The following is a 55370-nucleotide window of genomic DNA, read 5'->3' as shown; positions in this document are numbered from 1 at the left end:
AGCGGTCGGCGGGCCGTCGACCTGGCAGCTCGGCGGCGCGTTCAACTGCGGGAAAGCGCAGCCGGGCCAGGTCGCCGCGGTCAGCCACGGCTGCCCGTCGGTCCTGGTGCGCGGCGTCAACATTCTCAACACCCGGACGGAGGCAGGCCAGTGAGCGACGATCTGTTCCCCGCCGGCGTGACCGTGGAGCGCGCGCTGGCGCTGTCGCGCGCCGACGAGGCCATGGTGATCGTCCGTGACGAGCACGAGGCGTCACTGCGCTGGGCGGGCAACTCCATGACCACCAACGGCTCGTCGGTGTCGCGCAAATGGGCGGTGATCTCGGTGTTCCGCGAGGGGCCCACGCTGGCCCGCGTCGGCACCATCGCCTCGTCCAGCGTCGACCCCGACGACACCGAGGCCGTCGTGCGCGCCAGCGAGGAGGCCGCGCGCGGCGCCGAACCCGCGCGCGACGCGATGCCGCTGCTGGTGCCCGACACCGTCGACCACGACTGGGCCGCCCCGGCGACCGGCACCGGCATAGAGGTGTTCACCGATCTGGCCGAGGGCCTGTCCGCCGGATTCGACAGCGCCGACCGCCTCTACGGCTTCGCCCATCACCAGATGCACACCACCTGGCTGGGCACCTCGACCGGCATCCGGCGCCGCTTCGTGCAACCCACCGGTTCGGTGGAGATCAACGGCAAACGCGGCGAGGGCGCGGATCTGGCCAGCGCGTGGGTCGGGGTGGGTACCGCGGACTTCACCGACGTCGACGTATCCGGCTTGCTCGCGGACCTTTCCCGCCGCCTGGACTGGGCCAAGCGCAAGGTCGAGCTGCCAGCGGGCCGCTACGAGACGCTGCTGCCGCCCTCCACCGTGGCCGACCTGATGATCTACCTGGCCTGGTCGATGGAGGGCAGGGGCGCGCAGGAAGGCCACACGGCGTTCGCGCGAGCGGGCGGGACCCGGGTCGGCGAGCGACTGAGCGATATCCCGCTCACGCTCTACTCCGATCCGCACGCGCACGGACTGGAATACCAGCCGTTCGTGGCGGCGACCGCGTCGTCGGAATCGATGTCGGTGTTCGACAACGGCCTGACCGCGGAGCGCGTCGACTGGCTGCGCGACGGCGTGATCTCCGCGCTGATCTATCCGCGCGCCACCGCCGCCGAGTTCGACGCACCCGCCACGGTTCCCGGCGGCAATCTGCTGCTCACCGGCGGTTCCGACGCCACGATCGACGACATGATCGCGCGTACCGAGCGCGGCTTGCTGCTGACCACCCTGTGGTACATCCGTGAGGTCGATCCGGCGACGCTGCTGCTCACCGGTCTCACCAGGGACGGGGTGTATCTCGTCGAGAACGGCGAGGTCACCGCCGCGGTGAACAACTTCCGGTTCAACGAGAGCCCGCTGGATGTGCTCCGGCGGGTGAGCGAGGCGGGCGCCACCGAGCTCACGCTGCCGCGGGAATGGAAGGACTGGTTCACCCGGACCGCGATGCCGCCCCTGCGGATTCCGGACTTCCACATGTCGTCGGTCAGCCAGGCGACCTGAGCGCGGCGGGTCAGGCCGCGAGGTCGATCTCGATGCCGATGGTTCCGGACTTGCCGCGCCGCAGGTTGCTGCCGAGGATGACGAGGGGACCGGTGAGCCAGTACTTGCGCCGCAGCAGCTTGCGGACCCGCTCCGTGCCCTCGGCATCGAGGATCCGTCCGGTTCCTTCGACCACCGCGCCGTGCGGCTTGCCGGTCGCGCTGCACGGTTGCACGCTGACCGCCGGATTGCGGCGCAAGCGCTTGACCTTCCAGCTGTCGGTCACGGTCCAAACGTACAGTTTGCCGTTCTCGGACACCGCCCACACCGCGGTGCCGACGGGCGATCCGTCCTTGCGAAAGGTGGTCAGCAGTACGTAGTCGGCCTTGGCGACGGCGTCCAGCGAATTCGTCATGCGGGCAGCGTATCCCGCATCCAGGTGCGGTGAGCGACGCGGGAAAGGCGCGGGTTCGTGCCGGACATTCACTCCGGCAGTCGGTACTCCCCCGCTTCCAGACGCGCCAGTACTCCGTCGGTCCACTTCGACAGGTTCTCGAACACGCCACTCCACAGCTCCAGCAGATCGGTCGCGTGCGGCGCTTCGTACCGCCCGGGAAAGTCCGGGATCATGGCGAGCAGGTCGGCGCGCACTTCCTCGCTGCGGCGGCGCTGTTCCCGCAATTTCGCGATGACGTGCGCCCTTGGCAGCGCGTCCATGAAGGCGATGGCAGCGCCCAGTTCCTCCATATCGATGCTGACCAGCGCCTCGTCCATGAGCCCGCGGAACTCGGCCTCTCCCGCCTCGGTCAGCTCGAACAGCGTGCGCCCAGGGCCCTGGTCGCTGGTCTGGGTGCCGAACGCGCTCAGCTTGCCCTCGCGGGTGAGCTGCTTGAGAGCGTGATAGATCGAGCCGGGCTTGACGTTCGTCCAGGTTTCGGCCCGCCAGGACAGCAACTCCTGACGCACCGCGTAGCCGTGCACGGGCTGACGCAGGCGCATCACCCCCAGCACGAGCAGGCGCACCACCGACATCGCGAACTCCTTCCGCTCCGAGATCGCATGGTAGTCAAGTTTGACTTCCGGCGAAAACCATCGCTACGCTCACCTAGTCAAAATTGACTACCGCAGGTAAATGGGAGTTTTCATGGCCGACACGGCGGTACCGCAACTCTGGACCGGCGACCTGACCGACACGCTCGACTTCTACCGGACGCTGGGCTACACGGTGACCCATGAGCAGACCCGTCCCTACGTCTACGGAGCGGTGGAGGACCACGGTTGCGCCCTGCACTTCGTGCCCGCGCCGAAGGACTCCGACATCCCCGCCGAACGCGCAGGCTGCCTCGTGATGGTCGACGACGTCGCGAGCAGGCATCGAGCCTTCTCCGCGGCGCTGCGCAGCCGCTACGGCAAGATCCCCGCCAAGGGCCTGCCCCGGATCACCCGCTTCCGGCCGGGGCAGTCCCGGTTCACCGTCATCGATCCGGCGGGCAACCAGGTGATCTACATCCAGCGCGACGAACCCCCGAAGGTGGAGTACGGCGGATCGAAGGAGCTGGACGGGCTGTCCAGAGTGCTGGACAACGCCCGCATCCTGCGCGATTTCAAGACCGACGACAAGGCCGCGTTCCGCGTGCTCGAGGTCGGTCTCCGCCGGTTCCGCAGCGAAGCGCCCCGGCTCGACGTGGCGCGGGCACTGGCGGCGCTCGCCGAACTCGCCGTCGCGACCGGCGACCCCGGCGGAGCCGATGGATTCCGGGCGGAGTTGCGCGCGATGGAACTGTCCGCCGAGGAACGCGCGTACATCGCCGACGACTTACGCGCCTCCGACGACCTGTCTTCCTGGCTGTCGGAGACTTAGACCCTCACGCCGCGGTCAGCACCTGTGGCCCGTCCGGCGTGATCGCGATGGTGTGCTCGGAGTGCGCGGTGCGGGAGCCGTCCGCCGAACGGATGGTCCAGCCATCCGGATCGGTGACGATGCGGTCGGTGGTGCGCGCGAACCACGGTTCGATCGCGATGGTGAGTCCGGGGCGCAACCGATAGCCGCGCCCCGGGCGGCCGTCGTTGGGCACGTGCGGGTCCTCGTGCATGGTGCGGCCGAGGCCGTGACCGCCGAATTCGGTGTTCACCGGATAGCCGTACGCCCGCGCCACCTCGGCGATGGCGGCGGAGATGTCGCCGATCCGGTTGCCCGGCACCGCGACCGTGATCGCCGCGGCCAGCGCCTCCTCGGTCGCCCGCACCAGCCGAACGTCCTCCTCCGCGGCCGAGCCGACCACGACCGTGGTCGCCGCGTCCGCGACCCAGCCTTCGATGCCGACCGCGAGGTCCATGGTCAGCACGTCGCCGTCGCGCAAGGCATAGTCGAACGGAAGTCCGTGCAGCACAGCGTCGTTCACCGACAGGCAGACGGTATTGCGAAACGGTCCTCGCCCGAACGAGGGCGCGTAGTCCCAGTAGCAGGACTGGGCTCCGCGCGCGCGGATGCGTTCTCGGACGCGGGCTTCCAGGTCGAGCAGGTTCACCCCTACCCGCGCCCGGTCGCGCAACTCGGCGAGCACGTCTGCGACGAAGCGCCCCGCCACTCGCATCCGCGCGATCTCCGCGGGGCTCTTCAACTCGACCATCATTCCTCCAGTGCGCCGGTATTTTAATACCACCCTAACTGCGCCGGTATTTTAATACCAATCCGTCTTGCGACCTCGCACTGCCGTCCGTAGCCTGAGCGCATGGTCCGCCTCCCGTTGACCCCCGCGCAGATCGAGTCGGGTCGCCGCTTGGGCGCCGCCCTGCGCGCGGCCCGCGCGAACCGCGAACTCACCGACGTCGCCCACGCCGCCGGGATCTCACCGGAGACGCTGCGCAAGATCGAGACCGGACGGTTGCCCTCGCCTGCTTTCGGCACCGTGGTGGCATTGGCACAGGCGCTCTCGATCCCGCTCGACGATCTCGCGGACATCTGGCGCTCGGCCGGTCTCGCCGAATCCGCTTAGGCCGGATCGACTGTCGCCTTCGGAGCGATCGCGATCCCGACGGACGCGTTCGCGCCGCGCAGCAGCTTGTGCCCGCGAATGGCGAGCTTGCCGATGATCCCGTACTTGTCCGCGACCACATCGCGCACGCGCTGGGTGCCGTCCGCGTCCAGAATGCGCGCGCTGCCCGGCAGGACCTCCGCCGCCGTCGGTCGGCCGCGCCCGTCGCAGACCTGCAGCGTGACGTCCGGATTGCGGCGGATCCGCTTGACCTTCCAGGTCTCGGGATTGGTCCACACGACGATCCGGTCACCATCCGGAGCCACCCACACGGGTGTGCCCACCGGCGTCCCGTCCTTCTTGAAGGTGGTCAGCCGCACGTATTTGCTCTGGCTCATCTCGTTCCACGTCATAGGGCAACGGTAGGCCCGCGCGACGGCGGCGACATCCGACCGCAGGACGGTTCGCGATTACGTGTATGGGCGTAGGTGGCGGCAACCGTGTCCGCCGAGCCGCCGCCACAATTCGTATGTTGCTCACCACCAGCCGGTGGCGAATTGCAGCGCGAGGCTGGAGATTCCGAGGATGACGGAGAGGATGCCGCCGAAGATCAGGGGGCGATGGCCTGCGGTGCGTAGGCGCTGCGGCGTGAGGGTGGCGCCGACGGCGGCCAGGACGGCGGCGATCAGCCAGGCGCTCACATGGCTCAGGGCGGTCGTCCACGAGGGCCGGATCACGCCGGTGGCGGCGAGGGCCGACGCGGCGAGGAACAGCACCACGAACAGCGGAATGGTGCGCCACAGTGGCGTGACGCCGGAATCGCGCCGGGCTCCGAAGTGCAATCCGACGCACAGCGGGACGATCGCCAGGCTGCGCACCAGCTTGACGATGACGGCGAAATGCGCGGCGGCGGATCCGAACGCCACGCCGGCGGCGAGCACCGAGGACGTGTCGTTGATGGCGGTGCCCGCCCACAAGCCGAATGCCTGCTCGGACATGCCGAGCAGGTGGCCAAGCGGCGGATAGACCAGCACCGCGACGACATTGAAGACGAAGATGGTGCCGAGTGCGTAGGCGGCCCGCTCGCGGTCGGGCTTGATGACCGCCGTGGCGGCGGCGATGGCGGAGGCCCCGCAGATGGTGGTGCCCACCGCCACCAGGATGGCGGAATCCCGGTCCAGGGCCAGCAGCCTGCCGACGACCAGCGCGGCCAGGGCGCCGACGAGCAATGTGCCGATCAGTACGACTATCGTGCCGCGGCCCACGCCGACCACCGCGCCGACGGGCAACCCGAGACCGAGCAGGACGATGGCGGCGCCGAGCAATCGTTGCTGCGCCGAGGCCAACCCGGGAGTGAATCGCTCGCTCCCCGTGCGGCGTGCGAAAACACCGAACATCGCGCCACCGGCCAGGGCGAGCACGGGCACGCCGAGGACGGGCCACACCGCGCCCAGGAAAGTCGCGGCGGTGGCGAGCACCGCTGCCACCAGAAGGCCGGGCCCGTGCCGGCGAAGATGCGTCATTTCGACAACGATCGCGGCAAACGATCTGTCCGGGTAGCCGTCGGGACGACAGCACCTCATAAGCCGCGCTGATGGGGCAGGGAATGCCGCGCCATCGCAGCAGGCTCATAATCTGCCCATGACGCTGCCGCCAGGAACACCTGATCTGGAGGTGCTCGACCTGCTGGTCTCCGTCGCGGAGTCGGGCAGCCTCGGCGCGGCCGCGCGCAGGCACGGCATCAGCCAGCCCGCCGCGAGCATGCGGATCAGCGCCCTGGAACGACGGCTACGGCTACGGCTGCTGGATCGCGGGCCCACCGGGTCGGCGCTCACCGACGCGGGGCGCTCGGTCGTGGAGCACGCGCAAGCCGTGCTCGACGCGGCGCGGGCCTTCGGCGCGGGTGTGGCCGCGCTGCACGCCGCTCAGGTGCCACACCTGCGGATCGCCGCGTCGAAGACCATCGCCGACCATCGCATTCCGCAGTGGCTCGACGCTTTCCGCGAGTCCTATCCGGAGGTGGCGGTATCCCTCGAAGTCGACAACACCCGGCATGTCGAGGAACTGGTCCGCAACGCCAGGGCGGACATCGGTTTCGTGGAGGGACCGCACCCGCCGCCCGGACTCGGCAGCCGAGTGCTCGGCGCCGACGATCTGGTTGTCGTGGTCGCGCCCGGCCACCGGTGGGCACACCGCCGACGGCCGGTGACATTGCGCGAACTCGCGACCACTCCCCTGCTGTGGCGCGAGCCTGGATCCGGCACCCGCGACACGGTGTGGGAAATCCTGGGCGCGGAGTGCCAGCCTGCCCGCCCGGCCGCCGAACTGGGCTCGGCGGCGGCGATCGTCGCGTCGGCGCGGGCCGGAGTCGCACCCGCGGTGCTGAGCCGGTTGATCGCGGCGCCCGATCTGGACAGCGCGGCCCTCGTGGAGGTGCCCACGGCCGACTCCGTCGTGCTCACCCGGGAATTCCGTGTCATCTGGCGTCGGCAAGCTCCTCCGTCTGGTCCCGCGGAAGCGCTGGCCCGGTGCGCCGCGGACGGCGGCGTGGCGCGCAACCGGTGAAGCACTCGGTCCGCGCACACGGGCACCCACCCGGCCGACGGGCAAGGAATGACGCCGCGTCGGCGGCCGACCGCGTCCTTCGGCCGGAAATGTCAGGTGGGCACTACGTCGCGAACAGTCGAGAATGGGTGCCATGACGGCCTGGCATACCGACGGCGCGACAGCGACAGCGCCCAGCGCGCGACCGGACGTGAGTCGGTCCGAGCCGCCCGTGCGCACGGATCCGGTCTGGTACGCCGCGTACGGCTCGAATATGAGTCTGGCCAGGCTGCGGACCTATCTTCGCGGTGGCAAGCCCGCAGGCGGAACACTCACGCTGCCCGGCTGCCGCGACAACGCCGACCCGATCCGCTCGACGCCCCTCCTGCTCCGGGGCGTGCTGTATTTCGCCACCGAATCGTTGACCTGGACCGGCGGCCGCGCTTTCTACGACCCCGACTGCCCGGGCGAGATGGCCGTGCACGCCCACTTGCTCACCACCGCCCAGTTCTCCGACATCGTGGCGCAAGAGATGTATCGCGCCCCGGGGGCGGACATGGATCTCAGCGAGGCGATCGCGCAGGGGACGATGACTCTCGGCCCGGGACGCTACGAAACGTTGGTCTGCGCGGGAACGCACGCCGGGTACCCGGTGCTCACCTTCACCGCCCCGTGGCGTTGTCGCGACGTTCGGGGCAATCCGCCCGCCGCCGCCTACCTGCGGTATCTGGCCGCGGGCCTGCGCGCGGCACACGGCTGGTCCGCCCGCGCGACTGCGGGTTATCTCGCCACTCGGCCCGGCGCCGACCGGCGCTGGACCCCCGAGACGGTCCATGCCCTGCTCGGCGACGATGAAGTGGTGCGCCGAACCTATGAGGAGACCGCCCCCGCCCACGCACCGACCGGCGATTCGTCCTCGGAGTCCCGGTAGCTGCGGGCGACCAACGCCGCACGCAGGTACCACACCCCGGATGCCTGCGCGGGGTCGAAACCGGTGAGCTGGCCGATGCGCTTGAGCCGGTAGTCCACGGTGTTGGTGTGGATGTGCAGCGATCGCGCCGTGCGCTGGCGATTGAGATTCGTGCCGATATGACGTTTGAGCGTCTCGAGTAGTTCGGGGTGCTCGTCGAGTGGGTCGAGCAGTGTGCGCAGGGTTTCCAGTCCGGGTCCGGGCCGGGTGAGCTGATATTCGAGCGCGAGGTCGTCGAAGCGGAACAGTCCGCGGGTCCAGCGCAGCCGTTGCACCATGTCCAGCAGCTCGTGCGCGCGGTCGGCGGCCGTCGGCACTTCGACCGGGGTCGCGGCGATCACCGTCGCGACGATCGGCACCTGCGCGGCGCGGCCGAGACTGTCCACCAGTTCGTCCAGCGACTTGTCCTCCGGCGACGCGGACGGTAGCAGGATGGTGCCGCCGTCGACGCTGAGCAGCGACAAGACCGATTCACCGCAGCGGGTGGCGAGTTCGGATTGCACCCGGCGCAGCTTCCGCCGCGCGACCACCGCACCGTCGAGATGCGGGTTGCGCTCCTCCGGGTGCGGCGGAATCGCCAGGGCGACAACGGAATACGAGTCGGAGATCTGGATGCCGCATTCGCGGGCCATGGTGAAGGTGGGGTGCCCGCCGAGCAGGGCCGAAGCGAGGGTGTGCGCGGCCGTGTGGTGCTCGCCGACCACGGCGCGCAACTCGGTCACATAGGCCCGCGAGACGGTCGAGGTGATGGTGTCCAGGATCTCCAGCAGGCGGCGGCTGATCTCCTTGAGACTGTCGAAGTCCGCGGCGGTCGCGTTCGCCACGATCAGGTCGAAGCCGAGCTTGAATCCCTCGTGCACGGCGTGGTGGATGGTGTCGATCGGAATGCCTTCTCGCGCCCAGCCCGCCGCGGCGTTGCGCAGCAGGAGGGTCTTCTCCGGGATGTCACTGCCGTCGAGCATGCTGACGGCCAGTTCCAGACACAGGCGGGTGATGTTGGTGATGTCGCCGTTGAGCGCCTCACCGGGGAGCGTCCGGCAGTGCGCGACGGTCTCGATGAAATGGCCGACCATCTTGCGCGACAGATTCCGCACGTCCCGCAGTGAAGAACTGGCCGGGCGGCCCGACAGGGTCAGATCCGGGCCTGCCGAATCGGTGATGGACATGTGACTCCTTCCCTCCCCGATCGCGGAAAGTACTCCACGGTAACTTGACCGGGTCGGCGTGCCGAGGTCCGAGCCTCCGGTTGGGGACACCACCCGAAACGGGCGACGCGCGTCTGTGAAGCCTCACAAGTCGTAATCGCGCGGTCGAATTCTTTCGATCCCCGTCGTAACGTCGGTGGCAGCAGGGTCGCCGCGCGGAGGGAGGGCCATGAACATCGGCCCGCACGAAGAAGATCGGGACATCACCGAAGTGTCCGCGAGATTCACTCGTGGCGCCCATCGCGGCGGTCCCGACGCGCTGATCAGAATGGGCTTGGAACTGGCCCTCGTCCTGGTCGACGCGGCCGAGGCGGCGGGCAGTCTCGCGCTGGGCCGGTTCGAGCACGCGGCGACCCGATGCGCCCAGGCGGGCATCCCGATCGAAGCGGTGCACGCCGTCCTGCGCGACAGCGTCGACGCGGGCCTCGCCGCACCCGCCACGGATTCCCCCGGACGGCGCACCGCGCGCGATCGGGTCGAGCCCGGCGTGCTCAGCGAATTCCTGGAGACGCTGAACTCGGTGGTGGCGCGCAGTTACGCCAACTGAGCGCGGCCGACGCACCGGCCGCCGCTCACAGCGCCGCTACGAGCGCGGCGCTCTCCAGCGCGCATCCGTGGCCGATGGTGATGCCGGAGCCGCCGTGGCCGTAGTTGTGGACGACGGGCGTGCCGGGTAGCACGGCGGTGTCGAGTTCCACGCGGACTTCCCGGCGACCGGGGCGCAGTCCCACCACGGCGTCCAGCACCGCACTGCCGTCGAGCCCTGGGACCAGATCGCGGCAGCGCCGCAGGATAGATCGGGTGAGGTCGGGGTCGGGCGCGGTGTCCCACTCGCCGGTGTCCAGCGAACCGCCCAGGACGCAGTCGTTCGCCCGGGGATGGACGTAGGCGCGACCGAGCGGATGGGCTTCGTCGCGGACCGACACCGACAGCCCGGGGTTCGCGACCCGCACGATCTGGCCGCGGATCGGATACGTCTCCGGGTCGCCCACCAACTCGGCGGCTCGCAGACCGGCACAGTTCACCACGACGTCCGGCGACAGGTCCGCGAGATCATCGAGGCTCCGCACAGCACGCGGGACGCGACGCGCGCCTGCCGCGTCCACCTGCGCGCTCAAGAACGGCAGGTAGGTCGGCATCTCCACCAAAGGAACTTCGAAACGGAATCCGAATCCGTAGCCCGGAGGCAGGTCCACCCGATCGGCCTGCCGGAACGAGCGCACCGACCGCGACCACGCGGGAATCGCGGGCTCGTCGCGATACAGCGCCATGGACGCGCACATCCGCACACCCGGCGCTTCCGCGGCGGCCAGCGCCGCCAAGTGCTCGAAAGTCGTCTCGCTCCAGGCCAGCACGCGATCGGCGGGACCGGCGGCCGTCGGAAACCAGACCGCCGCGGCCAGGAAGGACGTCGTCGCCGTGATCGGCTCGGCGCTGACGACGATGACCTCGTGCCGGGCTCGGAGCAGTTCGGCCGCGGTGGACAGACCCGAGATGCCCGAGCCGAGGACGACGATCCGCATGGGAGCGAGAGTATCGAGCCCTACCCGCCCAGCGCTGTTCCCGCAGCACCGCCCATGGGAGGCGCGGATCGATCAGTCGGCATCGTCGAGCGATGTGACACCGGTCGTCCTGGCCACCACCGGCCACTGCGGCCCGGCACAGGCCGCGGCCACGGTACTGCCCTCCGCGAACCCGCCCCGGCTCTCGCCGGTCCCGGCCATGTCCACCCGGGGACCGGCCGCCTCGGCCGAGCCGATCAACACACAGTTCCAGTTCTCCGACGGCGGCTGGCTGCCCACCGCGATGGCGCCCTCCTCCTGGCTGTCCGCCGACAACGTAGGTCCCGGGGCGGCCACCCCCGCGCCAGCAGCGGCGACGATCACGGGCGCAGCCCCGGTAGCGGCGACACGTGCAGCGATCCGAAACATGCGACAACTTCTTCTCCTGCGGCCCCCGTCGTTCGCGTCGCCGCCCTCCGGCCGTTCGAACCGCGTCGAAGCCGACCGGCAACTGATCGGCGAACGCGACTCGTTCGGTTGACTAGCCCGTCGGCCCGTGGGTAATGCCAATCCATGGACGATGGGCGGCTGACCATCGGGGTGGAAGAGGAGTTCCTGCTCGTCGACCCGCGCACCGGCGAACCGCTGGCACGCAATGTCGAGGTGGCGCGTACCGCAGAGGAACTCGGCATCGACCTGCAACTCGAACTCACCCGTTGTCAGGTGGAGACCAGCACCGCGGTCCACACCGATATCGGCGCACTGCACCAGCAGTTGCGCGACCTGCGCCGCGGCATCGCCGCATGCGCCGAGCGCAACGACGCCCGCCTGCTCGCGGTCGGCATCCCGCCCACCGTCCCGCACGAGTTCCCGGTCACCGACACCCCGCGTTACCAGCGCATCGAGGAGAACTTCGGCATGCTCGCCCACGAGCAGGGGCTGTCGGGCTGTCACGTGCACATCGGCATCCCCGACGTCGAAACCGCGATCCAGGTCAGTAACCACCTGCGGCCGTGGTTGCCGCAACTGCTCGCGATGACCGCGAACTCCGCCATCTACCGCGGCACGGAAACCGGCTTCGCCAGCTGGCGCAGCATCCTGTGGCGGCGCTGGCCCAGCGCCGGACCACCTCCGTACTTCGAATCCGCGCGGCATTACGAGGCGATGGTCGCGATGATGCTCAACAGCGGCAGCATCCTGGACAAGCAGATGGTCTACTGGGACGTCCGTCCCTCGGTCTCGTTCCCGACCGTCGAGATACGGGTCAGCGACATTCCGGCCACCGTCGAGGAGACCGCGCTCTTGGCCGCGCTGGTGCGCGCCGTCGTCGTGATGGCGGAGAGATCGCTGGCGGCGGGGCAGCTCGCGCCGCAGGTGCCCGCGGAGATGTTGCGGGCGGCGTACTGGAAGGCAGCGCGTTCGGGGCTGGCCGGAGACGGCGTCGATCCTCGTGACGGCACGGTGGCGCCCGTGCGCGACCTGCTGTGCCGGCTGATCGACTACGCCGCGCCCGCGCTGGAGGACGCGGGCGACCGCCGATTCGTCGACGAGGCGTTCGGCCGCCTGCTCGCGCGCGGTAACGGCGCGCACCGACAGATCGCGGCGCTGCGGGCGCGCGGAGAGATCGACGACGTCGTCGAGGAGGTGGCGCGCGCGACCCTCGACGGCTGCGACCAGCCGGGAAGTTCCCGCGCGACACCGGCGACCGGAGCGCCGCTCAGCTGAGCGCGACGGTGGCTATGCGCTGCGTGGTCGGCCGCGCTGGTCCGCGCTCGGACTCGAATCATCGATCGCCCGCAGGATCTTCGACTCGAGGGTGGGTGGCGGATACACCGCGGCGGTCGCGCTCAGTGCCGCCAACGTGTCCCGGATACGCCGCACCGCGCCGACGAACGCCGCTGCGGTGCCGGATTCGGCTGTCGCGACCCGGTTTTCGATGCGCCTGCGCTCGATCTCGGCCACCGCGTCCATCGCGTACGGGTACGCCAGATCGAGCAGATTCGCGCGACACGGCTCGGCGCCGGTCATCGCCGGTCACCTTCGACCGACCCGACCGGCAGCCCTGGGTGCGCCGATCGCGGCCTCGCCGCGACCTCGACGCGCGAGCGGAACGCCGACTCCGCAGGCGTACGACCATGCGTGGATGGACCCGCACCGCGGTCTCGGCGCACCTGCCTCGTGCCAACCCGCATGCCTTGACTTCGCGGCGCACCGTCTCGCGGATTGGATTCTCGCCATATTCGAGCCGAAAACGGGTACGCTCCTCGTCCGCCGAAGTCGTTCCTATGGTTTCGGCCCGGAACGTCGGCGGACGCGCCAGAGGCCGCCGCGCCCGCTCTCCGACGCAGAGGAGTCACCGATGCGCACCGAGCTCCGCGACGAGCGTGGCGTCCCGCTCGAACACGTCACCGTGGCGCTCGGCTGGGATCCGGCCGCCCGTTCGCGCTTCTTCGGCCGGCGCGAGGAGATCGATCTCAACGTTGCGGCCTTGCTCTTCGCCGCGGACCGGCTCGTCGACGTCGTGTACCACGAGCAGCTCAGCTCGACCGACGGGGCCGTCCGCCTGCACGGCGACAGCATCACCGGAGAAGGCGAGGGTGACGACGAGATCATCAGCGTCGATCTGTCCCGCCTCGCCGCGCAGGTGACGACGGTGTTGTTCCTCATCACCTGCTACACCGGCCAGACCTTCGAGCGGATCGCGAACGCGTACTGCCGAGTGATCGACACCGTTGCGGGCGCCCAGCTCGCCCGCCACGAGCTGACCGGCGGCGGCTCGCACACCGGCCTGGTGCTCGGTCGAGTGCGTCGCACCGAGGGCGCCTGGCACTTCCAGGACGTCGGCGCGGGCTTGCGGGCGCGGCACCCGATCGAGGCGATTCCGCAGCTCGGCCCGTACATCGAATGACCTCGTAGCGATTCGGCTTGCGCCGCAATGGCTTCGGTTTCATCGCGAGCTACGGTCTGGCGTCGGCCGCTTCGCGCGTCGCACACCCCTCCCCCGCCGGACCGGCCGCGGCGTCCGATTGGAATTCGGACGCGCGGGTAGTCGCCGGGCAGGAGGTGTGACATGCCGAAGGAGGTCTCATGACCGGGACGACACAGGTTCGCCCGCCCGCGAACGCACGGTCGGTCAGCGAACTGGTCGAGGACGCCACCACCCAGGTGTCCCGGCTCATCCGCGACGAACTCCGGCTCGCTCGCGTCGAGATGCGGGAGAAGGGCAAACGGTTCGGCCTCGGAGCGGGCCTGGCGGGCGTGGCGGCGCTACTGGCGTTCTACGGCGGGGCGGCGTTGGTCGCCGCGGCGGTGCTCGGCCTCACCGAGGTGCTGCCGGGCTGGGCGTCCGCGCTGATCGTCGCGGGCGCGCTGCTGGTGGTCGCGGCGGTGCTCGGTCTGGCCGGGAAGAAGAGCGTCGAAGAGGCGAATCCGCCGATCCCGCAGGAAGCGGTCGAGGGCGTTCGCGAGGACATCGAGGTGATCAAGGACAGGAGGCGGGGATGAGTGACAGCCGACCCGGGGCCGACCGGCCCACCGACGACGTCGCGGCCCTGCGGCGCGACCGCGACCAGGCCAGGGCGGATCTCGGCCGCACGGTCGAAGAGCTGGGCCACAAACTCGATGTGCCCGCGCGCAGCAAGGAGAAGGCGCACGACGCCGTCGAGGCGACTCAGCACGCGGCGTCCGAGGCGGCGCTCACCGTCGCGGACAAGGCCCAGCAGGCCAGGACGGGCGCGGCCGACCTCGTCCACCGAGTGGCGGCGGCCACACCGGAGCCGGTGGCCGAACGCGGCAGGCAGGCCGGTGGCGCACTGCGCGCCCATCCGATTCCCACTGCCCTCGGCGCGGCGGTGCTCGCGGCCGTGGTCTGGCAGATCGTGCGGAGGCGGCGATGAAGACGCTCTACAAACCACTCGGCCTGCTGATCAGCGTGCTCGGCGGCCTCGCGGCGAACGCCGTGTTCACCAAGGTGTGGAAGCAGATCACCGGTGAGCGGCAGGCCCCGACGTCGACCGCGCGGGATCATTCCTGGCGCGAGGTGCTTTTCGCCGCGGCATTGCAGGGCGCGGTTTTCGGCCTGGTCAAGGCCGCGATCGACCGCGCGGGCGCGACGGGCTACGAATCGCTCACCGGCACTTGGCCGGAATAACGCGGCGCATCGCCGCAGCTCGAAATCACTGCCGCCGTGACTCGACATTCTCGAGTCACGGCGGCAATTCGGTGTGCGTCTGCATCCCGCCGTCATCACGAAGCCGCACCCGTCACCGAGGTCGATCGTCCGCCTCGGCGGTGCACGACGGGCATGCTTCGTCGCGCCGCTGATGGGGATCGGCCCCCTTCAGGTCGGCTCTTGTGTCACAGCTCCCCCGAGCCACGATCGGGGCAGCCGTCGGACCGGCGCAACGAGCTTGTCCGGCCGCACGAGACCGCCTGGTCGGAGGCGCGAGCGGGCGCACAGTGTGATTAGCGCACGACGGGATGGGGTAAGTTGGCCGCGGAGTGGTCGCTCTCTGCGCCGAGAAACCGTGCGCAAGAGACGTGAACCGGAGCGGAGGTCGACGTGGCGTACTGCCGAGGACGCGTCGCCGGCACGGGAGGTGGATTGTGAGTTCCGAAAGCGCGCCCCGGGCGCTGGAGGTCGAGGTGCGGTCGGCGGAGGACACGGTCGTCGTCACCGTGCACGGCGAGATAGACATGGCGTCCGCGCCGCGCTTGCAATCGGCTCTCGACGAGGCGCTACGCGACGCACCCGCCGCCGTCGTGGTGGACATGACCAACGTCGGGTTCCTCGGCTCCGCCGGGCTGAGCGTCCTGCTGGCGGCCTCGGAAGCCACCGGCTCCGGTGGCTTGCGCGTCGTCCCCAGCGACGCCGCGCGCAGGCCGATCGAGGTCACCGCGCTGGACCGGTTGCTCACGGTGTTCGACTCGGTCGAGGACGCGCTCGCGGTGAACGAGACCCAGGCGCCGAACTGAGCTTCCCGGCACCGCATCGGTGCCGCTCAGCCCGCGACGCGGTTTCGACCCCGTGTCGCCGGGTATGTGACCGGTCGTCGGCACCGTGTCGACCTGAGCGCACCGGGAGGAGGCCGTATGGCAGAAACCCGCGAACACCGATTGGTGGGAGTGCCCGCGGTGGCGGCGTTGGCGGATCTCGGATTCGCCTCGGTCGCCTCGGGTGTCATCGCCCGGCGCAGGCCGGTGCTGGGCCTGCTGGAACGCACCGGAGCCGATTCCAGGGCGATCGAGCGCGTGCGGCAGTTGCGGCGCGAGTTCGGCGCCGGCCCGGTCGAGCTCGTGGTGCCGGGTCGCCGGATCGTGGTCGTTCTCGATCCGCATGACGTGGGACGGGTGCTGGCCGACGCGCCGACGCCGTTCAGTCCGGCGAATCGGGAGAAGCGCGCCGCGTTGCGCCAGTTCCAGCCGCACGGCGTCCTGCTCTCGGAGGGACCGATACGCGACCAGCGCCGCGCCGTGAACGAGGCCGCGCTGGACTCGGCCGAGCCGCTGCATCGCCTGGCCGGTCCGTTCGCCGAGGCGATCGCGGAGGAAGCGCGCGAGTTGATTCTGTCCGCCCTGCACCGCGGCCACCTGGACGCGCGGCAGTTCACCACGCGCTGGTGGCGGCTGGTGCGGCGAATCGTGCTCGGCGAGCGAGGACGCGACGACACCGTGCTCACCGACGAACTCTCCCGGCTGCGCTCGGCGGGCAACTGGTCGTTCCTCGCGCCTGCGCATCGCAGGCAGCGCGACCAGTTCACCAATCGGCTGTACCGCCACGTGGAGTCCGCTTCGCCGGACAGTCTCGCCGGAGCGTTGGCCGCGGTGCCCGCGGGCGGCGCCACCGATCCGGTCGGGCAGATACCGCACTGGTTGTTCGCCTTCGACGCGGCGGGCATCGCGCTGAGCCGGGCACTGGCGGTGCTGAGCACTCACCCCGAGCACCAGGCCCGCGCACTCGCCGACGCCGTCGATCCGGAACGCGTCGACCTGCGCGGTTATCTGCGCGCCTGTGTCCTCGAGTCGGTGCGGCTGTGGCCGACCACACCCATGCTGCTGCGCGACATCACCGCCGACACCGAGTGGCGCGACGGCGACGAGCGCTTCACCATCGCCGCGGGCGCCGCGCTGATGATCGCGGTCCCCGCGTTCCACCGGGATGCCGAACTGCTGCCCTTCGCCGACCAGTTCGTCCCGGAGATCTGGCTGGACGGCCGCGCGGAGCGGTACCCCCAACTCGTGCCGTTCAGCGCGGGCCCCGCCGACTGCCCCGGCCGCAACCTGGTGCTGTTCGTCACCAGCACGCTGCTCGCCCACCTGCTGACCTCGGCCGACTTCCGGCTGCGGTCCACGCCGCGCCCGAATCCGGACGCGCCACTGCCGGTGACCTTGAACAATTTCGGGCTCGACTTCACCGTCGAGCCGTGCATGACCCAGGCGGGTTAGGCGTACCTCCGCCTTCGCTCCGGCCATGCGCAGGCTGAAGACGGACTACGTCCGACAGGACCCATTAGGCGTACCTCCGCCTTCGCTCCGGCCATGCGCAGGCTGAAGACGGACTACGTACGTCCGCCCATGCCATTAGGCGTCGAGATGGCGATCGGCCGCGCCACCGGACCGATACCGGGAGCGGGCCGATCGCACAGTTCACGCGGAAGTACTACCGGACCGCGCCCGCGACACCGCCGATGAGGCCGCCGAGCACGCAGCCGGGGAACACGCCGATGATGAGGAAGATCAGGCCGACCACGGCGCCGATGGCGCAGCCGATCAGCACGCCGCCCAGGGCACTCCCGGCATCACCGACGAACTGCGGCGCACCCGGCTCCGGAATGGCGGCGCCGACCGGAGTCAGGGTCAAAGTCGTTGCGTCCGCGTTGATTTCCGGAGCAACCGCGACCTGCTGCCCCATCGCGGATCGCAGAGTGGTCGGCACCGTCGCCACCACCTCGCCGTCCGGCGCGAGCACGGTGATCACGTCCGGTGTGACGGCGAACGTGCCGGAGGCGAGCGTCAGCGTCGCGCTCGACCGGTCCGGCGCGACGACGACGGAGGAGGCCACGGCGTCGTCGCCGAGCGCGGGATCGTAGATTTCGGCCTGCCCGTAGGCGGTAGCCGCCGTGACGCCGGTGGTGGCAATGGTCAGCAGCGTGGTCGCTACCAATTTCCTGAACTTCATGAGCTTTCCCATCCTCAGCAGAATCGATCTGTCGTTACCTGGGTACAGCCATGGAACATCAGCGATTATAGACGTTACACATCACTGCTTCGGACAGTTGGTATGCCCAAGATGCCCTGCACGACAGCGCATTTCGTGACGAATCCGGAAAATGGGATGGCGGACCCTACTCCAGCTCCCCTTCGGTCTCCAGGTAGACCTGCCGCAGCCGATCGATCGTGTCCTGTTCGGGACGTTCCCACAGTTTCCGCTCGGCCGCCTCCAGCAACCGCTCGGTGATCCCGTGCAGCGCCCAGGGATTGGACTGCTCCATGAACTTTCGGTTCGCCTCGTCGAAAACGTAGCTCTCCGTCAGCTTTTCGTACATCCAGTCGGCCACCACGTTGGTCGTGGCGTCGTAGCCGAACAAATAGTCGACGGTCGCGGCCATTTCGAACGCGCCCTTGTAGCCGTGCCTGCGCATGGCTTCGAGCCAACGAGGGTTCACCACCCGGGCCCGGAACACCCGTGCCGTCTCCTCCGACAACGTCCGGGTGCGCACCGCGTCCGGGCGTGTGCTGTCGCCGATGTAGGCCTCCGGGTTCTTGCCGGTCAGCGCACGCACCGTGGCCACCATGCCGCCGTGGAACTGGAAGTAGTCGTCGGAGTCGGCGATGTCGTGCTCGCGGGTGTCGGTGTTCTTGGCCGCCACGCCGATCCGGCGATACGCGCCGCGCATGTCCTCCGCGGCGGGCGCGCCGTCGAGATCGCGCCCATAGGCGTAGCCGCCCCAGGTGGTGTAGACCTCGGCGAGGTCGTCGTCGGTGCGCCAGCTCTTCGCATCGATCAGCTGCAACAGGCCCGCCCCGTAGGTGCCGGGCTTGGAACCGAAGATGCGGGTGGTGGCGCGGCGCTGGTCTCCGTGCTCGGCGAGATCGGCCTGGGCGTGCGCGCGGACGTAGTTGTCCTCGTGCGGCTCGTCCAGATCGGCGACCAGGCGAATCGCGTCGTCCAGCAGGGCGAGCACGTGCGGGAAGGCGTCGCGGAAGAAGCCGCTGATGCGCACCGTGACATCGATTCGGGGGCGGCCGAGTTCCGCGAGCGAGACCACCTCGAGCGTGCGGACGCGGCGACTGGCCTCGTCCCAGACCGGCCGCACGCCCAGCAGTGCGAGCACTTCGGCGATGTCGTCGCCGGAGGTGCGCATCGCGGAGGTACCCCAGATCGACAGACCCACCGACCGCGGGAATTCACCGTGGTCGGCGTGGTAGCGCTCCAGCAGGGATTCCGCCATGGCCTGCCCGGTCTCCCAGGCCAGCCGGGACGGCACGGCCTTGGGATCGACCGAGTAGAAATTGCGCCCGGTCGGCAGGACGTTGATCAGGCCGCGCAACGGCGACCCGCTCGGGCCTGCCGGGATGAACCCACCGTCGAGCGCGTGCAGGACGCGGTCGATCTCCACGCCGGTCTGCCGCAGGCGCGGCACCACCTCCGTGGCCGCGAACCGCAGCACCAGGCGCACCTGCGGGTCGTCGGCGATACCGTCGACCGCCTCCGGCGACCAGTCCGCCGCCTGCAACGCCGCGACCAACGCGCGGGCACGCGCCTCCACGGCATCCACGCGCTCACGCGCCTCGCCTCCCGACTCGTCGAGGCCGAGGGCTTCGCGCAGGCCGGGCACGGTGCGCTCGCCACCCCACAGCTGACGCGCGCGGAGCATGGCCAGCACCAGGTCGAGTTCGCTCTCCCCGGCCGGAGCCGAGCCGAGAACGTGCAGGCCGTCGCGGATCTGCACGTCCTTGATCTCACACAGCCAGCCGTCGACGTGCAGCAGCATGTCGTCGAAGGATTCTTCGTCCGGACGCTCGGTGAGGCCGAGGTCGTGGTCCATTTTCGCGGCGCGCATCAGCGTCCAGATCTGCTGACGGATCGCGGGCAGCTTGGCCGGGTCCAGGGCCGAGATGTTGGCGTGCTCGTCGAGCAGCTGCTCCAGTCGCGAGATGTCGCCGTAGGTTTCGGCGCGAGCCATCGGCGGGATCAGATGGTCCACCAGGGTGGCGTGCGCGCGTCGTTTGGCCTGGGTGCCCTCGCCGGGATCGTTCACCAGGAACGGATAGATCAGCGGCAGATCACCGAGAGCGGCATCGGTGCCGCAGGAGGCCGACATACCCAGCGTCTTGCCGGGCAGCCACTCCAGGTTCCCGTGCTTGCCCAGGTGCACCATCGCGTCGGCGCCGAAACCCTCGGGCGCGCTGAGCCACCGGTAGGCCGCCAGATAGTGGTGGCTGGGTGGCAGATCAGGGTCGTGGTAGATGGCGACGGGGTTCTCGCCGAAACCGCGCGGCGGCTGCACCATGAGCACCACGTTGCCGAAACGCAATGCGGCGATGACGATCTCACCGGCCGGGTCGGCGGAGCGGTCGACGTAGAGTTCGCCCGGCGGCGGGCCCCACGCTTCGACGACGGCCTCGCGCAGGTCGCCGGGCAGGGTGTCGAACCAGGCGGTGTAGGTCGCCGCGCCGATGCGGATCGGGTTCCCCTCCAGCTGTTCGGCGGTCAGCCAGTCGGGATCCTGGCCTCCGGCGGCGATCAGGGCGTGGATGAGCGCATCCCCGTCCTGTTCGTCCAAGCCGGGAATCTCGCCGGGTTCGCCCAGATCGTAACCGGCGGAGCGCATTTCGGTGAGCAGGCGAATCGCGCTGGCCGGGGTGTCCAGACCGACGGCATTGCCGATGCGGGCGTGCTTGGTCGGGTATGCCGACAGCATGACGGCGATGCGCTTGCGTTCGGCGGGGATGTGACGCAGCCGCGCGTAGCGCGTCGCGATGCCCGCGACACGGGCGGCGCGCTCGGCGTCGGGGACGTAGGTGGACAGGCCGTCGGCGTCGAATTCCTTGAACGAGAACGGGACCGTGATGATCCGCCCATCGAATTCCGGCACCGCCACCTGGGTGGCGACGTCCAGCGGTGACAGCCCGTCGTCGTTGGCCTCCCACTGGGCGCGGCCCGTGGTCAGGCACAGTCCTTGCAGGATGGGCACATCCAGGTCGGCGAGCGCGCCGACATCCCACATCTCGTCCTCGCCACCCGCGGACGCGATGGCGGGCTTGGTGCCGCCCGCGGCCAGGACCGTCACCACCAGCGCGTCGGCGCGGCGCAACGTTTCGAGCAACGCGGGTTCGGCGGTGCGCAGCGACGCGCAGTACAGCGGCAGCGCCCGCGCGCCCGCCTGTTCGATCGCGGTACAGAGGGCGTCGACGTAGGCGGTGTTGCCCGCCAGATGCTGGGCGCGGTAGTAGATCACCGCCACGGTCGGCCCATCGGGATGCTCAGCGGCGACCCGATCCAATTCGCCCCAACTGGGCAACTGGATCGGCGGCTCGAAGCCGTGGCCGGTCAGCAGCACGGTGTCGGACAGGAAATTGTGCAGCTGGCGCAGATTCTCCGGGCCACCGGCGGCCAGGTAGTTGTGCGCGTCGGCCGCGACGCCGCCCGGGACGGTGGAGCATTCCATCAATTCGGCGTCCGGGGCGATCTCGCCGCCGAGGGCGACGAGCGGGATCCCGCTGGCCCGCAGCGCCTCCAGCCCGTCTTCCCAGGCCCGCTTGCCGCCGAGAATGCGCACGATCACCAGATCGGCGCCGTCGAGCAGGCCGGGCAGGTCGTCGACCAGCAGGCGAGCCGGATTTCCCCACCGATAGTCGGCTCCGCTGGCGCGGGCACTGAGCAGATCGGTGTCGGATGTGGACAACAGCACAATCACGGGTGGCAGCCTTCCTCGGGTGACGCGCCCATCGGGGGGGTTCGCTGCTCGCCGGGGAGGGTCTGGCTTTCCACAGTGGCGCGACCGCACCGGACTTTCACCGGTTTCCTCGTCGTCCGCCGAGCACGCCGATGCTACCTGCCGTCCGGATCGTCCTCGTCCACGCGCCCCGCTCGATCAGCCGCGACGGTCGCGGTCGCTCGCCCTGGCTGCCGAGAAGTCGTCCACGAGTCGTGCGCAGTCGGCGGTGCCGATAGGTTCGAGCCCGACCAGCCTTGCGAAGACGATCGGGCCGACGAGCTGGGTCAGCGCGAACGTCACGTCCGGATCGCCGAGTTGGGCGCGCACGTCCGGATCGCCGAAGAGCTGGTCGAACGGCTTGCGGTACTGCTCGATGAGCCGCCTGCGCAGCCCGCCGCCTGCCTGCTGAGCAATTCGATCAGCCGTTGCCGCAGCGGACCGGCGGGCGGCGCCTCGATCACCGGTCTGTTCGTCTTCGCGGCTGCCTCGGCGGCCCCGGCGCTGCTGCACACGCCCGGCTGGTTGATCGCGGGCCGGACGGCGGCCGGGGTGGGCGCCGCTCTCGTCATGCCCTCGACGCTGTCCCTGATCACCGCCGGATTTCCCGAGTCGCGCCGGGGCGATGCCGTCGGGCTGTGGGCGGGTGTCGCCGGTGCGGGCGCGGTGCTGCAGGTCACCGAGCGGATCGGCCCGCAAGCCGCGCCCCTGGCCGACTTCGCCGAATCGGCCTCCGTGCACGTCGCCCAGCAGTCCGCGCTGGCGCTGGGCATTGTCACCTTCGTCGCCGCGGCCCTGATCCGGGTGTGGGCGCCGGGGCGCTCACGCGCGACGACGAAACCGGCGCCGACTCGACCGGAGACGCAACCGACGACGACACCGTGACGACCGCGCGCCGGTGACACCTGCACGACCGACCACACGACGGCCGTGCAGGATTCGCGCCGGACCTAGACCAGGTCGGCGTTCCCGTCGATCACCTTGAGGTGGTAGTGGAACCGGTTGACCCGCCACCCCTGCGATGTGCGCTCGACGCCGAGGGAGTAGCTGCCGACGAAGGTACGGGTCTTGCCCTCGGTCGCGGCATTCTTGACGTGCACCGCGATGGCGTCCGCGTGCACGCGCGCCGCGTCGCCGTCCAGATCGATGAGATGGTTGCCCGACTGGTGGTGCACCCCGTCGAGGTCGGCGAGCCCGGTGCGCCAATCCGCGATGATGTCGGCGGTGGCACGCTCCCCGACCGGCCCGCCGAAACCACCGTCGAAATCGACGGTCGGCGTGAACACCTCCGCCGACAAGTCTTCCCAGCGCTTCTGGTCGGTGTACACGAACATCTTGGTGATCACATCGACGATGGCGAGCCGGTCGGCGAGAGTGGAAATTTCGGACATACGCCGACCTTAGTCGGCGGGCCCGCCCTATGCCTTGCGGACCACCCCGCCGAGCAGCACCAGCCCGGTTTCCGGCAGGTCGTCGCCGAGCCACTGTTGCAGGGGAACCACACCGGGCTCGAGTATCTCGAACCCCTCGAAGAACGACTCGACCACGGCCGCAGACCGATAGACCACCTGGGCCGAGGATTTGGCGGTATCCGACGACGACTGGTCGATGAAGTCCGAATTGCTGTCGTCGGAGCCGTGCGTGAACGCCAGATAGCTTCCCGGAGTCATGATTTCCCGCAGCCGAGCGACGATCTCGGCCGGGCCTTCGTCGTCCATCACGAAATGCAGGACCCCGACGAGCGTGATCGCGACCGGCTCGTCGAAGTCGATCGAACCACCGCTGCGCAGCCGGTCGATGATGTCGTCCGGACGGCGAACGTCACCCAGCATCGCCGTCACCCCGTCCGCTTGCGCCAGTAGGGCATTGCAGTGCGCGTAGACGACCGGGTCGAAATCGACGTACACCACCCGCGCCGACGGGTCGGTCTTGTGGGCGACCTCGTGCACGTTCGGTGACGTCGGGATACCCGCGCCCAGGTCGATGAACTGCCGGATCCCCGCCTCGGCGGCCGACTGGACCGCACGCACCAGGAACTGGCGACTGAACCAGGCCAAGGTTCGGGTATCCGGGGCGATGGACAGCATGCGGTGCGCGACCGCCCGGTCCACCTCGTAATTGTCTTTGCCGCCCAGGAGATAGTCGTATACCCGCGCGGAATTCGGCAGGTTCGGATCGACGCCCCGCGGTGCTCGCTCCATGCCGGACACCGTACCTCCCGATCGCCCCGAGTCATGATCCTAACAAAACAGTCGCGGGCCGTCGCCTCGGTTCTCGGCCCTGGAAAGATACGCGCGTATCGAATGACATTGCGGGGAAGGTTGTTTCACGCAATGTCGAGCACGCACGCGCGCACGGACTCACTCGCCGCTCGCCCCGCCCGCCGCTAGCAACTCCGTTCGCGCCATCAGCTCGTCCGCCACCGGGCGGGGACGGCGACCCAGACCACACGCGCAAGCGAGGCCGTCGATCGGACGGCCCAGCGCGTTCTCGATGATCCGCAATGTCTCCGTCTGCTGTGCCGCGGTAGGAACGTCGTGCACGAACCCCGCGTAGAAATTCGTACCGGCATCGAGAGCCAATTTCGCCAAAGGCGCATAGAATTCGGCTTTCTCCGATGGAGGTACCTCGCCCGCCGCGAGCGGACCGTGCACGTATTCCAGGACGCGCCCCCGCGGCCAATGGCCGACGACGGAATTGGCCAGATCGACCAGCGGCCGGGCATCGCGCAACCGGCCTCGTGCCTTGTTGCGCAAACTGCCGAGGCACAGATGCACCCCGAAACGGGTACCTTCGGGGGCGGCCGCGGCCAGGGCCGCGATCCCCTCCCCCAGCCCAAGCACCCGATCGGTCAGCCGGTGCAACGGCTGTGACTTCGCCATGAGCACCAGTTCCGCGGTGGCTTCCAGCTGCACGACGACGTCGTCACCGGCGAGCTCGCGAATAGCCGTGATGTCCCGCACGGTGGCGTCGAGGAAGGCGCGTCGATGCCGCCGCACGCCGGCGGCTCCCATCGCGATGAACGTCAGCGTGAAATCGGTCGGCATGCCGATCTGGAGTGCGAGACCGGGCAGGTCGCGCTCGGCGCGCAGTGCGCGAAAGATCGGCAGCGCCTCCTCGGCCTCGCCGAGATAGCCGAGATCCATGGCTTCGCTGGGCAATTCGACGCCCCGCGCGACGCGGTGGATCGTCCGCTGCCTGCTCGAGCCCCACGTCCCCTGCTTCTTCACCGCCAGGACCCCTTGGTCGACCAGGTCTTCGATGATCGGCTGGATGTAGAACTCGTAGCGCCGGGTCTCCCCCGTCGGCAGGGTACGCAGTCGCGTCCCCGCACTGTCCAGCATGGCCCGCATCGCGACGTCCGTGCTTTCGGCCGGAAAACTTCCGACGAAGTGCACCGTCCGCGTACCCGCCCCTTGTCCCGTCGCACCCACGTTTCCGCGCTCCTTGTCCATCGCGTCGTCCCGGACATCCGCTGTCCCGAAGCGATATCGGGCGCGGCCGAGTACACGCGTGCGGCATCAACTATGCGATAGCCACGGAACATTGTGCGCGGTATCGCCATTCGCCGGGCAACCAGCGGCACGATCCGCCGGGACTGGCGGCATACGGCCATGGGTAGCACTCGCGATCGACGGCGTTCACGAATATCCGGAGCCCGTTGGCGTCCGAGGCAGCAAGTGGGCCCCACACCGAAAACGCCTGCTGGAAAATGTTTTACGGACGCCACGCGTGATCGGATCCGGCGTCCGCGGGTATTGCGCGCGGCGAAGTTCACGCATAGCCTGCGTCGCGTGCGAACCTCGCTACGGTCGATCGCCGTGTCCGCGGCGGCCATACTTCTCTGCCTGACACCGAGCACTGCCCACGCCGAGGACGCCGCGCCGGGTCGTTGCACAGCGGTCTCCATCCCCGTTCCGCTCGGAGAGATGGCCGGATCCTTGTGCACCCCCACGGCGCGCGCCACCGACACCGTCATGGTCCTGATCGCGGGTTCCAACTACAACGCCACGTACTGGGATTTCCCCTACGCTCCGGAGACCTACAGCTTCCGGCGGGCGATGAACGCCGCGGGCATCGCGACGCTGGTGGTCGACCGGCTCGGCAACGGTGCGAGCACCCGCCCACCGAGCACGCAGGTGACGGCGACGGTCTCCGCCCGCGCCCTGCACGACATCGTCCGGTCCCTGCGCGCCGGACTGGCGGGCGCGCCCCCGTTCGGCAAGGTCATCACCGGAGGTCATTCCCTCAGCTCGGGCATCGATGTTCTGGAGGCGACCACCTACCAGGACGTCGACGGCGTCCTGCTCACCGGTTACTCCCACGCGCTCAACGTGTCCGAGGTGCTCGGCGTCATCTCCACCTACCACCAGGCCGCCGAGGATCCGCAATTCGCCGGGCGCGGTTACGACGCGGGCTATCTGGCGACGCGGCCCGGTACCCGCGCGGCCGATTTCTTCGCTCCCGAGACGGCCGACCCCGAAGTTCTCGCGGTGGACGAAGCCACCAAGGAGGTCTTCTCGCCGACCGAGTATCCCGACGGCCTGACCTCCACCCTTCCCCCGATGAGCAACTTCATCAATGTCCCGGTTCTCGTCGTCAACGGCAGTCGGGACCGGCTCTCGTGCGGCCCCGCGTACGCCGTCTGCGCGGATGCCGAGACATTGCGCGCCACCGAAGCGCCGTTCTTCGGCCCGGCGGCGCGACTGCGCACCTTCGTGCTGCCCGGCAGCGGGCATTCGGTCAATCTGGCGCGCAACACCGCCGAATACCGGGCCGCCGTCGTCGACTGGGTGCGTTCGATCGGGCAGTGACCGGCCGTTCCGCCCGGCAGTCGCGACCGTAGGCTGGAGTCGCTATGACACGACGTGCTCCTGATTCCTGCCCGGGCGTACTGCGGCTGCACGAGGCGGCCGACGGGCCGTTGGCCCGGATCCGCGTGCCCGGCGGTCGTCTGGAGCCCGCACAGCTACAGGCACTGGCGGAGGCCGCGCACGACCTGGCGGACGGCAACATCGAGCTCACCTCGCGCGGCAACGTCCAATTGCGCCGGGTGAGCGATGCCGCAGCGTTGACCGACCGGCTCGTGGCCGCGGGTCTCCTGCCGAGCGCCACGCACGAACGGGTGCGCAACATCATCGCCTCGCCGCTGTCCGGCCGGATCGGCGGCCTGGCGGACGTGCGCCCGCTGGTTCGCACGCTGGACACCGGCCTGCTCGCGGCGCCGCGGCTGGCCGACCTGCCCGGCCGGGTGCTGTTCACCCTCGACGACGGACGCGGGGATGTCAGCGGCCTCGGCCCCGACATCGGCGTGCACGCGGTCGGGGCAGACGAGTTCGCGCTGCTGCTGGCGGGCGGCGACAGCGGCCTGCGGCTGTCCGCAGCCGACGCTGTGGACGTCATACTCGCCGCCGCGCACGCATTCCTGGATCTGCGCGGCGCGGACCCCGGCCGGTGGCGGCTGCACGAGATCGAACACGGCGCCGAACGCGTCGTCGATCGCCTCGGCTCGGCACCGAGCGCCGATGAACTCGAATTCCCCGCCACACCGGACATTCCGATCGGCTGGCTGGAGCAGGACGACGGATCGGTCGCCCTCGGCATGGGCGTTCGCCTCGGCTCCCTGCCCGCCCGCACCGCCGAATTCCTCGCTGCGGTCGAACGACCGGTCTTCCTCACGCCGTGGCGCAGCCTGGTGGTCACCGACCTGCCGGAGTGGACCGCCGAGCAGGTGGTGCGCGTGCTCGCGCCGATGGGCTTGATCTTCGACGCCGACTCGCCCTGGCTGCTGGTCAGCGCCTGCGCCGGGCAGCCGGGCTGCGCGAAGTCGCACACCGACGTCCGAGCCGACGCGGCGGACGCCGTCGGCGCAGGCCGGGTGCTGCCGGGACCCGCCGATCCGCTCGACCTCCCGCGGACGATGTCCGCCGCGGAGGTCGCGGTGGCCGGCCGCCAGCACTGGTCCGGCTGCGATCGTCGCTGCGGCCGTCCCCGGGGGGAGGTCACCGACATCGTCGCCACGAGCGAGGGTTATCGCGTCGACCGGCCGCCCCGCGTTCCCTGAGATTCCGGCAGGTCACCCGCCATGGATCTCGAGGGTGCAGCATTTGACGGAGCCACCGGCTTTGAGCAGCTCGGACATCTCGATCCCCACCGGATGGTAGCCACGGGCACGCAGGGCTTCATTCAGGTCGGTGGCCGCGCTGCTGAGGAAGACGTTCGCGCCGTCGCAGACCCCGTTCAGCCCGAGCACCGCCGCGTCCGCGTCGGTGGCCACGATCGCGTCGGGGTAGAGCTCCGCCAGCACCGCGCGCGCCGCAGGGCTGAAGGCGGGCGGGTAGTAGGCGATGGTCGTGGCGTCCAGCGGAAGCAGCACCGTGTCCAAGTGGTAGAAGCGCGGATCGACCAGTTCCAGTGACACCACGGGCAGACCGAAGTGGCGCGACACCTCCTCGTGCGCGGCAGGTGAGCTGCGGAATCCCGTTCCGGCCAGGAGCCGGTCGCCGACCAGGAGGAAGTCGCCTTCGCCTTCGTTGCATTCCGCGGCGGCCACCAGGTTCGCCACGCCGGACTGGGCGAACCAGGCGTGGTAGGCCGGGCCTTCCGCGGCACGCTCAGGGTGCGTGAAGCGAGCCGACATGGCGCGGTCGCCGACGATCAACCCGCCGTTGGCGGCGAACACCATGTCGGGCAGGCCCGCGACACCGGGCACCACCTCCACGGTGTGCCCGTGTTCGGCGTAAGTGGCGCGCAATCTCTCCCACTGCGTGATGGCCAGCGAGCGGTCGACGGGCTCGGCGGGATTCATCCAGGGATTGATGGAGTAGGTGACGTCGAAGTGGTCGGGACGGCACATCACGAACCGGCGCGGGGACGAACGGCGGGCGGTGGACTCGAGGGGGAGGGTGGCTACAGACGTCAACGGAACTCCCGGCAGTGAGCGTGGACTTTCAGCTGTCATGACGGTAAGTCGCCTAGCATTGCGCTAGAAATGACGATTCATTGCGTATGGAAGGCGAAAATCAGCGAATTGTTGCGCAAGGCGAGAGAAGGTGTGACGTGGACGACCTCGACCGGCGGATTCTCGAGCAATTGCTGAAGAATGCGCGGGCTTCGTTCCAGGAGATCGGCGGCGTGGTCGGATTGTCCGCGCCCGCGGTGAAACGGCGAGTCGACCGGCTGGTGGCGGGCAAGCAGATCACCGGGTTCACCGCGCTGGTCAATCCCGCCGCGCTGGGCTGGAAGACGGAGGCGTACGTCGAGGTGTACTACCGCGACAACATCTCCCCGGCCGAACTCAAACGCAGTCTCGAACCGATCCCGCAGGTGGTCGGCGTGTGGACGATCGCGGGCGAGGCCGACGCGCTGGTGCACGTGATGGCCACCGACATGGCCGAGATCGAGGTGACCGTGGAACGGATCAGGGAGAACGCGCGCGTCGGGCGTACCCGCAGCGCCATCGTCATGTCCCGGATTCTCGAGCGTCCGCGGACCTGATCCGGCGGCCCCGCCCCCTCGGTGTCCGGCCGCCGGGCCCGGGATGCGAAGCGCCCGACCCGGACCGATCTGTCCGGACCCGCACCCATATGGTGGACCGCATGTCCGACGTACGTGCCAGCTATCTGACCGACGGGGCCGAGATCTACCGTCGCTCGTTCGCGACGATCCGCGCCGAGGCCGATCTGAGCGGATTCCCGCCGGACGTGGCGCAGGTGGCGGTGCGGATGATCCATGGCTGCGGTCAGGTGGATCTCGCCGCGGACATCGCCTTCTCCCCCGGCGTCGTCGCCTCGGCGCGGGCGGCGCTGCGCGCGGGCGCGCCGATTCTCTGCGATGCCACCATGGTTGCCTCCGGCGTGACCAGGAAACGACTGCCCGCCGACAACGAGGTGCTGTGCACCCTCGCCGACCCGCGCGTGCCGGAGTTGGCCGCCGCCAGGGGCACGACCCGCTCCGCCGCCGCGCTCGAACTGTGGCGCGACCGTCTCGACGGCGCCGTCGTCGCGATCGGCAACGCGCCCACGGCGCTGTTCCATCTGCTCGACCTGCTCGACGCCGGAGCGCCCCGGCCCGCCGCCGTGCTCGGCATCCCGGTCGGCTTCGTCGGCGCGGCCGAATCGAAGGACGCGCTGATCGAGTTCGGCGGCGTCGAATACCTCACCGTGCGTGGCAGGCGCGGCGGCAGCGCCATCACCGCGTCCGCGCTGAACGCGATCGCGAGCGAACAGGAATGAGCACTCCGGGCAAGCTGTGGGGCGTCGGACTCGGTCCGGGCGATCCGGAACTGGTGACGGTCAAGGCGGCCAACGTGATCGGCGCGGCCGACGTGATCGCGTTCCACAGCGCGCGCCACGGCCGCAGCATCTCCCGCCGTATCGCGGCGCCGTACATGCGCCCCGGCCAACTGGAAGAGCATCTCGTCTACCCGGTGACCACCGAGACGACCGACCATCCCGGCGGTTATCAGGGTGCGATCGACGAGTTCTACGAACAGGCCGCCGAGCGGCTGGCCGAGCACCTCGCCGCGGGCCGCTCGGTCGCGCTGCTCGCCGCGGGCGACCCGCTGTTCTACAGCTCCTATATGCACATGCACCGGCGGCTGGCCGACCGGTTCGAAGCCGAGATCATCCCCGGCATCACGTCCGTGAGCGCGGCGTCGGCGGCGCTGGGCACACCGCTGGTCGAAGGCGAGCAGGTGCTCACCGTCCTGCCGGGCACCATGCCGGTCGACGAGCTCACCCGGCGGCTGCGCAGCACCGACGCCGCCGCGATCATGAAACTGGGACGCACGTATCCCGGTGTGCGCCAGGCCCTTACGGATTCCGGCCGACTCGCGGGCGCGTACTACGTCGAGCGCGCGAGCACCACCGAACAGCGCGTGCTGCACGCGGGCGCGGTGGACGACGCCGAGGTGCCCTACTTCGCCATCACCCTCGTGCCGGGTCCCGAGCCGACCACGCCGCTGCCCCGCCTCGAAGAGAAGGCCGTTCAGCGTCACCGCGATGCGGAGGGACCCGGTGAGGTCGTGGTGGTGGGCCTGGGTCCTGGCGCGCCCGAGTGGACCACCGACGAGGTGCGCGCGGCATTGGCGGAGGCGACCGACCTGGTCGGCTACACCACCTATTTGAACCGAGTGCCCGAACGCCCGGGCCAGCGTCGTCATCCCAGCGACAACCGGGTCGAGTCCGAGCGCGCGGCCATGGCCTTGGATCTGGCCAAGCGGGGCGCGCGGGTCGCGGTCGTCTCCTCGGGGGATCCCGGCGTCTTCGCGATGGCGGCGGCGGTGCTGGAGGAATCCGCCGACCCGCAGTGGCGCGCGGTGCCGGTGCGGGTGCTGCCCGGGCTCACCGCGGCCAACGCGGTGGCCAGCCGGGTGGGCGCGCCGCTCGGGCACGACTACGCGATGATCTCGCTCTCCGATCGGCTCAAGCCGTGGGAGGTTGTGGCGCAGCGCCTTTCGGCGGTCGCTGCGGCCGACATGGCGATCGCGATCTACAATCCGGCATCCTCGCAACGCACCTGGCAGGTGGGCGCGATGCGGGATCTGCTGCTGGAGCATCGCAAGCCCGACACGCCCGTCGTCATCGGGCGCGACGTCGGCGGGCCCACCGAGTCGGTCCGGGTGGTGCCGCTCGGCGACCTCGACCCCGCGGAGGTCGACATGCGGACGCTGCTGATCGTCGGCGCGTCCACCACCACGGCGCTGGAAACCGGTACGGGCACCCGGGTCTTCACCTCCCGCCGCTACGGCCGCACGCGCGACGCGGCCGCCGGCGACGCGTAGTATCGCCTGACGCACCGAAGCAGGTCGGAGGGACCTTGGCCGCGACACTGTCGGAGCTGACGCTGCGCGCCCGAGCCTTGGAGGCCAGGGCCACCGCGAGCGAACAGGCACTCGACGAACAGGGCGAGGTCCTCAACGAACTCGCGGTGCTGACCAGGAAGACGCTCGACGGCATCGGCCGGATCGAACTGCGCGCGGAAACCCTCGGCGAAGCCGTCGGCGAGCTGCGCCAGGACGTCGGAGACCTGCGCGAGAATGTGGGCGAACTCAACCGCAGGGTGACCGTGCTCGAACAAGGACAGGTCCGTCTGGAACAGGGCCAAGCCGCGCTCGCTCGCGGCCAGGCGCAGCTCGAACAAGGACAGGCACGGCTGGAGCAGGGAATGGCGCAGGTGCTCGCCCGGCTCGACAAGCTGACCGGCGACGCCTGACCCACCCCGTTCCGGTAACATTCCATTATGGAATGTTGAGAGCGAAGGGAGCAGTCGTTGACCAACACCGCGACCAAGCGCAAACCACTGAACTCGACGGCGGCGTCGTTGCTCGGATTTCTGCACGAAGGCGCGATGTCGGGATGGGATCTGGTGACCGAGGCCCAGGAGCGCATCGGCGACTTCTGGACCATCACCCAGAGCCAGGTCTACCGGGAACTCGCCACCATGGACGCGGCGGGACTCGTCGAGAAGGGCGAGACCGGCGCCAGGGAGCGCACCCCCTACCACATCACCGACGCGGGCCGGGAAGCGTTCCTGGAATGGGTCGTCCGCGATCCCGGCGGGGAAACCATCCGGGTGCCGTTGCTGCTCACGCTCTCCTTCGGCGAGCATCTCGATCGCGATCGGCTCGACGGCATCATCGCCGCCAACCGGGAGATCCATCAGGCCCGGCTCACCCGGTATCTCGCCGAAGACCCGGAGGGTAAGACCGCATTCGCCCGCGCCACCTTGGATTTCGGGATTCGCTACGAGCGCACGGTGCTGGACTGGTTCGATCATCTGCCGGAAATTCTCGGCGGCTGATCTCTCCGGCTCGTCGCGAGCCGGAACGTCTCAGCCGCGCCGGGTTCGCCGGATGCGCAGCCAATCCAGCGCTTGCGCAGAGGATTCCACGATCCGCGCGCCCTCGGGCAGCGGCGGGCGGTCCACCACGACCACCGGGATGCCCGCGGCGCGGGCGGCGGCGAGTTTGGCCTCCGTCTGCTCCCCGCCGCTGTCCTTCGTGACGAGCGCGTCGATCCGATACTCCGCGAGCAGCCGCGCTTCGTCCTGCACCGCGAACGGCCCACGGGCGAGGAGCAATTCGTGCCGCGGCGGCAGCGCGCCCTCCGGCGGGTCGATGGCACGAATCAGAAACCAGGGCCGGTCGAGTCCCGCGAACGCGTCGACGCCTTGTCTGCCGATGGTCAGGAACACGCGCTCGCCGAACGTGCCGACTGCCGTCGCGGCCGCGGGGAGATCAGGTACACGCATCCAGCGGTCCCCTGCCTGCTCGACCCACCTGGGCCGGCGCAGGTGCACCAGCGGCACACCCGAAGCTCGCGCGGCGACTGCCGCGTTGGCGCTGATGGCCGCCGCGAACGGATGGGTGGCGTCGACCATCGCGGCCACGTCGTTGGCCGCGAGCCAGGCGCGTAGTCCTTCAGCGCCCCCGAAGCCGCCGACGCGGACCTCACCCTCGGGCAGCAAGGGTGCGCGCACACGACCGGCGAGCGAGGACACGATCTCGAATCCTCGCTCGCCGGAAGCGATGTGGGCCAGCTCCCGCGCTTCCCGGGTGCCGCCCAGAATCAGAATTCTCAGGGCTGGCCGCTGAAGTAGGCGATACCCGCGTTCAGCAGCGACGGCCCGCCCGCGACGGCCAGACCGATCAGCGCGCCGAGCACCGCGCCCGGCAGGATGCCGACACCGAAGAACACGATGCCGATGGCGGCGCCGATCAGGCCACCGACCAGAGCGCCGAGCGAGGCGCGCTGCAGTTCGGCGAAGAACCACTCCTGCGCGCCGATGAACTCGGCGGCGACCGGCGCGTTCGCGGTCGGCGCGACCTGCGGCGTCAGCGTGAGCTGCCTGCCCTCGTCGGCGACGGCCGCGGCGATCCGGACCTCCTGACCCTTGGCCGTCGCGGTGAGCGGAATGCTGGTGACGGTCTCGCCCGCGGAGTTCTTCAGCGTGACCGCCCTATTGTCGGTGTCGACGCTGAACGCGCCCCCGGTCACGCTGGTGACCACCGACTTGCCCGCGTCGGCGAGTTGCAGCGCGTAACCGACGCCCTGATCGCTGCCGGTGACGGTGGGCGCCGCAGCGGCCTGGTCCTGCACCGCGGGCGGCACCGGGGCGGCGTAGGAAGTACCGGCGGCCACTCCGGTAGCGGCGACAGCCAGCAATGCGGTAGCGGCGAACTTCTTGTATCTCATCTATCTCCCCAACAGGAATCGGATTTCCGGTCAATGATCGGAACTCGGCCCCGACCCTACCGCGTGACCAATAACATGTTCACGCCTCCGCGGGGAAGGATCGCGCGGTTTTCACCACCGACCACTGTGTGACCGGAAGCTGCGGACGCCAGGTGGTGAAGGAGCCCAGTGGTTCCCCGCGATAGATCTGGAACTTCCGCAATATGCCGCCCTGGGCGTTCGACCAGTTGAGCAGCAACGATTCCGATTCCGCCGTGACCGCGTTCGCGACGAGCCTGCCGCCCTGACGCAACTGCGCCCAGCATGTCTCGAGCACGCCATCCTGGGTCAGGCCACCACCGACGAAAATCGCGTCGGGCGCGACGATTCCGGTATCGGCGGCGAGTTCGCCACGCACTTCGCCGCGCACCTGGATGTGCGGCACGCCCAGAACCGTGGCATTGTCGGCGATCTGGCGTCGCCTGCGCTCGAGCCGCTCGAACGCGACGGCCCGGTTCCCCGCATGCGCCCGGCACCATTCGATGGCGATGCTGCCCGAACCGCCGCCCACATCCCACAGCAATTCCCCGGGCGCGGGCGCCAGGGCCGCCAGCGTCAGCGCGCGGACCTCGTGCTTGGTGAGCTGGCCGTCGCCGCCGAACAATTCGTCCGGCAGTCCGGGCATGCGGGTGGCGCGCGGCCGGTCCGGGTCGGCCGAGCAGGTGATCGCCACGACGTTCAGCGGGTCGCCCGGCGGGTGTTCCCACTGCCGCGCGATTCCGGCGCGGCGCCGTTCGGCGGAACCGCCCAGTTGCTCGAGGACCGTCAGCTCCGAACCGCCGAAACCGTGGCCCCCGAGCAGTCGCGCCAGATCCCGCGGTGTGCGCTCGTCGGCGCTGAGCACCAGCAGCCGCCTGCCGTCGGCCAGCTCGGGCAGCACCGTCGCCAACGGACGCCCGACCACGCTGACCACCGGCGTTTCGGCCAGCGGCCAGCCAAGGCGGGCGCAGGCCAGGGAGGCGGAAGACGGTTGCGGCAGCACCCGCAGCGCCTGCGCGCCCAGCAATCGAGCCAAGGTGACGCCGATTCCGTAGAACATCGGATCGCCGCTGGCCAGGACGCACAACCGCGCCCCGCCATGCCGTTCGAGGAGGCCGGGCAGCGCGGGCAGTAGAGGCGACGGCCACGTCACCCGGTGCGCCGCCACGGTGGGCGGCACGAGCGCGAGCTGGCGCACGGAACCGAACAAGACCTCGGCGTCACCGACGGCCTCCCGCGCGGCGCGACCGAGGCCGTCCCAGCCGTCGGCGCCGATTCCGACGACCGTGACCGGTGTTCCTGTCCACGACCCGGGCGCGGCGCTCATCGAGGCATCCGGCGCCAGATCGGTTGTGGCAGTAGACGCATCGCGAAGAACACCGGTCGCAGGATTCCGGGCACCCAGACTCGGCTCGCGCCCCGGCGCAGACCCTTGACCACCGCGTCGGCAACCTGATCCGGGGTGCTGGAGAACGGCGCCGGGGACATCCCCTCGGTCATCCGCCCGATCACGAACCCGGGACGGACCAGCAGCAACCGCACGCCAGTGCCGTACAGGGCGTCCGCGAGACCGGAGGCGAATCCGTCGAGTCCCGCTTTGGCCGAACCGTAGACGTAGTTCGCGCGCCGGACCCGCACACCGGCGACCGAGCTGAACACGACGATCTGCCCTGCGCCCTGCGCGCGCAACAGATTCGCCACCGTGGTGAGAACGCCGGCCTGGGCGACGAAGTCGGTATGCAGGATCGCCGCCGCGTGGGCGGGATCCCGCTCGGCGCGCTGCTGATCGCCGAGCACACCGAAGGCGAGCACCGCGATCCCGATCGGCCCGTGCTCGGCGGCGATCTTCTCCAGCAACGCCGGATGACCCGCCATGTCGTCGGCGTCGAATTCGACGGTGTGCACTTCACTCGCGCCCGCCGCGGTGATCTCCGCGCGCTGCGCGTCCAATTCGCCGCTGCGCCGGGCCGCCAGAACCACCGCTCGTCCCGGCGCCAGCCGTCGCGCCACCTCGAGTCCGATCTCGCTCCGCCCGCCCAACAGCAGCACGGTCCCGTCGGACAAACCACGCGTTCCCATGCGCCTCAGTCTGTCATTGGCACGGGCGGGGCTCGTCATCGCGCACCGGCGCGGTTCGGGCTGATGCGGCGGGGGCGGGCGCCGACGGCTACGGTCGGAGGATGCCGACGAGTACTGCTGAGCTCTCGCCCGCCGCCCTCGAGTTCGTCGCCGAACGGCACCTCGCCACGCTGACGACCTTGCGTGCGGACGGAACGCCCCATGTGGTGGCGGTGGGATTCACCTGGGACCAAGAGGCCGGGATCGCGCGCGTGATCACCAACGACGGGTCGGTGAAGGTACGCAACGTGCGCCGCTCCGGCTACGCGGCGGTCAGCCAGGTCGACGGCATCCGGTGGCTCACGCTGGAGGGCCCGGCCACCGTGCTCCAGGCACCCGACGAGGTGGCCGAGGCGGTCGAGCGGTACGCGGGTCGTTATCGCGTGCCCCGGGAGAACCCGACCCGCGTGGTGATCGCCATCCAGGTCCGGCGCGTCCTGTCCAGCAGCACGCTGGTCGCACCGGCCGGGGACGGCGCGGCGGGCGGGTACGGCGCGGGCGCTTAGCGCCTCCGCCGGACGCCTTCCTCGCCGCCGTCAGCCGTCGATCACAGCACCGTCAGGCCGTGCGGCCGCTTGTTCAGGGATTCACCGCCTTCTTCGGTGACGATCACGATGTCCTCGATGCGCGCGCCCCACTCGCCGCGGAAGTAGATGCCAGGCTCCACGCTGAATGCCATGCCGGGCTGCAGGACGAGGTCGTTGCCCGCGACGATGTAGGGCTCCTCGTGCACCGACAGGCCGATGCCGTGTCCGGTGCGGTGCACGAATGCGGGCCCGAAACCGGCTTCGGTCAAGGGGTTTCGCGCCGCGTCGTCGACCGCGGCCGCGGTGACGCCCGGGCGGACGGCCGCGACCGCCGCGGCCTGCGCGCGTTCCAGCTCGGCGAACCGGGCGGCGATCTCCGGATCGGGCTCGCCCAGGACGTAGGTCCGGGTGGAGTCGGAGTAATAGCCGGGTTCGACCGGACCGCCGATGTCGACGACCACCACATCGCCTGCCTCGATCCGGCGCTCGGACACGCCGTGATGCGGGTCCGCCCCGTGCGGACCGCTGCCGACGATGACGAATGCCGCCTCGGTGTGCCCCTCGGCCACGATCGCGGCCTCGATATCGCGGCCGACCTCCGCCTCGGTACGCCCCACCTGCAAGAAATCGCCCATCCGCGCGTGCACCCGGTCGATCGCCGCACCCGCCCGGCGCAGCGCGTCCACCTCGGCCGGGTCCTTGATCATGCGCAGTTCGCGCAGGACGGGAGTGGCGGACACCGGCAGGCCGGTGAACGACTCGGCCAGCGGCAGCAGATGCAGTGCGGGCATGACATCGGCCACGGCCACCCGGGAACCCACGTGCAGCGCTGACTTCACCAGCGCGTACGGGTTGGTTCCGTCGACCCAGTCCAGCACTTGCAGACCCAGTTCGCCCGCCGCGGAGCCCTCCAGCGACGCCAGCTCCAATTTCGGGATCACGACCGACGGCGTCGCACCGTCGGCGGGGATCACCAGGCAGGTCAGCCGCTCGAACGACTCGGCCGCCGAGCCGATCAGGTAGCGCAGGTCGGGGCCGGGAGTGATCAGCAGGGCGTCGAGGTGGGCGGCCCGCATCAGCTCCACCGCCCGCTCCAGCCGTGCACCGTAGACGTCCGCCGCGAACCTCGAATCCGTATGCGAGCTCATTCGTCCGACGTTACCCGCCGGGCGGGCCCGGCGAACGCCGAACTTCGTCAGGGTGGTGTCGGTGCGACCGAGTAGCCTCAGCCCGTGACCTCTGCTTCCGGTGGGCCCCTGCTGCTGTTGGACGGAGCCAGTCTGTGGTTCCGCGCCTTCCACGCCATCCCCGACAAGATCACCGCACCCGACGGCCGGTCGGTGAACGCGCTGCGTGGTTTCACCGACATGGTGGCGTCGCTGATCACCCGGTTCGCCCCGAGCCGACTGGTGGTGTGCCTGGATCTGGACTGGCGCCCGTCGTATCGAGTCGAGCTGGTCCCGTCCTACAAGGCACACCGGCTGGACACGTCGCCCGATGCCGCACCCGGCGCCGAGACCGTTCCCGACAGGCTCACCCCGCAGGTCGAGATGATCCTCGAGGTGCTCGACGCCGCAGGGATCGCGACCGGAGGGGCGGAGGGCTTGGAAGCCGACGACGTGCTGGGCACCCTGGCGACTCGTGAGCGCACCGACGAGGTGGTCGTGGTCAGCGGCGATCGTGACTTGCTGCAGCTCGTCCGGGACGAGCCCGCGCCTGCGGTACGGGTGTTCTACGCCGGACGGGGGCTGGCCAAGGCGGAATTGTTCGGCCCGGCCGAGGTGTCGGCGAAGTACGGTGTGCCGCAGCGGAACGCCGGCCCGGCCTATGCCGACATGGCGACGCTGCGCGGCGACGCCTCGGACGGATTGCCCGGAGTGGCGGGCATCGGCGAGAAATCCGCCGCCACCTTGATCTCCCGTTTCGGCTCCCTGGACGCCCTCGTCGCGGCTGTCGAGGACCCCGGCGCCGACCTGTCGCAAGGCGTGCGTGCCCGGCTGCGCGCCGCCGAGGACTACTTGAAGGCCGCCGCACCGGTCGTGCGGGTGGTCTGCGACGCCGAGGTAGCCCTGTCCCGCGACGACGTCCTCCCCACCGAACCGGCCGACCCGGCCCGCCTACACGCCCTGGCCACCGCCTACAACGCGGAAAGCCCGGTCACCCGCCTGATCACGGCACTCGCCACCCGCACCGCCTGACCGGAGGCCGAAGCTGGTCGCACCTGTCGCGAAGAGCCATCCGATGCGCAACCGAGCACTCGACGTTCGGACTCGCGACTCGTGGCTGCCGAACGAGAGCGGCATCCGCTCTGACACCCGCGCCGACCAGCATCGGTGTCCGCTACCGAAGCCATCGGCGGCAGTTGCACGCGACCACTCCGGCTCACCCCCGTCTGCACTACCGTCGCCGAAACCACTCTGAGGTCCGCCACAAATCGCCGGTATGGCTTCCCTCCACTGGCGAAAGCGAACGGCGAGGTCCGCACGGCCTGACACTCTCAGCTCACCTCTGCCACAGGTTCGGAGCGAAGCGAGACCGAGCATCCGCCGTCCGCGGCCCGGCTCGCGCAAACGCGAGCCATAAGAGGGCCGCGAACACCCAGCGCGGCAGGCGCTGGAGAAACGAACACAGCTCAGCTGGGGCGACCGACCTCGTAGGTGCCGTCGTCCTTGGTGATCTTGATGCTCACCTTCTTGGCCTCGCCGCTGACCTTCACGCTGCATTCGAAGGTGGCATCGACCTTGACTTCCTGGCCGGAGGGGCAGGAGACGTCGCTGATGTCCTGGATGCCGTAGGAATCCGACAACACCTTCTTCACGCCGTCCTGCACGGCGGCCTGGTCCAACTGGTCCTTGGCGGTCAACACGAGCACGAGCGCGACGATCGCGCCGACCACGGCGACACCGAGCACCGACAGCCCGATGATCAGGCCTTTGTTCTTGCCGCCCTGCTGCGGAGGCTGCTGTCCGGGACCGCCCCACTGCTGCTGCGGCTGCCCCCACTGCGGCTGCTGCCCCGGCTGGCCCCAGTCCTGCTGCTGCGGTTGGCCCCACTGCGGCTGCTGGCCCTGAGCGGGCTGCTGGCCCCACTGCGGTTGCTGCGGTTGCTGCGGCTGCTGGCCCCACTGCTGCTGGGGCTGTCCCCATTGCTGCTGAGGTTGCTGCTCACCCCAGTGCTGGGTCGGCTGCGCCGAGGCCGGGGTCTGCGGCTGACCGCTCCACTGCTGCGTGGGACCGGACCCGCCCGGCGCCTGCTGTCCACCCCACTGCTGGGTGGGATCGTTGCGTCCCTCCCCGGGGTCGTTCGGTCCGTAAGGGCCGCTCATTTGCTTGCCTCCACTCGCATCGTTGTACACACGGTAGCCCCCCGCGTGGGCCTCGTCGCATGACACGACTACTCCGCCACGGTCGGTACGCGAAAGAAATCAAATCACAATCGAATCCGCCGTGTTGATATTGCCGCCCGCCGCGTGCCCGGCGCTCACGCCGCTCAGGCGGCGTCCACCGCCACGACGCCTCGCCGGATCGCCCGCACCGCCTTGGCCGCGGTGGCGGCGACCTCGAGATCGTCGGCGGTGCCGTGGATCTGATCGAGCAGATCGATCACCTGCCTGCACCAACGCACGAAGTCACCGGCCGACAGCGGCGCGCCTTGGTCGCCGCTGGCGAGCAACGACTCGGCCAACCCATCGCCGCGTGCCCATTTGTAAATGCCGTCGACGAAACCGAGATCGGGTTCCCTGGTCGGCGGCAGCTTGTGTCGCGCCTCGTCGGAGCGCAGCTCGGACCAGACGCCGATGGTCGCGCCTACCGCGCGCCGGATCGGAGCCGTCGGTCCGGTCGCGCCGAGATAGCCGCCCTCCTGGCGGGATTCGTACACCAGGATCGAGACCACACCGGCCAGTTCGGCCGGGCCGAGACCGCGCCACAACCCCTTCCTGAGGCATTCGGCTACCAGCAGATCGCTTTCCGCGTAGATGCGCGCCAACCGGCGTCCGTCCGCGGTCACCTCGCTCTCGTGCACGAATCCACGTTCCTCCAGCAGACCGAGGATCCGATCGAACGTGCGCGCCAGCGAATTGGTGGTCGCGGCAACCTTCTGGCGCATCGCCTCCGTTTCGCGCTGCAACCGGTTGTAGCGCTCGCCGATCCGGGCCAGCTGCTCGCGATCGGGCATGGAGTGCGCCGGATGGGCACGCAGGCTCCGGCGCAAGGTGGCCAGTTCCCGGTCGTCGGCCGCGGCGGACTGCCTGCCGCGACGTGGCCTGCCCGGCACCGAGATTCCCGTGCTGCGCAGCGCGGAGGCCAGGTCGCGGCGGATGCGCGCGGTGCGGTGATCCACCCGGCGCGGCAGCCGCATGTGCCCGAGCGCCTCGGCGGGCACCGGGAAGTCGGCGACCGAAACCCGTCCGGCCCACTTGTCCTCGGTGAGCACCAGCGGCCGCGGATCGCCCGGCGTCGCGTCCGGCTCCAGGATCACCGCGAGCCCGGCGCGGCGGCCGGACGGAATCGCCACCACGTCACCACGCCGCAGCGCGCCGAGCGCGTCTACGGCGGCGCCGCGCCGGTCGGCACGGCTCTGCTGGGCCAACTGCCGCTCCCGCTGCTTGATCCGCTCCCGCAGCGACAGGTACTCGAGGAACCCGCCTTCGGCACCGCCGAGCTGGTCGCGCAACTTGCCCAGCGCTCCCTCGTTGCGCTCGATGCCGCGCACCAGCCCGACCACCGACCGATCCGCCTGGAACTGGGCGAACGATCGCTCCAGCAGGGCGCGCGACTCGTCGGCACCCATCCGATCGATGAGGTTGATCGACATGTTGTAGCCCGGCCGGAACGAGCTGCGCAGCGGATAGGTGCGCGTCGAGGCCAGGCCTGCGACCGCGCTGGTGTCCACCTCGGGCTGCCACAACACCACCGCGTGGCCTTCTACGTCGATGCCGCGCCGCCCCGCACGCCCGGTCAGCTGGGTGTACTCCCCGGGCGTGAGCTCCGCGTGCGACTCGCCGTTGAACTTGACCAGCCGTTCCAGCACCACCGTGCGGGCGGGCATGTTGATGCCGAGCGCCAGCGTCTCGGTGGCGAAGACGGCACGCACCAGCCCGTTGACGAACAGCTCTTCGACGGTGTGCCGGAACGCGGGCAGCATCCCGGCGTGATGCGCGGCGAGGCCGCGGTGCAGCGCCTCACGCCACTCCCAGTAGCCGAGCACCTCCAGATCGGCCTTGGGCAGATCGCCGGTGTGCTTGTCGATGATCGCGTCGACCTCGTCGCGCTCCTCCGGACGACTCAGGTCCAGCCGCGAGCGCAGGCACTGGGCGAGCGCGCCGTCGCATCCCGCCCGGCTGAAGATGAACGTGATCGCGGGCAGCAAGCCCTCTTCGTCCAGCTTGGCGAGCACCTCCGGCCGCGGCAGCGGGCGGAAATCCCGGCGCGGGCCACCGCGGCCGTTGCGCGGGGCGCCCCAGCTGTTCATCCGGTCGGCCGCCTCACGGTGGCGGATGAACCGCACCAGGTCTTCGTCGACGAGCACCCTCTGCTCGGTGGATTTGGTGTCGAACAGGTCGAACATCCGCCGTCCCACCATCACGTGCTGCCACAGCGGAACCGGCCTGGTCTCGTCGACCACCACCGCGGTGTCGCCGCGCACGGTCTCCATCCAGGCGCCGAACTCCTCTGCGTTGCTCACCGTGGCCGAAAGGCTGACCAGCCGCACGTCCGGGGACAGGTGCAGGATGACCTCCTCCCACACCGCGCCGCGGAACCGGTCGGCGAGGTAGTGCACCTCGTCCATCACGACATAGGACAGCCCGCGCAGCGCGTCCGAGGAGGCGTAGAGCATGTTGCGCAGCACCTCGGTGGTCATGACGACCACCGGCGCGTCGGGATTGATCGATTGGTCGCCGGTCAGCAGTCCGACCTGGTCGCGGCCGTAACGCTCGGTGAGGTCGGCGAACTTCTGGTTCGACAGCGCCTTGATGGGTGTGGTGTAGAAGCACTTCCCGCCCGCCGCCAGCGCCAGGTGAACGGCGAACTCGCCGACGACCGTCTTTCCCGCGCCGGTGGGGGCACAGACGAGTACGCTGTGGCCTTCTTCGAGCGCCGCACAGGCTTCGCGCTGAAACGGATCCAGCCGGAACTTCAGCTCGGCGGAAAATGCGGTCAACTCGCCCGTCTGCGACCGGTCAACTGTCACTCGTCAGAGCGTATCGGAGTAGTCCGACACCGGTCGTGCGGATTTCTCCGCGGGCGTACCGATCGACCCGGCCGGATCGATCGGTGACGGGGCGCCGAGTTCGGAGGCCTCCTCGTCCGACAGCGCACCCCAGCCCTCGCGCTCCTTGCGCGCCCGGCGCAGGTCGTTGACCCGGGAGAACTGGATCGCCACCTCGAACAACACCGTCAACGCCAAGGCCAGCGCCAGCATCGAGAAGGGATCCTGCGGAGTCACGATCGCCGCGAAGACGAACAACCCGAAGGTGATCCCCCGCCGCCACGCCTTCAGGCGCTCGTAGGTCAGCACGCCGACCAGGTTCAACCCGACGATCAGCAACGGCGTCTCGAAACTGACCCCGAAGATGATCAGCAACTGGATGATGAACGAGAAATATTGCGACCCGCTCAACGCCGTGATCTGCACGTTGTCGCCGATGGTCAGCAAGAAGCTCAACGCGTGCGCGATCACCACGTAGGCCAGCACCGCGCCGGCGGCGAACAACACCGTGCCCGAGGAGACGAACCCGACCGCGTACTTGCGCTCCTTCGCGTACAGCCCGGGGGTGATGAACGCCCACAACTGGTACAGCCAGATCGGCGCCGCCAGCACCACGCCTGCGGTCAGGCCGACCTTCAACCGCAGCGTGAACTGCTCGAACGGCGCGGTCGCCAGCAGACGGCACTCGCCGTCCGGGGTCAACGACGCACGGGCCGACGAGGGCAGCGAGCAATACGGCCCGCGCAGGATCTCACCGAGGCTCTCGATCCCGAGGAACCCGTGCCCGTACCACAGGAACCCGAGCACCGTCGTCGCGATCACCGCGGCGATCGACACGAGCAACCGGTAACGCAGCTCCTGCAGATGCTCGACCAACGACATGGTGCCGTCGGGATTGGTCCTGCGCTTACTGCGTCGCGGATCGAACGGGATTCGCATGGTTGGTGATCGCCCCTGGGTTCACGTGCCTCGCACGGCTCGGCAACAGCACTGAGTCCGGAGTGAGTTCTTCCTCACTCCGGCGCGAGCGGCTCCGCTCAGACCGATTTCTGCTCGGTGCGGGGCTCGGTGGCCTGCTGCGTCGGCTGCTGCGCGGCGGGCAACTGCGGTGCGGGCTGCTGAGCCTGCGCGCCGCTGGTTGGCGCGTTGCTCTCGTTCTGCATCTGACTGACCTCGCTCTTGAAGATGCGCAACGATCGGCCCAGACTGCGGGCCGCGTCGGGCATCCGCTTCGCGCCGAAGAACATCACGAAGACCACCGCAATGATCAGCCAGTGCCAGATGCTCAGACTGCCCATGATCTACCTCCCAAGACTGTGATGTTTCGATGCTACCGGAGGGTGACGTGCGCGAACGCCGCCGTCACCGCTCGTTCGCCCTGCGTTCGGGCGCGGCTCCCGCCGCTGCGGCCCGCAGCTGGCCGAGCAGCTCCCGTCCGGTCCACGCGCGCCTGCCGCCCTGCTCGGCCGCGACGATCAATTCGATCAGCCGCTGATTCACCGGCGTCGGCATCCCGACCATCGCGCCCAGTTCGACGATTTCCCCGCACAGCCAGGATATTTCGGTGGTACGGCCCAGCTCCAGGTCGTCCGCCATGGACGAACGCGCCATCGGATCGATGGCCAGCACCTGCCCGGCTACCCGCAGGAAGAGGCCGTCGGGAACGGTCAGCAGCGCGGCCATCACCCGGGGCGGCAGCGGGGTCAGCCGGGCGGGGCGAATTCGCGCCTTGTTCATCACCTCGAGCGCTTCGCGTTGGGTGAGCGCGAGGCAACGGCGGTAGTCCCGGTCGGCGAGTTCTTCCCGCAGCGGGCGCCCCGACAGCGCGTTGACCGGGTTGTTCAGGTTCAGCAGCAGCTTCGCCCACTGCACCGGCCGCAGGTCGGGATACCGGCGCAGGCCGAGCCCCGCTCGCTCGAATACGTCCAGGAACGGCGCCAGAGCCGGATCGTCCTGTACCGCGAGACCGCCCTCGGTGCCGCGATGGAAACGCCCGCCGGGGTGGTGCACGACGTTGAACATCACCATTCCGGCCAGGACCACGCAGTGCGGCAGGATCTCCCGGATCACCGAGTCGTTGCCGATGCCGTTCTGCAGGCTGAGCACGACGGTGCCCGGCCGGATCTTGCCCGCGAGGTCGCGCACCGCCTCCGCCGTCGCCGCCGATTTCACCGTGACCAGCACCAGGTCCGCCGAGCCGACGTCATCCGGTTCGGTGGCGCGGTGGAATCGATCCGGCGGCAACGCGTCGTCGCCGCCGTCGAGGTCGGTGAGCCGGAGCCCGGACGCGCCGAGTTCATCGAGCACGCGCCTGCGGCCGACCAGGGTGACCTCCGCGCCCGCTACACCGAGCTTGCCGCCGACGAAGTTGCCGATGCTGCCCGCGCCTACCACCAGCACACGACTGTTCATGCCGGTAGGGCCTCTGCCTTCCTCATCTGGCCTCCAGGTATCCGGCTTCCTCGTAGGCGGCCAGCGCGGCGTTCGACCGCTCACGCACCGCCGCCACCAGCTCCGGCGGGCCGAGGACGGTGACACCCGCCCCGAAACCGAGCAGCAGGCGGGCCATCCAGTCCAGCGTGGCGAACCGCATGGTCGCCTCCAGGCTGCCGTCGGGATGCACCGCCAGCCGATGCATCGGGTACTGATCCAGCACCCAAGCGTAATCGGCGTGAATCCGCAAGCGCGCCAAGGCGACCGCGGGATCGTCTTGGAACAGGTCCAGGCCCGCCGTCGCGTCGGTGGCATGCACGGGCGGCCGGGCGAGTTCGTCCAGCTCGGTCGCGGCCTCGATCCGGTCGAAGCGGAACAGCCGCACCCCCTCGGCCTGCCTGCACCACGCTTGCAGGTAGCTGTTGTCGTCCACGAGGACGATGCGGATCGGGTCGACGATGCGTTCGGACACCACGTCGCGACTGGCGGAGTAGTACACCAACCGCAGCGCACGGCCGAGCGCCAGCGCCGACCGCACGGCGGCCACCGCGGGCGCCTCCGGCGGCGGGGTTCGCGACCGCCCGTTCTCCGCGAGTTCCGCGCCGCCCGCGATCGCCGCTTCGATCTTCGCGATGGCCGCGTGGGCCGCCGTCGGGTCCACCATGCCGGGCATGTCGACGATCGAGCGCAGCGCGACCAGCAACGCGGTCGCCTCGGTGGAGGTCAACCGCAACGGACGGTCGATGCCTGCGGAGAAGGTGACCTCGATGCTCTCCTCGGAGAACGACAAGTCGATCAGGTCGCCCGGACCGTACCCGGGAAGTCCGCACATCCACAGCTGATTGAGGTCGCTCATCAACTGTTTGGTGGTCACGCCCAGGTCGGCGGCGGCCTCGGCCGCGCTGATGCCCGGGTGGGCGATGAAGTACGGGATCATGTTGAGCAGCCGGGACAGCCGGACCGAGAGCCGCGAGCTCATGCCCGCACCTCCGTGCGGTCGAACACCGAACGCAGCCGCGCGATGACATCGGCACGCAGCGACTCGGGGGCGAGTACCACGGCGTCCGGGCCCAGGCCGGTGATCAGCCGGGCCAGCCAATCGCGGGATCGCACCGGAAGCTCGACGACGGCGCCCGTACGGCCGCCGACGACGCGCTCACCGGTCACCTGGCCGAGCCTGCGGATCTCCCGCCCGCGCCCTTCGGCCACCCAGACCGTCGCCGAGCCGCTGACCGGCGCGGTGCTGGTGACCTGGTCGACGATGGCGCGCAGGTCGACGCCCTCCGGCTTGTGGACGGCGTTGCGCGGGCCATACGCGGTCACATCGTCGCCGATGCGGGACAGCCGGAAACTGCGCACCGCGTCCCTGTCCCGGTCGTGCCCGACCAGGTACCAGCGGCCGTGATGGGTGACGACGCCCCACGGTTCGACGTCGCGCATGAGATAGGGGGCGTTGATCGCGCCGCGGTGCTCGAACCGCACCGCCTGGCCCGCGTCGATCGCGGCGAGGAGTTTGCCGAGCACGGGTTCGGAGCCCCGAGCGCGGGCCGGAACCGCGGGCACGGACGCCACGGCGGCGTCGGTTTCCACGTGGATGCCCGCCGCGCGCAGTTTGAGCAACGCCCCCTCCGCGGCGGCGGCGAGTTCCGGCGATTCCCACATCTGCACGGCCACCGCGACGGCGGCGGCCTCCTGATCGCTCAGATCGATGTCGGGTAGCTCGTAGGCGTCGCGGTTGATCCGGTAGCCCTCCACCGTCGAGTACCGGCTCACCGGACCGACTTCCAGCGGAATCCCCAGATCACGCAGCTCGTTCTTGTCCCGCTCGAACATCCGGCTGAACGCCTCGTCGCTGGCGGAGTCCTCGTATCCGGCCACGCTCACCCGGATCCGCTCGGCGGTCAGGAACTGCCGGGTCGACAGCAGCGCGATGACCAGATTCATCAGCCGCTCGACCTTGGATATCGCCACCCGATAGAGGGTAATCTGCGCAGCCGGGCTGTGTTGGTTCGGCCGCTACTTCGTAGCGGCGTGTTCGCGGCCCTCTCATCGCTCGCGTTTGCGCGACCGCCGCTTGCTCCTTCGTCGCCTACGCGGCGGCCGCGTAGGCGCGCGCCGGGCCGCGAACGGCGCAGGCTCGGTCTGGCTTCGCTCGAAACCTGTGGTCGAGGTGCTTGGGCGCGTCGGTGAGCAACGTACTGACCTCGGCATCCGCCGTTACGAGCGAGCCGCGCGCAGGTACGACTTTGTCGGTGTAGCCGAAGTTATGGAAACAGCAGACCGAACGGCGTTCCGCTAGGTGGCTCGACAGTCGTTGAGGGCTCGACAATCGTCGAGCCGCCGCGACACAGTCATTGAGATGCGCGGGCCATCAGTCTTCCGACAAGTAGCGCTCGACCTTGTCCACCTTGGCGGTCATCGCATCCGTCACGCCGGGACGGATGTCGGCCTTCAACACCAAGCTGCAGCGTGGAGCGACGGCGAGGATAGCGTCGGTCGCCTGTTTCACGACGGCCATCACCTCGTCCCATTCGCCCTCGACGGTGGTGAACATGGCGTCGGTGCGATTGGGCAGTCCGCTGGCGCGCACCACGCGGACCGCTTCGGCGACGGCGCGCCCGACGTCGACGCCGGTCCCGAGCGGTGTGACGGAGAAGGCGATGATCATGCCTCGATCATGCCCGCAGGCGTCGGAATTACATCGATGCGATCAGGCGATCTACGCGCTCGTCGACCGAACGGAACGGGTCCTTGCACAGCACGGTGCGCTGCGCCTGGTCGTTCAGCTTCAGGTGCACCCAGTCGACGGTGAAATCGCGTCCCGCCTCCTGGGCCGCGGTGATGAAGTCACCACGCAGCTTGGCCCTGGTGGTCTGCGGCGGGGTGTCCACCGCGGCGTCCACGGCCTCGTCCTCGGTGACCCGCTTGGCCAGCCCCTTGCGCTGCAGCAGGTCGAAGACGCCGCGTCCGCGCTTGATGTCGTGATAGGCCAGATCCAGCTGGGCGATCTTGGGATCGGACAACTCCATGCCGTACCGGTCCTGGTAGCGCTGGAACAGCTTGCGCTTGATCACCCAGTCGATCTCGGTGTCGACCTTCGCGAAGTCCTGCGCCTCGACCGCGTCCAGGGTGCGGCCCCACAGGTCGACCACCTGATCGATCTGGGGATCGCGGTCCCGATTGCGCAGATGCTCCACGGCGCGCGCGTAGTACTCGCGCTGGATGTCCAGGGCGCTGGCCTGCCGACCGCCTGCCAGGCGCACCGGGCGCCGACCGGTCAAGTCGTGGCTCACCTCGCGGATCGCGCGGATCGGATTGTCCAGCGCGAAGTCGCGGAACGAGACACCCGCCTCGATCATCTCCAGCACCAAGGCGGCCGTGCCGACCTTGAGCATGGTGGTGGTCTCGGACATGTTGGAGTCGCCGACGATCACGTGCAGCCGGCGGTACTTCTCCGCGTCCGCGTGCGGCTCGTCGCGGGTGTTGATGATCGGCCGCGAGCGGGTGGTCGCCGAGGAGACGCCCTCCCAGATGTGCTCGGCGCGCTGCGACAGGCAGAACGTGGCGGCCTTCGGCGTCTGCAGCACCTTGCCCGCGCCGCAGATCAGCTGCCGGGTGACCAGGAACGGCAGCAGCACGTCGGAGATCCGGGAGAACTCGCCCGCGCGCACCACCAGGAAGTTCTCGTGGCAGCCGTAGGAGTTGCCCGCCGAGTCGGTGTTGTTCTTGAACAAGTAGATGTCGCCGCCGATGCCTTCTTCGGCCAGACGCTGCTCGGCGTCGATCAGCAACTCTTCGAGGACCCGTTCGCCCGCGCGGTCGTGGGTCACCAATTGCGCCAGGTTGTCGCATTCCGCGGTCGCGTACTCCGGATGCGACCCGACATCGAGGTAGAGCCGGGCACCGTTGCGGAGGAACACGTTCGAGCTACGGCCCCAGGACACCACCCGGCGGAACAGATACCGGGCCACCTCGTCGGGGGACAGTCGACGGTGACCGTGGAAGGTGCATGTCACACCGAACTCGGTCTCGATCCCCATAATTCGTCGCTGCACACCATCGACATTACAGCCAAGTCGAGGTCTTGCGTGGGGCACCGAACAACCCGTATGCATACGTCTTCACAACGATTTGGCCCGCTTTGTCGGAATTTGCCCGGGTGAAACGCCGGTTTCGCCGGAGGATGCACAGTTCGGCCCGGCCCCGGACATGCCGATACGGCCCGCGAACCAAGCGTCGTTCGCGGGCCGTCGAGTTCGTCGGCCCGGCGGATCACTCCGCCGACGGAGTCTCCTTCGCCGACGGTTTCTCATCCTTCGGCTCGGAGCCGGTCTCCTCCGCCGCGGGCTTCTCGGCCGCCTCCGCCGGACTCAGCAGACGCTCCAGCGTGGCGTTGGGCACCCGCCGGAACGCCCGGCGCGGACGCGCCTGCTCCAAGGTCGCGACCTCGAGCGAGCTCACGCCCAGCACCCGCTTCTCCTTCTCCGCGCCTTCCGGAACGCCCGCCTGCAACGCGCGCACCGCGACGCCGACCGCGGAGGCCAGGTCCAGACCCGGCTGGTACGACGACTTCAGCGCGGTGACGATCGGCTCCGTGGTGCCGCCCATCACCACGAACTCGCGCTCGTCCACGATCGACCCGTCGAAGGTGATCCGGTACAGCACCGATTGCGCGGCCTGCTCCGGATAACCCACCTCCGCCACACAGATCTCCACCTCGTACGGCTTGAGCTGATCGGTGAAGATCGTGCCGAGCGTCTGCGCGTAGGCATTGGCCAGCGCCCGGCCGGTGACATCGCGGCGGTCGTACTGATACCCGCGAATGTCGGCCTGCAGGATGCCGCCCCTGCGCAGATTCTCGAACTCGTTGTACTTGCCGACCGCGGCGAACCCGATGCGGTCGTAGAGCTCACTCACCTTGTGCAGCGTCGCGGACGGGTTCTCCGCGACGAACAGCACACCCTTGTCATACGTCAAGACCACGACGCTGCGCCCCCGAGCGATGCCCTTGCGGGCGAGCTCGGTCTTGTCGCGCATGATCTGCTCGGCCGACGCGTAGTACGGCAACGTCATGATCAGGCGCTCCCTTCTTCGGCGGCCTCGCGGTCGGCGACGATGCCGCGGGTGATCTCCGCCAGCCGCGACTCGGTCACCTCGACCGCACCCTCCTCATCGATCACGATCGCCGTCGGGAAGATGCCGCGCACCAGATCCGGGCCACCCGTCGCGGTGTCGTCGTCGGCCGCGTCGAACAGCGACTCGACAGCGATGCGCAACGCGCGATCCTGATCGATTCCCTTGGCGTACAACTTCTTCAGCGAGGACTTCGCGAACATCGAGCCGGAACCGACCGCGGCGTACCCGAATCGCTCCTCGCTGCGTCCACCCACCACATCGAACGAAACGATGCGGCCCGCCTTGTCGGCATCGGTGGCGTCCAGGTCGTAGCCGACCAGCATCGGCACCACCGCCAGACCCTGCAGGGCCGCGGGCAGATTCTCCCGCACCATCTTCGACAGCTTGTTGGCCTTGCCGTCGAAGGTCAGCGGCACGCCCTCGAGCTTCTCGTAGTGCTCCAGTTCCACCGCGAAGATCCGCACCATCTCCACCGCCATGCCCGCGGTGCCTGCGATGCCCGCCGCGGAATAGCTGTCGGTGATGTAGACCTTCTCGATATCCCGGCTGGCCAGCAGGTTCCCCTGGGTGGCACGGCGGTCACCGGCGATCAGCACACCGCCGCGATAACTCACCGCCACGATGGTGGTGCCGTGCGGAGCGATCTCCTTCGCGGAAGTGCCGCCGGGGATTCCGGCGGCACCCTGTCCGAACCTGTTGCTGGGCAAAAGATCCGGAGCATGCATGCGGAGATAGTCGGAGAAGGAAGAAAGGGCGTACCCCAGGTGGAGACGCGAGGGGTCACCGACTGTCACTGGCCACCTTTCTGCACGTACGCGCGGACGAAGTCCTCGGCGTTCTCCTCGAGCACGTCATCGATCTCGTCGAGCAGGTCGTCGGTTTCCTCCGCCAGCTTTTCGCGGCGCTCCTGACCGGCGGCGTCTACACCGTCGGGGCCCTCGTCCTCGTCGCCACCCCCGGCGCGCTTGGTCTGCTCTTGTGCCATGGCAGCCGACCTCCTCTGTCCTCACCATGATCGGGACCCATGGTGAGCACGGTCCCGATCATGAGCATTGTCCGTGCTCGTCCCTCAACACTACCTACCAGCACCGACAGTGTGCCTATTTTGTGTGGCGGTGTTGGTCTCGCGCAGGTGGACTATGTGGTCAGCTGCTCCACCAGGTCCGCGGCGGTGGTCACGCCGTCCAGGAGTTTGCCGACGTGGGCCTTCGTGCCGCGGCGGGGTTCCAGGGTGGGGATGCGGACCAGGGAGTCGCCGCCCAGGTCGAAGATCACCGAGTCCCAGCTGGCCGCCGCGATGTCGGCGCCGAAGCGGCGCAGGCATTCGCCGCGGAAGTAGGCGCGGGTGTCGGTGGGCGGGTTGGTCATGGCGTCGAGGACCTGCTGCTCGGTGACCAGCCGCTTCATCGAGCCACGGGCGACCAGGCGGTTGTAGAGCCCCTTGTCCAGGCGCACGTCGGAGTACTGCAGATCCATAAGGTGCAGCTTGGGGGCCGCCCAGCCGAGGCCCTCGCGGCTGCGCATGCCCTCGAGCAGGCGCAGCTTGGCCGGCCAGTCGAGCAGGTTCGCGCACTCCATCGGATCGCGTTCGAGCAGGTCCAGGACCATCGCCCAGTTCTCGATGATGTCCTGGACGCGCTTGTCGTCGTTGCCGGTGCGGTCGACGAACTTGATCACCCGGTCCAGGTAGACGCGCTGCAACGCGAGACCGGTCAGCTCGCGGCCGTCGGCGAGCGCGACCGTCGCCCGCAGCGTGGGGTCGTGACTGATGGTGTGCACCGCGGTGACCGGGCGGGCCAGCTGCAGATCCGACAGGTCCTCGCCCGCTTCGATCAGGTCGAGGACCAAGGCGGTGGTGCCGACCTTGAGGTAGGTGGACATCTCGGCCAGGTTGGCGTCACCGATGATGACGTGCAGTCTGCGGTATTTGTCGGCATCGGCGTGCGGTTCGTCGCGGGTGTTGATGATGCCCCGTTTGAGCGTGGTCTCCAGGCCGACCTCGACCTCGATGTAGTCCGAACGCTGGGACAGCTGGAAGCCCGCGTGGTCGCCGGACTGGCCGATGCCGACCCGGCCGGAGCCGCACACCACCTGGCGGGACACGAAGAACGGCGTGAGCCCGACGATGATCTGGTTGAACGGGGTGTCCCGGCTCATCAGGTAGTTCTCGTGGGTGCCGTACGAGGCGCCCTTGCCGTCGACGTTGTTCTTGTACAGCTGCAGCCGCGGAGCCCCGGGCACGCTCGAGGCGTGCCGCGCGGCGGCCTCCATCACCCGCTCGCCCGCCTTGTCCCAGATCACCGCGTCCAGGGGGTCGGTGACCTCGGGCGCGGAGTATTCCGGGTGGGCATGGTCGACGTAGAGCCGGGCGCCGTTGGTGAGGATCATGTTCGCGGCGCCCACCTCGTCGGCGTCGATCACCGGCGCGGGACCGTTCATCCGGCTCAGGTCGAATCCGCGGGCGTCACGCAGCGGCGACTCCACCTCGTAGTCCCAGCGCGTGCGCTTGGCGCGCGGCACGCCCTCCGCCGCGGCGTAGGCCAGGACCGCCTGGGTCGAGGTGAGGATCGGGTTGGCCGACGGCTCGGTCGGGGTCGAGATGCCGTATTCGACCTCTATTCCGATGATGCGCTGCATGGCATCGAGCCTAAGTCACGCACCCCGCCCGACCTCCCGCGACCGGCGGAGTCCAATGTCATACCGCAGGTGGTACTTCCGGAGGACCCGTCGCGGCGCAGGTCGGCGCGATAGTCGGGACATGTCCGAATCGATCGCAGCCCGCCGCCTGGAGACCGCCGAGCAGCATCGCCCGTCGCCTCCCCCACCACCCGCGCCCGCCCGGCTCGTCGCGTTGGACGTGCTACGCGGGATCGCGATTCTCGGCACCCTCGCCACCAACATCTGGATCATCACAAACCCGGAGGGGCTGGTCGGGTATCTGCACGACATGGGTGGCGAGGCCGGCGGATGGACGTGGACCGAGCGCGTGCTCCAGCAGCTGGCGCAGGGCAAGTTCCTCGGGCTGCTCACCGTCATGTTCGGCATCGGCCTGGCCATCCAGCGACGCTCCGCGACCAAGGCCGGGCGCCGCTGGCCGGGGAAGTACCCCTGGCGGGCGGGCTTGCTGTTCCTGGACGGTCTGGTCAACTTCGTTTTCGTCGCCGAGTTCGACGTCCTCATGGGGTACGCGGTGACCGGACTCGTGGTCGCATTCGTGCTCGCCACCGGTGCGCGGGCGCAGCGGCGCTGGCTGGTGGGCGCGGCGGCCGTGCACGTGTCGCTGTTGACGCTCATCGGGCTCGCTCTGGCGTTCGCGCCGAGCCAGGACGCGCAGGCGCGTCGTGCGCTGGACCCGAACCCGTATGCGGACGGCTCGTTCTGGGAGCTCGCGGCGTTCCGGCTCGGCAACGCCGGGCTGTTCCGGATGGAGACGATCTTCGTCTTCGCGATGTCGGTCGCGCTGTTCCTGACCGGCGCCCGGCTGTTCCGGGCGGGCGTGTTCGGCCCGGAAGGCGCGCGACTGCGCAAGCGGCTGATGATCTTCGGCTTCGGCGTCGCCGCGCCGATCGACCTGGGCGTCGGCATACTGGGCGGTGGCGACCTCATCCTGTTCACCCGGTACGGCAGCGCGCCGTTCGTCTCTCTGGGCATTCTGGCCGCGGTCGCCGAGTGGTACCTGCGGCGGCCCGGCGCCGGGTTCGCCGGGCGGCGGTTCACCGAGATCGGCCGCACCGCGCTCAGCTGCTACATCCTGCAGAACCTGGTGGCATCGATCCTCTGTTACGGCTGGGGTTTCGGACTCGCGGCGCGCGTCTCGCCCGATGACCGTGTCCCGTTCACCGTCGGTGTCTACGTGCTGGTATCGCTGATCATCGCTTGCGGAGCGCACCTGTGGCTACGACGCTTCGAGCGCGGGCCGGTGGAGTGGTTCTGGAACGTGAGTTTCCGAACGCTGGCGCGGGAACGCTGAAACGCCATGATGCCCGTATCCCCGGGCCGGGGATACGGGCGTGACCATGCCGACCGGCTCCGTTGTGGCGCAGGGCTTGTCGTACCCGCACATGCCGCGAAAATCCGGCGGCCCCGGCGCGCGGCGGCCGCTACCGTCGTGCTGTGACGCTCGCCGACCGCTACCCCTTGCTGCACACACCGGCTCACTGGGCGTGGGGCGACCTGGATGTCCGGTTCTCCACCACACTCCCGTCCGACGAACTGGTCACCAATATCCACGTCGTCTGTTTCGTCGGCGACGAGATCGTGCTCTGTCGCGACGATCGCGACGTCTGGCTGATTCCGGGCGGCACCAGGGAACGCGGCGAGTCGATCGACGCCTGCGTGCGCCGCGAACTGCGGGAGGAGGCGGGCGCACGCCCGGTCGGACCGATCCGATGGTTCGGCGCGCACCATGCGACGAGCAACGGTCCGGCACCGTATCGCGAGTGGCAGCCCCATCCACACAAGGCGTGGCTGTGGTGCACCGCGGACGTGGTGCTCGAATCCGCCCCGACCAATCCCGACGACGCCGAGCAGATCCTCGAGGTGTGCACCTTTCCCGTAGCCGAAGCGATGCGACGGGCCGGATCCGACGGCGAGCACCTGAGCGAACTGGTGGCATTGGCGGTCGAACTCCACCGGCCGGAGCGTCCCGAGTGATGTAGGCGGCCGGCCGCACATACTCGGCCGCCGCCCACCGGTGGGATCGGGGGAGAATCGAAGGATGGCAACGGCAACTTGGCACGGCCGCGTCCTCGCGACCAGCAATGACACCATCATCGTCGAGGGCAATCACTACTTCCCGCCGGACTCGATCCGGCCGGAGTTCTTCCAGCCCTCCGACACGCACAGCTACTGCCCGTGGAAGGGCACCGCCAGCTACTACACCGTAGTGGTCGACGGAGACAGCAACACCGACGCCGCCTGGTTCTACCCGGAGCCGAAGACCAAGGCCGCGCAGATCAAGGACTATGTCGCGTTCTGGCGCGGCGTCGAGGTGACGGAGAGCTGAGCGGCGTCTTTCGCTGCGAGCAATCGAGTGGCGAACTCATGATCGATGCCGGAATCCGGTCGTAGGCGCGGTGGT

The 55370-nt window shown here is 69.4% G+C and carries 60 protein-coding genes and 1 pseudogene (1 of these 61 only partly in view); 27 read left to right on the top strand and 34 right to left on the bottom strand.

The window, feature by feature from the left end:
* On the top strand, positions 1-154 hold the end of the coding sequence (locus ACIA5H_RS23070; protein WP_397077306.1) for a TldD/PmbA family protein. It extends 1376 nt beyond the left edge of the window; the window shows 154 of its 1530 coding nt (coding positions 1377-1530); its start codon lies off the left edge, out of view; it ends in the stop codon at positions 152-154.
* A 68-nt stretch (positions 155-222) separates the two neighbouring features.
* On the top strand, positions 223-1539 hold the full coding sequence (locus tag ACIA5H_RS23065) for a metallopeptidase TldD-related protein (RefSeq protein WP_397077336.1): 1317 nt from the start codon (positions 223-225) through the stop codon (positions 1537-1539).
* Between the two features lie 10 nt (positions 1540-1549).
* Here ACIA5H_RS23065 and ACIA5H_RS23060 read toward each other — a convergent pair whose 3' ends face one another.
* A complete protein-coding gene (locus tag ACIA5H_RS23060) occupies positions 1550-1933 on the bottom strand; it encodes a PPOX class F420-dependent oxidoreductase (protein ID WP_397077305.1) in 384 nt (127 codons plus the stop codon).
* Between the two features lie 68 nt (positions 1934-2001).
* A complete protein-coding gene (locus ACIA5H_RS23055; RefSeq protein ID WP_355077641.1) occupies positions 2002-2550 on the bottom strand; it encodes a helix-turn-helix transcriptional regulator in 549 nt (182 codons plus the stop codon).
* A gap of 112 nt (positions 2551-2662) precedes the next feature.
* Here ACIA5H_RS23055 and ACIA5H_RS23050 point away from each other — a divergent pair, with 112 nt between their 5' ends.
* Positions 2663-3379 carry a glyoxalase gene (locus tag ACIA5H_RS23050; RefSeq protein WP_397077304.1) on the top strand — a complete coding sequence of 239 codons (717 nt, stop codon included), beginning with the start codon at positions 2663-2665 and terminating at the stop codon, positions 3377-3379.
* A 4-nt stretch (positions 3380-3383) separates the two neighbouring features.
* Here ACIA5H_RS23050 and map read toward each other — a convergent pair whose 3' ends face one another.
* Positions 3384-4148, bottom strand: coding sequence for a type I methionyl aminopeptidase (gene map, locus ACIA5H_RS23045; protein ID WP_397077335.1), 765 nt, complete (start codon positions 4146-4148; stop codon positions 3384-3386).
* Positions 4149-4250: 102 nt separating this feature from the next.
* Here map and ACIA5H_RS23040 point away from each other — a divergent pair, with 102 nt between their 5' ends.
* Positions 4251-4514, top strand: a complete 264-nt coding sequence (locus ACIA5H_RS23040; RefSeq protein WP_356962109.1) for a helix-turn-helix transcriptional regulator — start codon at positions 4251-4253, stop codon at positions 4512-4514.
* On the opposite strand, the gene ACIA5H_RS23035 is transcribed toward ACIA5H_RS23040, so the two are convergent.
* Positions 4511-4906, bottom strand: coding sequence for a PPOX class F420-dependent oxidoreductase (locus ACIA5H_RS23035; RefSeq protein ID WP_356962108.1), 396 nt, complete (start codon positions 4904-4906; stop codon positions 4511-4513). The two genes, ACIA5H_RS23040 and ACIA5H_RS23035, sit on opposite strands and share 4 nt — an antisense overlap.
* Before the next feature lie 123 nt (positions 4907-5029).
* Complete coding sequence (locus ACIA5H_RS23030; RefSeq protein WP_397077303.1) at positions 5030-6016, bottom strand: YeiH family protein; 987 nt, start codon at positions 6014-6016, stop codon at positions 5030-5032.
* Between the two features lie 118 nt (positions 6017-6134).
* Here ACIA5H_RS23030 and ACIA5H_RS23025 point away from each other — a divergent pair, with 118 nt between their 5' ends.
* Both ACIA5H_RS23025 and ACIA5H_RS23020 read left to right on the top strand, forming a co-directional pair.
* The gene (locus tag ACIA5H_RS23025) at positions 6135-7058 is read left to right on the top strand and encodes a LysR substrate-binding domain-containing protein (protein WP_397077302.1); all 924 of its coding nucleotides are present in this window, start codon (positions 6135-6137) and stop codon (positions 7056-7058) included.
* Between the two features lie 133 nt (positions 7059-7191).
* Complete coding sequence (locus ACIA5H_RS23020; protein WP_397077301.1) at positions 7192-7968, top strand: histone deacetylase; 777 nt, start codon at positions 7192-7194, stop codon at positions 7966-7968.
* On the opposite strand, the gene ACIA5H_RS23015 is transcribed toward ACIA5H_RS23020, so the two are convergent.
* On the bottom strand, positions 7908-9173 hold the full coding sequence (locus ACIA5H_RS23015; RefSeq protein WP_397077300.1) for a PucR family transcriptional regulator: 1266 nt from the start codon (positions 9171-9173) through the stop codon (positions 7908-7910). The genes ACIA5H_RS23020 and ACIA5H_RS23015 overlap by 61 nt on opposite strands.
* A 208-nt stretch (positions 9174-9381) precedes the next feature.
* Here ACIA5H_RS23015 and ACIA5H_RS23010 point away from each other — a divergent pair, with 208 nt between their 5' ends.
* Positions 9382-9759, top strand: coding sequence for a hypothetical protein (locus ACIA5H_RS23010; RefSeq protein WP_355077627.1), 378 nt, complete (start codon positions 9382-9384; stop codon positions 9757-9759).
* Positions 9760-9784: 25 nt separating this feature from the next.
* Here the strand turns inward: ACIA5H_RS23010 and ACIA5H_RS23005 are convergent, their stop codons facing one another.
* Together ACIA5H_RS23005 and ACIA5H_RS23000 are read right to left on the bottom strand one after the other, a co-directional pair.
* On the bottom strand, positions 9785-10735 hold the full coding sequence (locus ACIA5H_RS23005) for an FAD-dependent oxidoreductase (protein ID WP_397077299.1): 951 nt from the start codon (positions 10733-10735) through the stop codon (positions 9785-9787).
* Positions 10736-10807: 72 nt separating this feature from the next.
* Positions 10808-11143, bottom strand: a complete 336-nt coding sequence (locus ACIA5H_RS23000) for a hypothetical protein (RefSeq protein WP_397077298.1) — start codon at positions 11141-11143, stop codon at positions 10808-10810.
* A gap of 144 nt (positions 11144-11287) precedes the next feature.
* Between ACIA5H_RS23000 and ACIA5H_RS22995 the strand changes: the two genes are divergently transcribed.
* Positions 11288-12439 carry a glutamate--cysteine ligase gene (locus ACIA5H_RS22995; RefSeq protein WP_397077297.1) on the top strand — a complete coding sequence of 384 codons (1152 nt, stop codon included), beginning with the start codon at positions 11288-11290 and terminating at the stop codon, positions 12437-12439.
* Positions 12440-12451: 12 nt separating this feature from the next.
* Here ACIA5H_RS22995 and ACIA5H_RS22990 read toward each other — a convergent pair whose 3' ends face one another.
* Complete coding sequence (locus tag ACIA5H_RS22990; protein WP_397077296.1) at positions 12452-12742, bottom strand: hypothetical protein; 291 nt, start codon at positions 12740-12742, stop codon at positions 12452-12454.
* A 331-nt stretch (positions 12743-13073) separates the two neighbouring features.
* Here ACIA5H_RS22990 and ACIA5H_RS22985 point away from each other — a divergent pair, with 331 nt between their 5' ends.
* The 6 genes from ACIA5H_RS22985 to ACIA5H_RS22960 all read left to right on the top strand — a co-directional run bounded on the left by ACIA5H_RS22985 (position 13074) and on the right by ACIA5H_RS22960 (position 17158).
* The gene (locus ACIA5H_RS22985; protein ID WP_379251715.1) at positions 13074-13622 is read left to right on the top strand and encodes a TerD family protein; all 549 of its coding nucleotides are present in this window, start codon (positions 13074-13076) and stop codon (positions 13620-13622) included.
* A 179-nt stretch (positions 13623-13801) separates the two neighbouring features.
* Positions 13802-14218 carry a phage holin family protein gene (locus tag ACIA5H_RS22980; protein WP_397077295.1) on the top strand — a complete coding sequence of 139 codons (417 nt, stop codon included), beginning with the start codon at positions 13802-13804 and terminating at the stop codon, positions 14216-14218.
* Positions 14215-14610: a DUF3618 domain-containing protein gene (locus ACIA5H_RS22975; protein WP_379251717.1), complete on the top strand. Its 396-nt coding sequence runs from the start codon at positions 14215-14217 to the stop codon at positions 14608-14610. The genes ACIA5H_RS22980 and ACIA5H_RS22975 overlap by 4 nt, the downstream gene beginning before the upstream one ends.
* Positions 14607-14864, top strand: a complete 258-nt coding sequence (locus tag ACIA5H_RS22970) for a DUF4235 domain-containing protein (RefSeq protein ID WP_355077613.1) — start codon at positions 14607-14609, stop codon at positions 14862-14864. The genes ACIA5H_RS22975 and ACIA5H_RS22970 overlap by 4 nt, the downstream gene beginning before the upstream one ends.
* Before the next feature lie 455 nt (positions 14865-15319).
* Positions 15320-15688, top strand: a complete 369-nt coding sequence (locus ACIA5H_RS22965; RefSeq protein WP_355077611.1) for an STAS domain-containing protein — start codon at positions 15320-15322, stop codon at positions 15686-15688.
* A 117-nt stretch (positions 15689-15805) separates the two neighbouring features.
* Positions 15806-17158: a cytochrome P450 gene (locus tag ACIA5H_RS22960; RefSeq protein ID WP_379251718.1), complete on the top strand. Its 1353-nt coding sequence runs from the start codon at positions 15806-15808 to the stop codon at positions 17156-17158.
* A 214-nt stretch (positions 17159-17372) separates the two neighbouring features.
* On the opposite strand, the gene ACIA5H_RS22955 is transcribed toward ACIA5H_RS22960, so the two are convergent.
* The 3 genes from ACIA5H_RS22955 to ACIA5H_RS22945 all read right to left on the bottom strand — a co-directional run bounded on the left by ACIA5H_RS22955 (position 17373) and on the right by ACIA5H_RS22945 (position 21981).
* Complete coding sequence (locus ACIA5H_RS22955; protein ID WP_379251719.1) at positions 17373-17891, bottom strand: hypothetical protein; 519 nt, start codon at positions 17889-17891, stop codon at positions 17373-17375.
* Positions 17892-18057: 166 nt separating this feature from the next.
* A complete protein-coding gene (gene cobN, locus ACIA5H_RS22950; RefSeq protein WP_397077294.1) occupies positions 18058-21633 on the bottom strand; it encodes a cobaltochelatase subunit CobN in 3576 nt (1191 codons plus the stop codon).
* 177 nt (positions 21634-21810) lie between these two features.
* Positions 21811-21981: a hypothetical protein gene (locus ACIA5H_RS22945; protein WP_355077604.1), complete on the bottom strand. Its 171-nt coding sequence runs from the start codon at positions 21979-21981 to the stop codon at positions 21811-21813.
* A 129-nt stretch (positions 21982-22110) separates the two neighbouring features.
* On the opposite strand from ACIA5H_RS22945, the pseudogene ACIA5H_RS22940 reads away from it, so the two are divergent.
* Positions 22111-22329: pseudogene (locus ACIA5H_RS22940) on the top strand (MFS transporter); the annotation flags it as partial.
* A gap of 272 nt (positions 22330-22601) precedes the next feature.
* Here ACIA5H_RS22940 and ACIA5H_RS22935 read toward each other — a convergent pair.
* From ACIA5H_RS22935 to ACIA5H_RS22925, 3 genes are all read right to left on the bottom strand, one after another.
* Positions 22602-23042, bottom strand: coding sequence for a nuclear transport factor 2 family protein (locus ACIA5H_RS22935; protein WP_355077603.1), 441 nt, complete (start codon positions 23040-23042; stop codon positions 22602-22604).
* A 27-nt stretch (positions 23043-23069) separates the two neighbouring features.
* On the bottom strand, positions 23070-23852 hold the full coding sequence (locus ACIA5H_RS22930; protein ID WP_397077293.1) for an SAM-dependent methyltransferase: 783 nt from the start codon (positions 23850-23852) through the stop codon (positions 23070-23072).
* 159 nt (positions 23853-24011) lie between these two features.
* Positions 24012-25085: a hypothetical protein gene (locus tag ACIA5H_RS22925; protein WP_397077292.1), complete on the bottom strand. Its 1074-nt coding sequence runs from the start codon at positions 25083-25085 to the stop codon at positions 24012-24014.
* 360 nt (positions 25086-25445) lie between these two features.
* On the opposite strand from ACIA5H_RS22925, the gene ACIA5H_RS22920 reads away from it, so the two are divergent.
* Together ACIA5H_RS22920 and cobG are read left to right on the top strand one after the other, a co-directional pair.
* The gene (locus ACIA5H_RS22920; protein WP_397077291.1) at positions 25446-26465 is read left to right on the top strand and encodes an alpha/beta hydrolase; all 1020 of its coding nucleotides are present in this window, start codon (positions 25446-25448) and stop codon (positions 26463-26465) included.
* 44 nt (positions 26466-26509) lie between these two features.
* Complete coding sequence (cobG, locus tag ACIA5H_RS22915; protein WP_397077290.1) at positions 26510-27715, top strand: precorrin-3B synthase; 1206 nt, start codon at positions 26510-26512, stop codon at positions 27713-27715.
* A gap of 12 nt (positions 27716-27727) precedes the next feature.
* Here the strand turns inward: cobG and ddaH are convergent, their stop codons facing one another.
* Positions 27728-28612, bottom strand: coding sequence for a dimethylargininase (gene ddaH / locus ACIA5H_RS22910; RefSeq protein ID WP_397077289.1), 885 nt, complete (start codon positions 28610-28612; stop codon positions 27728-27730).
* A 98-nt stretch (positions 28613-28710) separates the two neighbouring features.
* On the opposite strand from ddaH, the gene ACIA5H_RS22905 reads away from it, so the two are divergent.
* From ACIA5H_RS22905 to ACIA5H_RS22885, 5 genes are all read left to right on the top strand, one after another.
* Positions 28711-29148, top strand: a complete 438-nt coding sequence (locus ACIA5H_RS22905) for an Lrp/AsnC family transcriptional regulator (RefSeq protein ID WP_043726335.1) — start codon at positions 28711-28713, stop codon at positions 29146-29148.
* A 101-nt stretch (positions 29149-29249) separates the two neighbouring features.
* Positions 29250-29885, top strand: coding sequence for a precorrin-8X methylmutase (locus tag ACIA5H_RS22900; protein WP_355077592.1), 636 nt, complete (start codon positions 29250-29252; stop codon positions 29883-29885).
* Positions 29882-31435, top strand: a complete 1554-nt coding sequence (gene cobJ / locus ACIA5H_RS22895; RefSeq protein WP_397077288.1) for a precorrin-3B C(17)-methyltransferase — start codon at positions 29882-29884, stop codon at positions 31433-31435. Before ACIA5H_RS22900 ends, cobJ begins: the two co-directional genes overlap by 4 nt.
* A 35-nt stretch (positions 31436-31470) precedes the next feature.
* On the top strand, positions 31471-31866 hold the full coding sequence (locus ACIA5H_RS22890; protein ID WP_379251727.1) for a hypothetical protein: 396 nt from the start codon (positions 31471-31473) through the stop codon (positions 31864-31866).
* Between the two features lie 57 nt (positions 31867-31923).
* Positions 31924-32454, top strand: coding sequence for a PadR family transcriptional regulator (locus tag ACIA5H_RS22885; RefSeq protein ID WP_355077587.1), 531 nt, complete (start codon positions 31924-31926; stop codon positions 32452-32454).
* A 30-nt stretch (positions 32455-32484) separates the two neighbouring features.
* Here ACIA5H_RS22885 and ACIA5H_RS22880 read toward each other — a convergent pair whose 3' ends face one another.
* From ACIA5H_RS22880 to ACIA5H_RS22865, 4 genes are all read right to left on the bottom strand, one after another.
* The gene (locus tag ACIA5H_RS22880) at positions 32485-33228 is read right to left on the bottom strand and encodes a cobalt-precorrin-6A reductase (protein WP_379251915.1); all 744 of its coding nucleotides are present in this window, start codon (positions 33226-33228) and stop codon (positions 32485-32487) included.
* A 2-nt stretch (positions 33229-33230) separates the two neighbouring features.
* Positions 33231-33848 carry a hypothetical protein gene (locus ACIA5H_RS22875; protein ID WP_356962073.1) on the bottom strand — a complete coding sequence of 206 codons (618 nt, stop codon included), beginning with the start codon at positions 33846-33848 and terminating at the stop codon, positions 33231-33233.
* A 79-nt stretch (positions 33849-33927) separates the two neighbouring features.
* A complete protein-coding gene (gene cbiE / locus ACIA5H_RS22870; protein WP_397077287.1) occupies positions 33928-35193 on the bottom strand; it encodes a precorrin-6y C5,15-methyltransferase (decarboxylating) subunit CbiE in 1266 nt (421 codons plus the stop codon).
* Positions 35190-35945, bottom strand: coding sequence for an SDR family NAD(P)-dependent oxidoreductase (locus ACIA5H_RS22865; RefSeq protein WP_397077286.1), 756 nt, complete (start codon positions 35943-35945; stop codon positions 35190-35192). Before ACIA5H_RS22865 ends, cbiE begins: the two co-directional genes overlap by 4 nt.
* A gap of 101 nt (positions 35946-36046) precedes the next feature.
* Here ACIA5H_RS22865 and ACIA5H_RS22860 point away from each other — a divergent pair, with 101 nt between their 5' ends.
* Positions 36047-36490, top strand: coding sequence for a PPOX class F420-dependent oxidoreductase (locus tag ACIA5H_RS22860; RefSeq protein WP_397077285.1), 444 nt, complete (start codon positions 36047-36049; stop codon positions 36488-36490).
* Positions 36491-36531: 41 nt separating this feature from the next.
* Here ACIA5H_RS22860 and ACIA5H_RS22855 read toward each other — a convergent pair whose 3' ends face one another.
* Complete coding sequence (locus ACIA5H_RS22855) at positions 36532-37659, bottom strand: M24 family metallopeptidase (RefSeq protein WP_397077284.1); 1128 nt, start codon at positions 37657-37659, stop codon at positions 36532-36534.
* Positions 37660-37743: 84 nt separating this feature from the next.
* On the opposite strand from ACIA5H_RS22855, the gene ACIA5H_RS22850 reads away from it, so the two are divergent.
* On the top strand, positions 37744-38709 hold the full coding sequence (locus ACIA5H_RS22850; protein WP_379251733.1) for a 5'-3' exonuclease H3TH domain-containing protein: 966 nt from the start codon (positions 37744-37746) through the stop codon (positions 38707-38709).
* A gap of 434 nt (positions 38710-39143) precedes the next feature.
* On the opposite strand, the gene ACIA5H_RS22845 is transcribed toward ACIA5H_RS22850, so the two are convergent.
* The 13 genes from ACIA5H_RS22845 to dop form a co-directional block, all read right to left on the bottom strand.
* Positions 39144-39836, bottom strand: coding sequence for a DUF4333 domain-containing protein (locus ACIA5H_RS22845; RefSeq protein ID WP_397077283.1), 693 nt, complete (start codon positions 39834-39836; stop codon positions 39144-39146).
* Between the two features lie 164 nt (positions 39837-40000).
* Positions 40001-42703, bottom strand: a complete 2703-nt coding sequence (locus tag ACIA5H_RS22840; RefSeq protein WP_397077282.1) for a DEAD/DEAH box helicase — start codon at positions 42701-42703, stop codon at positions 40001-40003.
* A 3-nt stretch (positions 42704-42706) separates the two neighbouring features.
* A complete protein-coding gene (gene tatC / locus ACIA5H_RS22835) occupies positions 42707-43660 on the bottom strand; it encodes a twin-arginine translocase subunit TatC (protein WP_355077569.1) in 954 nt (317 codons plus the stop codon).
* 98 nt (positions 43661-43758) lie between these two features.
* Complete coding sequence (gene tatA / locus ACIA5H_RS22830) at positions 43759-44019, bottom strand: Sec-independent protein translocase subunit TatA (protein ID WP_355077567.1); 261 nt, start codon at positions 44017-44019, stop codon at positions 43759-43761.
* Positions 44020-44083: 64 nt separating this feature from the next.
* Entirely contained in the window at positions 44084-45133 is a 1050-nt protein-coding gene (locus tag ACIA5H_RS22825; protein WP_397077281.1) for a 2-dehydropantoate 2-reductase, read from the bottom strand.
* A gap of 22 nt (positions 45134-45155) precedes the next feature.
* Positions 45156-46133 (bottom strand): YafY family protein, encoded by a 978-nt coding sequence (locus tag ACIA5H_RS22820; RefSeq protein WP_355077564.1) that lies wholly within the window; start codon positions 46131-46133, stop codon positions 45156-45158.
* Positions 46130-47125, bottom strand: a complete 996-nt coding sequence (locus ACIA5H_RS22815; protein ID WP_355077562.1) for a YafY family protein — start codon at positions 47123-47125, stop codon at positions 46130-46132. The genes ACIA5H_RS22820 and ACIA5H_RS22815 overlap by 4 nt, the downstream gene beginning before the upstream one ends.
* A gap of 400 nt (positions 47126-47525) precedes the next feature.
* Positions 47526-47822 (bottom strand): MTH1187 family thiamine-binding protein, encoded by a 297-nt coding sequence (locus tag ACIA5H_RS22810; protein ID WP_379251737.1) that lies wholly within the window; start codon positions 47820-47822, stop codon positions 47526-47528.
* A gap of 28 nt (positions 47823-47850) precedes the next feature.
* Positions 47851-49209 (bottom strand): Pup--protein ligase, encoded by a 1359-nt coding sequence (gene pafA / locus ACIA5H_RS22805; protein WP_174186519.1) that lies wholly within the window; start codon positions 49207-49209, stop codon positions 47851-47853.
* Positions 49210-49426: 217 nt separating this feature from the next.
* Positions 49427-50227 (bottom strand): proteasome subunit alpha, encoded by an 801-nt coding sequence (gene prcA / locus ACIA5H_RS22800; protein WP_397077280.1) that lies wholly within the window; start codon positions 50225-50227, stop codon positions 49427-49429.
* A gap of 2 nt (positions 50228-50229) precedes the next feature.
* Positions 50230-51084 carry a proteasome subunit beta gene (prcB, locus tag ACIA5H_RS22795; protein ID WP_355077558.1) on the bottom strand — a complete coding sequence of 285 codons (855 nt, stop codon included), beginning with the start codon at positions 51082-51084 and terminating at the stop codon, positions 50230-50232.
* Positions 51081-51275 carry a ubiquitin-like protein Pup gene (locus ACIA5H_RS22790; RefSeq protein WP_014986166.1) on the bottom strand — a complete coding sequence of 65 codons (195 nt, stop codon included), beginning with the start codon at positions 51273-51275 and terminating at the stop codon, positions 51081-51083. Before ACIA5H_RS22790 ends, prcB begins: the two co-directional genes overlap by 4 nt.
* 152 nt (positions 51276-51427) lie before the next feature.
* Complete coding sequence (dop, locus tag ACIA5H_RS22785) at positions 51428-52927, bottom strand: depupylase/deamidase Dop (protein WP_039798407.1); 1500 nt, start codon at positions 52925-52927, stop codon at positions 51428-51430.
* Positions 52928-53048: 121 nt separating this feature from the next.
* Here dop and ACIA5H_RS22780 point away from each other — a divergent pair, with 121 nt between their 5' ends.
* From ACIA5H_RS22780 to ACIA5H_RS22770, 3 genes are all read left to right on the top strand, one after another.
* A complete protein-coding gene (locus tag ACIA5H_RS22780; RefSeq protein WP_397077279.1) occupies positions 53049-54260 on the top strand; it encodes a DUF418 domain-containing protein in 1212 nt (403 codons plus the stop codon).
* Positions 54261-54403: 143 nt separating this feature from the next.
* Positions 54404-54943: an NUDIX hydrolase gene (locus ACIA5H_RS22775; protein WP_397077278.1), complete on the top strand. Its 540-nt coding sequence runs from the start codon at positions 54404-54406 to the stop codon at positions 54941-54943.
* A 64-nt stretch (positions 54944-55007) separates the two neighbouring features.
* Positions 55008-55295, top strand: coding sequence for a DUF427 domain-containing protein (locus tag ACIA5H_RS22770; protein WP_355077552.1), 288 nt, complete (start codon positions 55008-55010; stop codon positions 55293-55295).
* The last annotated feature ends 75 nt before the right edge of the window (positions 55296-55370 follow it).

The sequence above is a fragment of the Nocardia sp. NPDC051900 genome (assembly GCF_044452545.1).
GTDB lineage: Bacteria > Actinomycetota > Actinomycetes > Mycobacteriales > Mycobacteriaceae > Nocardia > Nocardia sichangensis.
The sequence above is the reverse complement of the archived record's forward strand: the minus strand, read 5'-3'. Positions and strand labels throughout refer to the sequence as shown.

Coding starts and splice junctions, on each gene's coding strand:
- ACIA5H_RS23065 (WP_397077336.1), top strand. CDS start 223: ATGGTGATCGTCCGTGACGAGCACGAGGCGTCACTGCGCTGGGCGGGC.
- ACIA5H_RS23060 (WP_397077305.1), bottom strand. CDS start 1,933: ATGACGAATTCGCTGGACGCCGTCGCCAAGGCCGACTACGTACTGCTG.
- ACIA5H_RS23055 (WP_355077641.1), bottom strand. CDS start 2,550: ATGTCGGTGGTGCGCCTGCTCGTGCTGGGGGTGATGCGCCTGCGTCAG.
- ACIA5H_RS23050 (WP_397077304.1), top strand. CDS start 2,663: ATGGCCGACACGGCGGTACCGCAACTCTGGACCGGCGACCTGACCGAC.
- map (WP_397077335.1), bottom strand. CDS start 4,148: ATGGTCGAGTTGAAGAGCCCCGCGGAGATCGCGCGGATGCGAGTGGCG.
- ACIA5H_RS23040 (WP_356962109.1), top strand. CDS start 4,251: ATGGTCCGCCTCCCGTTGACCCCCGCGCAGATCGAGTCGGGTCGCCGC.
- ACIA5H_RS23035 (WP_356962108.1), bottom strand. CDS start 4,906: ATGACGTGGAACGAGATGAGCCAGAGCAAATACGTGCGGCTGACCACC.
- ACIA5H_RS23030 (WP_397077303.1), bottom strand. CDS start 6,016: ATGACGCATCTTCGCCGGCACGGGCCCGGCCTTCTGGTGGCAGCGGTG.
- ACIA5H_RS23025 (WP_397077302.1), top strand. CDS start 6,135: ATGACGCTGCCGCCAGGAACACCTGATCTGGAGGTGCTCGACCTGCTG.
- ACIA5H_RS23020 (WP_397077301.1), top strand. CDS start 7,192: ATGACGGCCTGGCATACCGACGGCGCGACAGCGACAGCGCCCAGCGCG.
- ACIA5H_RS23015 (WP_397077300.1), bottom strand. CDS start 9,173: ATGTCCATCACCGATTCGGCAGGCCCGGATCTGACCCTGTCGGGCCGC.
- ACIA5H_RS23010 (WP_355077627.1), top strand. CDS start 9,382: ATGAACATCGGCCCGCACGAAGAAGATCGGGACATCACCGAAGTGTCC.
- ACIA5H_RS23005 (WP_397077299.1), bottom strand. CDS start 10,735: ATGCGGATCGTCGTCCTCGGCTCGGGCATCTCGGGTCTGTCCACCGCG.
- ACIA5H_RS23000 (WP_397077298.1), bottom strand. CDS start 11,143: ATGTTTCGGATCGCTGCACGTGTCGCCGCTACCGGGGCTGCGCCCGTG.
- ACIA5H_RS22995 (WP_397077297.1), top strand. CDS start 11,288: ATGGACGATGGGCGGCTGACCATCGGGGTGGAAGAGGAGTTCCTGCTC.
- ACIA5H_RS22990 (WP_397077296.1), bottom strand. CDS start 12,742: ATGACCGGCGCCGAGCCGTGTCGCGCGAATCTGCTCGATCTGGCGTAC.
- ACIA5H_RS22985 (WP_379251715.1), top strand. CDS start 13,074: ATGCGCACCGAGCTCCGCGACGAGCGTGGCGTCCCGCTCGAACACGTC.
- ACIA5H_RS22980 (WP_397077295.1), top strand. CDS start 13,802: ATGACCGGGACGACACAGGTTCGCCCGCCCGCGAACGCACGGTCGGTC.
- ACIA5H_RS22975 (WP_379251717.1), top strand. CDS start 14,215: ATGAGTGACAGCCGACCCGGGGCCGACCGGCCCACCGACGACGTCGCG.
- ACIA5H_RS22970 (WP_355077613.1), top strand. CDS start 14,607: ATGAAGACGCTCTACAAACCACTCGGCCTGCTGATCAGCGTGCTCGGC.
- ACIA5H_RS22960 (WP_379251718.1), top strand. CDS start 15,806: ATGGCAGAAACCCGCGAACACCGATTGGTGGGAGTGCCCGCGGTGGCG.
- ACIA5H_RS22955 (WP_379251719.1), bottom strand. CDS start 17,891: ATGAAGTTCAGGAAATTGGTAGCGACCACGCTGCTGACCATTGCCACC.
- ACIA5H_RS22935 (WP_355077603.1), bottom strand. CDS start 23,042: ATGTCCGAAATTTCCACTCTCGCCGACCGGCTCGCCATCGTCGATGTG.
- ACIA5H_RS22930 (WP_397077293.1), bottom strand. CDS start 23,852: ATGGAGCGAGCACCGCGGGGCGTCGATCCGAACCTGCCGAATTCCGCG.
- cobG (WP_397077290.1), top strand. CDS start 26,510: ATGACACGACGTGCTCCTGATTCCTGCCCGGGCGTACTGCGGCTGCAC.
- ddaH (WP_397077289.1), bottom strand. CDS start 28,612: ATGACAGCTGAAAGTCCACGCTCACTGCCGGGAGTTCCGTTGACGTCT.
- ACIA5H_RS22900 (WP_355077592.1), top strand. CDS start 29,250: ATGTCCGACGTACGTGCCAGCTATCTGACCGACGGGGCCGAGATCTAC.
- cobJ (WP_397077288.1), top strand. CDS start 29,882: ATGAGCACTCCGGGCAAGCTGTGGGGCGTCGGACTCGGTCCGGGCGAT.
- ACIA5H_RS22875 (WP_356962073.1), bottom strand. CDS start 33,848: ATGAGATACAAGAAGTTCGCCGCTACCGCATTGCTGGCTGTCGCCGCT.
- cbiE (WP_397077287.1), bottom strand. CDS start 35,193: ATGAGCGCCGCGCCCGGGTCGTGGACAGGAACACCGGTCACGGTCGTC.
- ACIA5H_RS22865 (WP_397077286.1), bottom strand. CDS start 35,945: ATGGGAACGCGTGGTTTGTCCGACGGGACCGTGCTGCTGTTGGGCGGG.
- ACIA5H_RS22860 (WP_397077285.1), top strand. CDS start 36,047: ATGCCGACGAGTACTGCTGAGCTCTCGCCCGCCGCCCTCGAGTTCGTC.
- ACIA5H_RS22855 (WP_397077284.1), bottom strand. CDS start 37,659: ATGAGCTCGCATACGGATTCGAGGTTCGCGGCGGACGTCTACGGTGCA.
- ACIA5H_RS22845 (WP_397077283.1), bottom strand. CDS start 39,836: ATGAGCGGCCCTTACGGACCGAACGACCCCGGGGAGGGACGCAACGAT.
- tatC (WP_355077569.1), bottom strand. CDS start 43,660: ATGCGAATCCCGTTCGATCCGCGACGCAGTAAGCGCAGGACCAATCCC.
- tatA (WP_355077567.1), bottom strand. CDS start 44,019: ATGGGCAGTCTGAGCATCTGGCACTGGCTGATCATTGCGGTGGTCTTC.
- ACIA5H_RS22825 (WP_397077281.1), bottom strand. CDS start 45,133: ATGAACAGTCGTGTGCTGGTGGTAGGCGCGGGCAGCATCGGCAACTTC.
- ACIA5H_RS22820 (WP_355077564.1), bottom strand. CDS start 46,133: ATGAGCTCGCGGCTCTCGGTCCGGCTGTCCCGGCTGCTCAACATGATC.
- ACIA5H_RS22810 (WP_379251737.1), bottom strand. CDS start 47,822: ATGATCATCGCCTTCTCCGTCACACCGCTCGGGACCGGCGTCGACGTC.
- prcA (WP_397077280.1), bottom strand. CDS start 50,227: ATGACGTTGCCGTACTACGCGTCGGCCGAGCAGATCATGCGCGACAAG.
- ACIA5H_RS22790 (WP_014986166.1), bottom strand. CDS start 51,275: ATGGCACAAGAGCAGACCAAGCGCGCCGGGGGTGGCGACGAGGACGAG.
- dop (WP_039798407.1), bottom strand. CDS start 52,927: ATGCAGCGCATCATCGGAATAGAGGTCGAATACGGCATCTCGACCCCG.
- ACIA5H_RS22780 (WP_397077279.1), top strand. CDS start 53,049: ATGTCCGAATCGATCGCAGCCCGCCGCCTGGAGACCGCCGAGCAGCAT.
- ACIA5H_RS22770 (WP_355077552.1), top strand. CDS start 55,008: ATGGCAACGGCAACTTGGCACGGCCGCGTCCTCGCGACCAGCAATGAC.